Source organism: Dyadobacter beijingensis DSM 21582, from assembly GCF_000382205.1.
In the GTDB taxonomy this organism is placed as follows: domain Bacteria; phylum Bacteroidota; class Bacteroidia; order Cytophagales; family Spirosomataceae; genus Dyadobacter; species Dyadobacter beijingensis.
This window is the reverse complement of sequence record NZ_KB907787.1, coordinates 517,862-575,532: the sequence shown is the minus strand read 5'-3', so window position 1 is coordinate 575,532 and position 57,671 is coordinate 517,862. Positions and strand designations below refer to the sequence as shown.

The 57,671-nt window shown below is 51.1% G+C and carries 45 protein-coding genes (2 of these 45 running past the window's edge); 21 read left to right on the top strand and 24 right to left on the bottom strand.

All coding sequences use genetic code 11. The features are described 5' to 3' along the window. From H144_RS0109660 to H144_RS0109625, 8 genes are all read right to left on the bottom strand, one after another. On the bottom strand, window positions 1–445 hold the 5' end (the start) of the coding sequence (locus tag H144_RS0109660; RefSeq protein ID WP_019941850.1) for a dihydroorotase. 839 nt of this gene lie to the left of the window's left edge; 445 of the gene's 1,284 nt are visible here — the first part of the coding sequence; it begins with the start codon at window positions 443–445; its stop codon lies beyond the left edge, outside the window. A gap of 81 nt (window positions 446–526) precedes the next feature. After that, window positions 527–907 carry a glycine cleavage system protein GcvH gene (gene gcvH, locus H144_RS0109655; protein ID WP_019941849.1) on the bottom strand — a complete coding sequence of 127 codons (381 nt, stop codon included), beginning with the start codon at window positions 905–907 and terminating at the stop codon, window positions 527–529. A 76-nt stretch (window positions 908–983) separates the two neighbouring features. Then, the gene (gene sov, locus H144_RS0109650) at window positions 984–8,153 is read right to left on the bottom strand and encodes a T9SS outer membrane translocon Sov/SprA (protein ID WP_019941848.1); all 7,170 of its coding nucleotides are present in this window, start codon (window positions 8,151–8,153) and stop codon (window positions 984–986) included. A gap of 99 nt (window positions 8,154–8,252) precedes the next feature. Beyond that, complete coding sequence (ruvA, locus tag H144_RS0109645; protein WP_019941847.1) at window positions 8,253–8,843, bottom strand: Holliday junction branch migration protein RuvA; 591 nt, start codon at window positions 8,841–8,843, stop codon at window positions 8,253–8,255. A 33-nt stretch (window positions 8,844–8,876) separates the two neighbouring features. After that, on the bottom strand, window positions 8,877–10,445 hold the full coding sequence (locus H144_RS0109640) for a lytic transglycosylase domain-containing protein (RefSeq protein WP_229207871.1): 1,569 nt from the start codon (window positions 10,443–10,445) through the stop codon (window positions 8,877–8,879). 272 nt (window positions 10,446–10,717) lie between these two features. Beyond that, the gene (gene gatA, locus H144_RS0109635) at window positions 10,718–12,175 is read right to left on the bottom strand and encodes an Asp-tRNA(Asn)/Glu-tRNA(Gln) amidotransferase subunit GatA (RefSeq protein ID WP_019941845.1); all 1,458 of its coding nucleotides are present in this window, start codon (window positions 12,173–12,175) and stop codon (window positions 10,718–10,720) included. A 91-nt stretch (window positions 12,176–12,266) separates the two neighbouring features. Then, on the bottom strand, window positions 12,267–12,467 hold the full coding sequence (locus tag H144_RS0109630) for a Sec-independent protein translocase subunit TatA/TatB (RefSeq protein ID WP_015813903.1): 201 nt from the start codon (window positions 12,465–12,467) through the stop codon (window positions 12,267–12,269). A gap of 70 nt (window positions 12,468–12,537) precedes the next feature. Then, window positions 12,538–12,954 (bottom strand): YkvA family protein, encoded by a 417-nt coding sequence (locus H144_RS0109625; RefSeq protein WP_019941844.1) that lies wholly within the window; start codon window positions 12,952–12,954, stop codon window positions 12,538–12,540. A 232-nt stretch (window positions 12,955–13,186) separates the two neighbouring features. Between H144_RS0109625 and mdh the strand changes: the two genes are divergently transcribed. Next, entirely contained in the window at window positions 13,187–14,113 is a 927-nt protein-coding gene (gene mdh / locus H144_RS0109620; RefSeq protein ID WP_019941843.1) for a malate dehydrogenase, read from the top strand. 173 nt (window positions 14,114–14,286) lie between these two features. Beyond that, window positions 14,287–17,079 (top strand): TonB-dependent receptor, encoded by a 2,793-nt coding sequence (locus H144_RS0109615; RefSeq protein ID WP_026350554.1) that lies wholly within the window; start codon window positions 14,287–14,289, stop codon window positions 17,077–17,079. Window positions 17,080–17,143: 64 nt separating this feature from the next. Here H144_RS0109615 and H144_RS0109610 read toward each other — a convergent pair whose 3' ends face one another. Next, the gene (locus H144_RS0109610; protein WP_019941841.1) at window positions 17,144–18,520 is read right to left on the bottom strand and encodes a hypothetical protein; all 1,377 of its coding nucleotides are present in this window, start codon (window positions 18,518–18,520) and stop codon (window positions 17,144–17,146) included. Between the two features lie 83 nt (window positions 18,521–18,603). On the opposite strand from H144_RS0109610, the gene H144_RS0109605 reads away from it, so the two are divergent. The 8 genes from H144_RS0109605 (at window position 18,604) to H144_RS0109565 (ending at window position 32,947) form a co-directional block, all read left to right on the top strand. After that, on the top strand, window positions 18,604–21,504 hold the full coding sequence (locus H144_RS0109605; RefSeq protein ID WP_019941840.1) for a triple tyrosine motif-containing protein: 2,901 nt from the start codon (window positions 18,604–18,606) through the stop codon (window positions 21,502–21,504). A 167-nt stretch (window positions 21,505–21,671) separates the two neighbouring features. Then, window positions 21,672–24,704 carry a SusC/RagA family TonB-linked outer membrane protein gene (locus H144_RS0109600; RefSeq protein WP_026350553.1) on the top strand — a complete coding sequence of 1,011 codons (3,033 nt, stop codon included), beginning with the start codon at window positions 21,672–21,674 and terminating at the stop codon, window positions 24,702–24,704. Window positions 24,705–24,717: 13 nt separating this feature from the next. Beyond that, complete coding sequence (locus tag H144_RS0109595; protein WP_019941838.1) at window positions 24,718–26,211, top strand: RagB/SusD family nutrient uptake outer membrane protein; 1,494 nt, start codon at window positions 24,718–24,720, stop codon at window positions 26,209–26,211. A 20-nt stretch (window positions 26,212–26,231) separates the two neighbouring features. Beyond that, window positions 26,232–27,074 carry a LamG domain-containing protein gene (locus H144_RS0109590; protein WP_019941837.1) on the top strand — a complete coding sequence of 281 codons (843 nt, stop codon included), beginning with the start codon at window positions 26,232–26,234 and terminating at the stop codon, window positions 27,072–27,074. A gap of 32 nt (window positions 27,075–27,106) precedes the next feature. Then, on the top strand, window positions 27,107–28,744 hold the full coding sequence (locus tag H144_RS0109585; protein WP_019941836.1) for a glucoamylase family protein: 1,638 nt from the start codon (window positions 27,107–27,109) through the stop codon (window positions 28,742–28,744). Window positions 28,745–28,782: 38 nt separating this feature from the next. Further along, complete coding sequence (locus H144_RS0109580) at window positions 28,783–30,162, top strand: glucoamylase family protein (protein ID WP_019941835.1); 1,380 nt, start codon at window positions 28,783–28,785, stop codon at window positions 30,160–30,162. 133 nt (window positions 30,163–30,295) lie between these two features. Further along, window positions 30,296–31,276 carry a Kelch repeat-containing protein gene (locus tag H144_RS0109570; RefSeq protein WP_026350551.1) on the top strand — a complete coding sequence of 327 codons (981 nt, stop codon included), beginning with the start codon at window positions 30,296–30,298 and terminating at the stop codon, window positions 31,274–31,276. A gap of 27 nt (window positions 31,277–31,303) precedes the next feature. Further along, window positions 31,304–32,947: a M1 family metallopeptidase gene (locus H144_RS0109565; RefSeq protein WP_019941832.1), complete on the top strand. Its 1,644-nt coding sequence runs from the start codon at window positions 31,304–31,306 to the stop codon at window positions 32,945–32,947. Here the strand turns inward: H144_RS0109565 and H144_RS0109560 are convergent. The 4 genes from H144_RS0109560 to H144_RS0109545 all read right to left on the bottom strand — a co-directional run bounded on the left by H144_RS0109560 (window position 32,942) and on the right by H144_RS0109545 (window position 35,441). Beyond that, a complete protein-coding gene (locus H144_RS0109560; protein WP_026350550.1) occupies window positions 32,942–33,607 on the bottom strand; it encodes a thiamine diphosphokinase in 666 nt (221 codons plus the stop codon). The two genes, H144_RS0109565 and H144_RS0109560, sit on opposite strands and share 6 nt — an antisense overlap. A 3-nt stretch (window positions 33,608–33,610) precedes the next feature. Next, window positions 33,611–33,994, bottom strand: a complete 384-nt coding sequence (locus H144_RS31650) for a hypothetical protein (RefSeq protein WP_019941830.1) — start codon at window positions 33,992–33,994, stop codon at window positions 33,611–33,613. Between the two features lie 106 nt (window positions 33,995–34,100). Continuing rightward, entirely contained in the window at window positions 34,101–34,934 is an 834-nt protein-coding gene (gene mazG / locus H144_RS0109550) for a nucleoside triphosphate pyrophosphohydrolase (protein ID WP_019941829.1), read from the bottom strand. Between the two features lie 24 nt (window positions 34,935–34,958). Further along, window positions 34,959–35,441: a PaaI family thioesterase gene (locus H144_RS0109545; RefSeq protein WP_019941828.1), complete on the bottom strand. Its 483-nt coding sequence runs from the start codon at window positions 35,439–35,441 to the stop codon at window positions 34,959–34,961. Between the two features lie 167 nt (window positions 35,442–35,608). On the opposite strand from H144_RS0109545, the gene H144_RS0109540 reads away from it, so the two are divergent. Together H144_RS0109540 and H144_RS0109535 are read left to right on the top strand one after the other, a co-directional pair. Beyond that, window positions 35,609–36,403, top strand: coding sequence for a phosphosulfolactate synthase (locus H144_RS0109540; protein ID WP_019941827.1), 795 nt, complete (start codon window positions 35,609–35,611; stop codon window positions 36,401–36,403). Between the two features lie 41 nt (window positions 36,404–36,444). Continuing rightward, window positions 36,445–37,101, top strand: coding sequence for a DedA family protein (locus H144_RS0109535; RefSeq protein ID WP_019941826.1), 657 nt, complete (start codon window positions 36,445–36,447; stop codon window positions 37,099–37,101). Window positions 37,102–37,267: 166 nt separating this feature from the next. Here H144_RS0109535 and guaB read toward each other — a convergent pair whose 3' ends face one another. The 6 genes from guaB to mutY all read right to left on the bottom strand — a co-directional run bounded on the left by guaB (window position 37,268) and on the right by mutY (window position 44,390). Then, window positions 37,268–38,740, bottom strand: a complete 1,473-nt coding sequence (gene guaB, locus H144_RS0109530; RefSeq protein ID WP_026350549.1) for an IMP dehydrogenase — start codon at window positions 38,738–38,740, stop codon at window positions 37,268–37,270. A gap of 75 nt (window positions 38,741–38,815) precedes the next feature. Then, window positions 38,816–40,147, bottom strand: a complete 1,332-nt coding sequence (locus H144_RS0109525) for a transporter associated domain-containing protein (protein WP_019941824.1) — start codon at window positions 40,145–40,147, stop codon at window positions 38,816–38,818. A 127-nt stretch (window positions 40,148–40,274) separates the two neighbouring features. Beyond that, on the bottom strand, window positions 40,275–40,766 hold the full coding sequence (locus H144_RS0109520) for a single-stranded DNA-binding protein (RefSeq protein WP_019941823.1): 492 nt from the start codon (window positions 40,764–40,766) through the stop codon (window positions 40,275–40,277). A gap of 66 nt (window positions 40,767–40,832) precedes the next feature. Beyond that, window positions 40,833–42,038: a Gfo/Idh/MocA family protein gene (locus H144_RS0109515; protein ID WP_019941822.1), complete on the bottom strand. Its 1,206-nt coding sequence runs from the start codon at window positions 42,036–42,038 to the stop codon at window positions 40,833–40,835. Window positions 42,039–42,329: 291 nt separating this feature from the next. After that, entirely contained in the window at window positions 42,330–43,187 is an 858-nt protein-coding gene (locus H144_RS0109510; RefSeq protein WP_019941821.1) for a phytanoyl-CoA dioxygenase family protein, read from the bottom strand. A gap of 99 nt (window positions 43,188–43,286) precedes the next feature. Further along, window positions 43,287–44,390 (bottom strand): A/G-specific adenine glycosylase, encoded by a 1,104-nt coding sequence (mutY, locus tag H144_RS0109505; RefSeq protein WP_019941820.1) that lies wholly within the window; start codon window positions 44,388–44,390, stop codon window positions 43,287–43,289. A 138-nt stretch (window positions 44,391–44,528) separates the two neighbouring features. On the opposite strand from mutY, the gene H144_RS0109500 reads away from it, so the two are divergent. From H144_RS0109500 to H144_RS0109490, 3 genes are all read left to right on the top strand, one after another. Next, a complete protein-coding gene (locus H144_RS0109500) occupies window positions 44,529–44,834 on the top strand; it encodes an HU family DNA-binding protein (protein ID WP_015813879.1) in 306 nt (101 codons plus the stop codon). 30 nt (window positions 44,835–44,864) lie between these two features. Beyond that, window positions 44,865–45,719: a tetratricopeptide repeat protein gene (locus tag H144_RS0109495; protein WP_019941819.1), complete on the top strand. Its 855-nt coding sequence runs from the start codon at window positions 44,865–44,867 to the stop codon at window positions 45,717–45,719. 267 nt (window positions 45,720–45,986) lie between these two features. After that, window positions 45,987–47,549, top strand: coding sequence for an Rne/Rng family ribonuclease (locus tag H144_RS0109490; protein WP_026350548.1), 1,563 nt, complete (start codon window positions 45,987–45,989; stop codon window positions 47,547–47,549). 44 nt (window positions 47,550–47,593) lie between these two features. On the opposite strand, the gene H144_RS0109485 is transcribed toward H144_RS0109490, so the two are convergent. The 5 genes from H144_RS0109485 to aat all read right to left on the bottom strand — a co-directional run bounded on the left by H144_RS0109485 (window position 47,594) and on the right by aat (window position 52,553). Beyond that, the gene (locus tag H144_RS0109485) at window positions 47,594–48,421 is read right to left on the bottom strand and encodes an enoyl-CoA hydratase/isomerase family protein (RefSeq protein ID WP_019941817.1); all 828 of its coding nucleotides are present in this window, start codon (window positions 48,419–48,421) and stop codon (window positions 47,594–47,596) included. A 39-nt stretch (window positions 48,422–48,460) separates the two neighbouring features. Then, complete coding sequence (locus tag H144_RS0109480) at window positions 48,461–49,543, bottom strand: M20 family metallo-hydrolase (RefSeq protein WP_019941816.1); 1,083 nt, start codon at window positions 49,541–49,543, stop codon at window positions 48,461–48,463. After that, window positions 49,537–50,787, bottom strand: a complete 1,251-nt coding sequence (locus tag H144_RS0109475) for a glutamate-5-semialdehyde dehydrogenase (RefSeq protein ID WP_019941815.1) — start codon at window positions 50,785–50,787, stop codon at window positions 49,537–49,539. Before H144_RS0109475 ends, H144_RS0109480 begins: the two co-directional genes overlap by 7 nt. Continuing rightward, window positions 50,787–51,818: a glutamate 5-kinase gene (gene proB / locus H144_RS0109470; RefSeq protein WP_026350547.1), complete on the bottom strand. Its 1,032-nt coding sequence runs from the start codon at window positions 51,816–51,818 to the stop codon at window positions 50,787–50,789. The genes H144_RS0109475 and proB overlap by 1 nt, the downstream gene beginning before the upstream one ends. 126 nt (window positions 51,819–51,944) lie before the next feature. After that, complete coding sequence (gene aat, locus H144_RS0109465) at window positions 51,945–52,553, bottom strand: leucyl/phenylalanyl-tRNA--protein transferase (RefSeq protein ID WP_019941813.1); 609 nt, start codon at window positions 52,551–52,553, stop codon at window positions 51,945–51,947. A 351-nt stretch (window positions 52,554–52,904) separates the two neighbouring features. Here aat and H144_RS0109460 point away from each other — a divergent pair, with 351 nt between their 5' ends. From H144_RS0109460 to H144_RS0109435, 6 genes are all read left to right on the top strand, one after another. Next, window positions 52,905–53,636: a GNAT family N-acetyltransferase gene (locus tag H144_RS0109460; protein ID WP_019941812.1), complete on the top strand. Its 732-nt coding sequence runs from the start codon at window positions 52,905–52,907 to the stop codon at window positions 53,634–53,636. Between the two features lie 139 nt (window positions 53,637–53,775). Then, entirely contained in the window at window positions 53,776–54,978 is a 1,203-nt protein-coding gene (locus tag H144_RS0109455) for an argininosuccinate synthase (protein WP_019941811.1), read from the top strand. Between the two features lie 5 nt (window positions 54,979–54,983). Beyond that, window positions 54,984–55,976: an N-acetyl-gamma-glutamyl-phosphate reductase gene (gene argC / locus H144_RS0109450; protein ID WP_019941810.1), complete on the top strand. Its 993-nt coding sequence runs from the start codon at window positions 54,984–54,986 to the stop codon at window positions 55,974–55,976. A gap of 47 nt (window positions 55,977–56,023) precedes the next feature. Next, window positions 56,024–56,251 carry a hypothetical protein gene (locus tag H144_RS0109445; protein WP_019941809.1) on the top strand — a complete coding sequence of 76 codons (228 nt, stop codon included), beginning with the start codon at window positions 56,024–56,026 and terminating at the stop codon, window positions 56,249–56,251. Next, on the top strand, window positions 56,230–56,616 hold the full coding sequence (locus H144_RS0109440) for a type II toxin-antitoxin system VapC family toxin (RefSeq protein WP_019941808.1): 387 nt from the start codon (window positions 56,230–56,232) through the stop codon (window positions 56,614–56,616). Before H144_RS0109445 ends, H144_RS0109440 begins: the two co-directional genes overlap by 22 nt. Window positions 56,617–56,630: 14 nt before the next feature. Continuing rightward, a protein-coding gene (locus tag H144_RS0109435) for an aspartate aminotransferase family protein (RefSeq protein WP_019941807.1) crosses the window boundary here: on the top strand, window positions 56,631–57,671 show its 5' portion. The gene runs 96 nt beyond the window's last position; the window shows 1,041 of its 1,137 coding nt (coding positions 1–1,041); its start codon is at window positions 56,631–56,633; the stop codon falls past the right edge of the window.

Below are 57,671 nucleotides of genomic sequence, written 5' to 3'. Positions count from 1 at the left end.
ATGCAATGGCGCCAGCCTGGTGCAGGTCCATCATTTCCGTGAAATCCACACCATCGGCCTTTTTGGTCAAAGCCGCCGCAGGATGCAGGGTTACCAGTCCGCCGAAACTGCTGTGGCGGATGTAGTTCAGCGTATCTTTCGTGTCCACCACCGGCTGCGTGTTCGGCAGCAGCACGATTTCCGTGAACCCGCCATGCGCAGCCGTCTCGCGCACGGAATGCAGGTCTTCCTTATGCTCGAAACCGGGATCGCGGCCCTGCACGCGCATGTCCACCCATCCGGCCGATACGCACTGGCCGCTACCGTCGATCACCTGCGCATCGCCGGCATCGAGGCTGTCTCCAATTTTTCTAATCTTCCCGTCTTCGATCAGGATATCTTTCACCTGACCATTGAAAGGGGACTTTTTATCAATTACCCGAACCGAGCGAACTAACAATTTCATATTTATTTCAAACTAAACACCGGAAATGCTGCATTAAACCGGTTTCAAAAAAAAAGCTCCGGATGGAGCTTCAACCTAATATCAGGCACCTATAAAATTCTGGTACTCTTCCGCCGACAGCAGACCGTCTTCATCGCCGGGGTTAGCCAGACTGACCTTGACCATCCATCCGCGGCCATAAGGATCGGTATTCACGAGTTCGGGTTCGCCATCGAGTTCAGGGTTAACTTCGAGTACGGTTCCTGCTACGGGGATGAACAGGTCTGAAACCGTTTTCACCGCTTCTACCGAACCGAAAACATCGCCTTTGCCGAGTGCTTCGCCTACCGTGTTAATGTCCACATACACAATGTCACCTAATTCGTTCTGGGCATGGTCGGTGATGCCGATAAATGCTGTATCTCCTTCAATACGAATCCATTCGTGATCTTCTGTGTATTTGAGTTCTGATGGAAAATTCATGATAAAATCAGGTAAGTTGTGAACATCTTTGGAGCGCAAATTACACGATGTGCGACGTATTTTCCAAATCAAAATGTTATTCAGCCAAATTGAACTTCAGCTGTACGCCACCGGCCGTGCTGGCGCGGTAGAATGAGTTGGAAACGAGCGGGTCGTTGAACGTGCGGTCGAAATAAAATTGGACGCTCAAACGGTTGTTGACCATGTAATTCACCGTCGGACGCAGCTGGAAGTTGATATTTCCGGCGATAGGGATATTCTCGCCGTCGAACTTCCGCTGAATCGAGCGGGTATCGCGGAAAGTCATCGCGAGCTGCATCGTCATATCGTTTTTCAGCTTCTTCTTCACGCCATTGATCTTGAACGGCAAGGCCACATTGTTTTTTGTAAAGCCAATGTTGACCGTAATGTCCTGGTTAAACAGCTCGGCCACCTGGGAGTTCGAAAGGTTCAATGCGATGGTCCGGTCGCGGTTATATTCCAGGCGGGCGGTTATCCGGCTTTGCGTGCGCATCTCCACACCCACGAGCGGCTGGAACTTCTCCGAAAGTGTGATCGTGCTCATGGCAAATACCGGAATGTACTGACCAAGATCGTTCAGCCTCGACGACAGCGGATATCCCATTACCGCCAGGTTTACATACAATGCCTCATAGTCGAGCGACGATGTGAAGTTACCAACACTATAATTGGACATATACTTATGCCGCAATGTGAACGAGCTGAAAAAGCGCTTGAATGCCGGCAGTTGCGAAAGGCCCGAATAGCTCAGGTCCCAGTTCGGCATCGGGAATTTCAGGAACGGATTGGTGCGTACCGTGTTCGGGTCCTTACCGGTATAAGCCGCGAAGAACGACGATATCAGCACGTCCTGCGACGTTTCGTTGTACTCTCCGCCGCTGTTATTCTCCGCGTTCAGGCGGTCGCGCAGGATGGCGCGGTAAGCGCGGAATTTATCGAACACCGGTGAAGAATTGTCTCTCCGCATCTTCGCAAATGCCGTCCGGAACGACATGAACGACATACTGAACTGCCCGTTCCGCAGCGGGCTTTGAGATGCAAAATTTCCCGTCGAATCGGGTCGGTAAAATTCCTGGTAAGCATCCTGCCGCGTGAGCCGCGCCTCGATGATCAGCCTGAAATCCTTGAATGGTTCCAATGTGGTATTGGCCGAGAAATTCTTGGCGATGGTTTGCTGGAAAGGCATATTCTGCTGCTGGCTCCGGGTAACCCAACCCTTTTCTGCCGCCTTCCGCTGGAAGTTCCGATCCTGCTGACCGAGCACAAAGCCCAGTCCCGGGGCATTGGCATTGTCCAGACCAAAGTACTTCGGCGCTCTCAGGTAGCCGGGCAATGCAGTCGTTTCCAAAACCGAATAGCTGAAATTGATACCGCGCACGGTCATCAATGCCCTGGTAAGCGCTTTCACCACATCCGTCGTGCGCATATCGATGTCCTCGATATCGCCCGGGCTGCGCGCGAAGTTCTTGCGGGCTACCGATGGCGTGTTGGCAAATTTCAGGTAGCGCAGCTTGTTATATAGCAATACAAAATCCACCTTTCCGGTAACACCCCGCTCGCGGCTGTTGCGGATAATGTCCCCGAACGGCAGGCCCGTCGTGTCTTTCAAGCCCAATGCATTGGCCTGGTACTGGTAAGCCACCGAATGCTTGTAATCGGCGGACATCCAGTCGAGCAGCGGGATTTTGTCCAACGGCAGGCGATAGGTCAGGTCAATCTTCTGGTCAAAATTCTTGATACGCCCCAGCTTCTTGAAATTACTCCAGAGTGAATCCTTTTTCACACCGGTATTAATGTCCCCTTCCGGTTCATCGACGATCGAGTTGGCGGATGCGGCATAGGTCAAAGTCATATTCCGCGTCAGGTTCCAGCCGAAGTCGTAATAGCGGTTAAACCAGAAATACTTTTCGTACAATGGCTGCATGCCGTCGGTTGTGAGATCGGCATTACGCAGCTGTGTTTTCAGGAACCGGCGGTCCACATCGGTTCGCAGCGATACCATGTTCGGCAGCAGCGTCACGTTGAATTCCTTGATAAATTCTGCCCAACGGCCCGTCGCCTGCCACTTTTTAAATGGCTCGATAGCCTTCGGCTGACTCGCATACATGTAGGCGATACCGGCCTTGTACATCCGCTGGTTGTATTCCTGCGTCAGGATATTCCGCCGCTTGTCGTCGCTGAATGCGTAGGTAAACGAGAAGTTTTCGAAATCGTAGAAGTGGTTTCTCGCTCCCGGCTTCGTCTTGACCTTTCGGACGTTCGAGAAGTTAAACCCTCGCTTCACCGCATTTTCCTCGACCATGCGCCTGTAACCGTCCCGTTCTTCGTCCGTTTGCAGGTTCCCGAGCGAGGTATTCAATGGCGTATCGGGGTCTAGCGGGTCGAAATGCGGCTTCACATTCCGCCTGTCGTAGCTCACAAACAGCGGGATCTGGAAGCCCCAGCTAGCGGGAAGCAGTTTATCCAAAGAAATGTTGGAAGAAAAGCCATACTCAGCCGTGAAATTACGAGAGCGCTCGCCGATGCGCTGCTGCACCGAGCCGAACCCGAACGTTTCGATACGGCCGGAAGCCGTCAACGTCGCGAAGTCGGCCAGCTTGGCATTCAGCTGGGCAATGGCCGCAATACCTCCCGTGTCGTCGAAGCCTTCAACGTGCATTTCATCCACCCATATACAGAACGTTTTGGCGCGTTCATCCACCGATTTCGGGTTACGCACACCAATCATCATCACCTTCACTGCGCTCAAATCGGGGTTACCAACCACCGTGAGCTTGTACCGGCCGTCGGAAGTGGTAATGGTGTAAGGCACCGTCAGGTTTTTGTCGAGCTGCCGGTTCCGCTGTGCCTTCGCTTCGATGAGGTCTGCCAGGGCAATGTTGATTTCGTTGCCTTCCGGCCAGATTTCTTCCCTCGCGCTTTGATTCGGGCGCGTGGCTTTCAAAGCCGACAGGTCGATCTCGTAGTAGTTCTGGGTAAGGTCGGTACCGATACGCATGAACGTACCTACCGTATTATCCTCGCTCTGCTCGTTCTGCATGTGCACGTACATACGCAGGCGCTTGCGGAACAACAAGTCGAGGTTTACATTTTTAAATACCGCTCTGGAATCTCCGTCGCGAAGGTCGGTTACGCACAGGCTCATCGACTGTTCGTTCAGCAACAACGGAGGTCGCTGGGTGTTGTCCTGGTCGCGAATCCAGCCCGGAGGAATGTCGTATACATATTTGTTGGCGCTGTTATTGGCCTGACTGTTTTCCTCGATACTCACCGTTCCGACGGTAAATTTCGCGTCATAAGGCTCTGGCACTTCCTGCAAGCCCGGCGAATCCAGGTTGTAAGTATATTTCCGGTATTGCTGGCCAACCATTTGCAGCTGCGCAAAACGCAACACCACCGGCTGCTGAAAATCCGTCAGGTACATCCGCATGAAACGGATCGATTTGAAGCCGTTCATATTGCCGACCATACCCGAAAACTCCTTGATAGGCACGCGGAAAAGGTACCAGCTCTGGCCATCCGCCGTGTTTACGGTTTTATCTACAATATAACCATTACCTACCGCCAGCTGGCCCGGTTTCAGGTCGATCTCGTATTCGTAGTAAGATTCGTTGTCATTGATCGTGTTATCGACGTTCATATCCTCGCCGTCAGGAATGTTGGTCGAAGCCGGCGTTACGTCCACGGACCGGCCCTGGCTTTCGGGCGAGTTATTCTCCATGCCGACGTAGTTTTTGTAACGTTCGAGAACTTTCAGGTTCGCGCTGTCGAGCTCGGCACCGAGGAAAAATTTAAAATCGTCACCGGAAGGGTCGGCCAGGATTTTGGCACGGGCCTCAGGCGTGAGGTTGGCAGGCAGGCGGTCGATGAAGTTTTTAAAAAACGCGCGTTCCTCCTCATTCGACAAACCGTCCAGACCGACATCCTGCTTCTGACGTGCGCCGTTCTCATTGCTGAATGCATTGATCAGGTACTGCGATTTGGTCGCGTATCCCCAGGCCGTCGAATCGACATTCACACCTACTTGCTTGGGGACGAGCGGCAAACCGTTCTCGAAGTTGTAGCGCTCGTCGGGGATTACATCTTCCGAGATATCGCCGAGGTTGAATACCAGCTTGCCGCCGGTTGTGTTCGATTTGTACGGCTGATCATATCCGTCCCGGATTACGCCGTTTGGATCATTAATAAACGGATCGAGCATCCAGAACTCGATGCTCTCGATGTTGGCATTATCAAAGTCGTTATCCGAGGTAATGGCCCGGCTCAGTGCACCGAAGTTGTTCCGGGGCGTCTTCATCCGGCCATCCGGGTTGAGATCGGTGTTATAGTTATACATTCCCCGCTCGCTCGGATAATACGCAATGTCCAGCACTTGCTGCGGATAGGTTACCAAACCGGCAATGGCGCGTTTCGGGAATATTTCGTTGGGCAGGTACAGGCGCTCGTAATAGTTCTTGCGGTCGGCATCGTCGAAGTTGGCCGGTGGCTGGTAACCGCCGCCTAAACCCTGTGCTCCGCCAAAGATGTTATCGACTGTATAAGCCGAAATCTTGGCGCGTTTGTAGGCGTAGTTCAGGTTTTTACCATCAAAACCATCCCGGAATTTCGATGGCACTGCCGCGAGCCGCCATTTTTGCGGCTGGCGCGCGAGGTCGTAAACGGTCCGCGCCGCTTCGAAATCATCTACCAGCGAGCGGTTGTTCACGTCTTTGGAAACGCCCGGAAAAAGTTTGGCAAATTCCCCTTTGAACTGGATCGTCGACATTTCCTTCGTTTGCAGCAATGGCAATGCGTCCAGCCATTTGGTCAGGAATGGCGCATCCTTACGGAAATTCACATCGAAACCGAGCATGGTATTGTTCACCGGCTCATTCCCGATCGATACCCTCGACAGGAAACCTGCGGTACGCTCCTTGTATTTAATAGCCGTCAAACCGACGCTCAGGTTACGGTTCGCCACGTAGTCGAGGCGGGTCCCTACCAATGTCCGGATCTGGTTCTGGAACATATCCGGGCGCTCATATTCGATCACGATCTCACGACCGGAGTTGAGCACGCTGGTATTCAAAATCCGCACGCGACCGATCTGCGCTTCCACGAGATAGTCAGAACCCGGCGAAAGCGGCACGCCGCCCGAAGTAACCGTTACCGAAGTTTCCAGCACGCCAAATGGCAGCTGCACCTCTGCCCCGCCACTCGATTGGTACGCACCTTTGATGAAGAACTTATTCCGCTCCGAAACCTGCTGCGCATCGATCATCGTCGTACGATACAGTTCGCTGAACACGTACTTGTTGCGGTAAGCGTCTTCCCCCGGCCCGAATTTACGGGAAAGGTTGATACCGAATGGTTCCAGCACGGGGAATATGATGCGGCCTGTCTTACTATCAACAGTAATGCCTTCCACGAAGTCGAAGTTACCGTCGGGTTGCAGGTCGTTGACGGGATTCAGGCGGTCGAGGCCGGAGAGGCGGATCAGCGGAATGTTGGCAATGCTGCTTTCCTGCAAGTTCGGGTTATCAATACCCGTCTGGTCGTCCTTGTAAATGACGCGTAGCTGAAATCCTTGCTTGTCGATCTGGCTGGTACCGAGGGAATAGATGTTTTTCATCATCAAATCCCACATCGGCAGCTTGGTATTGTTGCGGATCGTCGACGATTTAAGGAGTTTCAACGCGATCACCTCATTGTCTTTTCTCGCCTGATAATCCTCCGTAAGCTCCCCTACTTTGTAAGCCCGGCCATTCAATGTATACTCATAGGAAACGGCCAACACTTCGTCGTTGCGGAGTGCGTTTGTGAGCGAGATATAGCCGAGCTGCGGGTGGAAGGTATAGTCACGGTCTACGATGAGACGTTTCGCGCCACGGAGCAATTCATAGTCGATCGTTTTTTCCAGCCCCAGCCCGGTGATGGCCGTGTTGGTGTTATCCACTTGCCGGAATGCGGTATTGCTCGACAGCGTTTTGTAAAGCCCGTTCGTTTCGTTGCCGGCCGGCGAGGTGGAGCGTACCGGCTGCACATTAGGATTGCCCGCACGGTAAGGCGCCGGTTCACCCAAATCGGCAAAACCGACCACGTTCCGAAGCGATTCCGTCGTAGTGGTCCGGTTTGTCACATACACTTCGATCCGCGTTACCGTTACCCCCGATGTAATGGTAGGCGTATTTTGCAGCGAACTTTCGTAAATGTTACGGAAGTATTGGGATAGGAAAAAGTTACGGTTCTCGTCGTAAGTATCGGCCCGCAACTCGAAATCACGGCTTTGTGCGCCGCCGCGGAGGGTAATGCGTTCCTTGCTCGATTTCTGTTGCGAGGCCACGAATGTGGCGCTCAATCGGCCGAACTGGAAGTCGGTTTTCAGACCGAAGAGGTTTTGCACGCCCGGAATGAGCTGACTGTTGATGGCCCAGTTGATATTTCCCGCTTCGATTTTACGGATAAAACTTTCCTCCGGGTTCTTGTAATTGAGCTTGATCGCATTCTCGAAGTTGAAGTTCGCCTTCGTATCGAAGTTTGTCTGGAAACCCAGCTGGTCGCCGAGCTTCGCGTCGAAGTTAATATTGATCTGCTCGTTGAAAATAAACTGGGTATTGCGGCGCTGACGGATCGGAATGGATGGGTTATCGAGGAACTGGTGCATGAGCCCCAGGTCCAGCGACACAAATCCGGTCGGTTTGAAATTGACGAAATCATCCCCGAGCAGCTTCGTCAGCCCCGGCGGCAGATCGAGCTTTGGCAGCAGCCCGCGCGATCCCATGGCGCTGTTGCCATCCTGCCTGCCCGCATATTCGCGCAGGAGGCTTTTAAATGCCCGGTCTTCCTGGATTTTGTCGTACGTTTCCAAATCCATTCGCTCGGGGGCGCGGTAATTCAATGTCCCGCCGGGCGTCTGAATTTTCTCCGTCACTGCAACTTTCCCTGCACTGTCGAGCGTAATGTTGGTAGAGATATTGTTCGGTTCGCGGAGGTAAAGCGGCGAACGCGGCCTGGGTTCCGAAATGCGGTTGGAATAGTAATCCTTCCAGCGCATAATGAGCTGCGAACCCGAACGGTCGATGTTTTTCTTGGTAGAATCCTCTCTGAGCGTATCGGCAAGCATGGCCCATTCTTCAGCCTGTTCGGCATACGGCTCGCCCTTGCCGCCAGGAACGTTCACCAGGAATACCGCTCCGGCCGAAATGCTTAGTACCTTAAAAAGATAAGAGTAAATCGTTGATGACAAGGTAATATACTTATTTAGAGAAGGTTGTATTTACAAACAAATCCGTCAAAACGATCTTACCATTGTAAAATTTTTCACCAAATATCATTGCGGTTCCGGTTATCGTAACGCCAGTTTGATCAGATTTTCTACGCTAATAGATTGCCCCTCACGCTTGATGATGGCATCCAGACTTTTCTCCGCCGTAGCTTTGGGAATCCCCAAAGTAACGAGCGCAGCCAACGCTTCACTCCGAAGAGTGTTCGACGATGTTTCGACAGACTTGGGACCTGTTGAAATCAGTTCTTCCTTTCGAATTTTGTCTCTTAGTTCGAGGATTACGCGTTGAGCGGTCTTGGAACCTATGCCTTTGATCGACTGGATCAGGCGCAGGTCTTCATCAATGATCCCTTGCCGTATTTCGGAGGATGACAGGGAGGAAAGCATCACCAGCGCCGTCGATGGCCCGATTCCTGAAATGCTTGTCAGGTCCAGGAATAGCTTTTTCTCATCATTCCCCCAAAAACCGTAAAGGATGTGGGCATCTTCCCGTATATTGAGAAACGTTACCAGCTTACATCGGGCACCGATATCAGGGAGCGACGTGTAGGTTTGTAACGATATACGTACTTCATAACCTACTCCGTTCACATCGATAATAGCGTACGCTGGGTCTTTATAGGTTACAATCCCGTTAACGTAGGCAATCATAAAAATAGTATGTGTATGTTGAAGCGTTAATTTCTAGGTCGAAATGATCAATTTCTGGCCCGGTTTGATCGAATTGCCTCTGATCTTGTTCCGTTTTTTCAGCTGCCCGATTTCCAGACCGTAGCGCTGCGAAATAATCCATAATGTATCTCCTTTTTGTACGGTATGATATCGTTTGCGGGTATGACGCTGCTGCTTGGCCATTTGCTCCTCATCCACCTGCGGCCGGGGCTTGGCGGCAATGCGGGTCGCGGGCAGAGTTTCCTTCACCTCTTTGTAAATCACCAGGCGCTGGCCCCTGCGGATGTTGTTGCGGCGGATGTGGTTCCATTTGCGGAGAGAAACCACCGATACACCATATTTTCGGGCAATTCCAGCCAGTACATCCCCTCTGCGCACGGTATACGAAACTCTCTTGGTTCGGCTTCTCTGGATGGTTTCCTCCTCGCCGTCTTCCTCGTAATCCTCGTCGCCCGACGCATTCTGCACGTTCGATGCGAGCACGTAAGGGAACGAGCCGTTGTTGCCCAGGGAATCTGTTTTCGTGCTGTCGGCTTTGGCTACCATTACACCGGAGGCCAGGTACCTTCTCGTGCATGAGTCCATGATCGACGAGCGGTTGCTCACCAGGTAGGTGAACTGCACGCTCGGTACTTTTAATACAAAGTCACGCGTCTGGTCCGGGAGGATCGTTTTGGTAATCTGCGGGTTCAGCTTTTTGAGGATTTCGAAATCGATGCTCGCATTATTACAGAACGTCGCAAGATCAATATACCCGTTGATATGAATTGTATCGTTCGGGATCTGGAACTCGGCGCTTTCCGGGAAAATTCCGTGGTCGTACCCGTAGTTCATCATGTAGTTCATGGCGACATATTGCGGTACGTATGAGCGCGTTTCGCGGGGAAGGACATTGTAGATCGTCCAGAACGTAGTCCCGCGCGAGCGGCGCATGGCGCGTTTCACATTGCCCGGGCCGGTATTATACGATGCGAGCGCGAGCTCCCAGTCGCCAAAGATATTGTAAAGCTGTTTGAGATAAAGACAAGCCGCCTCGGTAGCCTTCGCCGGTTCGAAACGTTCGTCGATGTATTTGTCCTGGTAAAGACCGAATTCCCGTCCGGTAGCGGGCATAAATTGCCACAATCCGCCGGCACGTGCGTGAGAAATTACCGTCGGGTTCAGTCCCGACTCGATCATGGAAAGGTATTTCAGTTCGGTAGGAAGCCCATGTTTCGCCAGTGCTTTTTCGAAAAGCGGGAAGTAGAGCGGCATGCGCTCCATCATCGTCTGGGTGAACTTGGCTTTTTTGTAGATAAAGTACTCTACGAATTCATGAGAAGACTTGTGGTAAGTCAGCGGAATCGATTTTTCCAGCTTTGCAAAGCGCTCTTTCAGCAACTTCTCCGGCACAGCCGGATTCGGCCCGATTTCCTCCACTTCCGGAAGCGACGGCATCAAATCATCTTCTTCCTGAGCAATACTCTCAACCGTATCCTGCCCGGATGTCAAACTCTCCTGTGGAACCATCGCCACAACGGGCGCAGTCCATAACCCAGCACACATGGCTCCGAGCCACAATACTCTTTTCGAAATCCTCATTAATAAATGTTTTTTGAAGGTTAATCAATTCACGGTTTTCAATGGCTTATACCTGTTGATGATTTGACTGACAGATAAAAAGGTCCTTTTGGCCTGATGAATCAGAATAATCTCTAATACATTCTCAAATTCACACAAAATCCTCATTCAGAATAACGTAACCGATTCGCCTGTTATTCTGGCATGATAATTTTCTTTATAACGCAGGGTTGAAATACAGCCTCGGCTTCCTGTAAAGGTCAGAGAAAAAGGGAAAATTTCCCTCTCCTGCCTTAGTGGCTCTGGTTGTATGCTATGGCTCCCTCCCTGTTCAGTTCCGTCAGATAATGGGCAAATGCCAGCATCTTTTCCTCACCGAAATAAGGCGCCATGATCTGAATCCCGATAGGCATTCCCTGGTCGTCCAATCCATTCGGGATCGAAACCGCTGGGTTACCCACGACATTCGCTTGTACAGTGAAAATATCCGCAAGATACATTTGCAAAGGATCTTCCGTTTTTTCACCGAGCGTAAAAGCTGTGGTAGGTGTTACCGGGGAAATCAGGAAATCGAATTGTTCGAAAAAACGGCTCGTTTCCTCCCGCACCAATCTTCTAACGCGTTGCGCCTTGGTATAGTATGCGTCGTAATAATTTGCACTTAATACGAAAGTACCCAATAGTATTCTTCTCCTTACCTCATCCCCAAAACCTTCTGTGCGTGTTTTTTTGTACATGCTTTCAAGGTCGGTAGCCTCCGGGCTGCGGTAACCGTAGCGCACACCGTCGAAGCGCGACAGGTTGGAGCTCGCTTCCGCAGTAGTGAGTATATAATAAGTTGGTAAAAGCGAATCCAGCAGCGGCATATCAATGCCCACCACTTCGTGCCCTTCCGCGCGCAGGCGGTTGAGCAGATCGGAAGTCTGTCGGCGGATTTCAGGCGCGATCGCCTCGTTTTCCACCGCGTCGCGGACATAGCCGATTTTGGCTTTTCCTTTCCATTCCAGGTTTTGCGTGTAAGCCGGCACCGGGCGTTCCGAAACCGTGCTATCGAAGTCGTCTGCTCCCGACATTACTTCGAGGATCAATGCGGCATCGGCAACGCTTTTGGTAATAGGACCAATGCAGTCGAATGACGAGGCATAGGCGATCAGTCCGTACCGCGAGACGCGGCCATAGGATGGTTTCACCCCAATCACCCCGCAGAATGCGGCCGGTTGGCGCACCGACCCGCCCGTATCGCTTCCCAACGAAGCATGGCAAAGCCCGGCCTGAACGGCTACCGCCGATCCGCCCGACGAGCCGCCCGGTACTTTGGAATTGTTGATAGCGTTCAGCACTGGCCCGAACGACGAGTTTTCGTTCGACGAGCCCATCGCGAACTCGTCGCAGTTTTGCCGGCCGATCACGATCGCGTCCTCGTCGAGCAGCCTTTGAACGGCCGTTCCGGTGTATGGTGCGGTGTAATTTTGAAGAATCTGGCTTCCGGCCTGCAAGCCGTGACCGGTAAGTGAAAGCACATCTTTCAGGCCGACCACGAGCCCCGCCAGTTTTCCGGCAGTACCATTGGCGATCTTTGCATCCACGGCCAGAGCGGCCTTTTTCGCTTCCTCGGTGTAAACTTCTACAAAAGCGTTCAGATGCTTGTTGGCCTCTATCCGTTCCAGATAATGGTCAACCAACTTGACGCACGTCAAACCTTCTTCGCGTAGATCTCTCTGAATTTCGGCCAGCGTCAGATACTCTTTCAAGGCAATTTCTTTGTGGGGTTGTAAATAAAGAATCAGAGCCGTTAAGTGCTACTTAATGGCTCTGGATCAAACCTTCGATAAGATGGAAGCGTTATTTGGGGTCTTCCATGCTTTTTTCAATATTTTCCTTAACGTCTTTAGTAGCGTTCTTGAACTCATTGATACCTTGCCCCAAACCGCGCATAAGTTCTGGGATTTTCTTTGCTCCGAAGAAAAGCAACACGAACAGAGCAACCAGGAAGATCTCCTGACCACCCAACCCCATAATTCCTAAAACGGTTATTGATTCCATATCTGTTTCTTTAATTAATGTTTACAAAAATAACTATTCTTTTTTATAACAACCAGCCCAAAGGCCACTTTTATCCGATATTAATTGTCTTGGTTGCCTTCTCCCAATCGGCAAACTTCCGGATATCGTCACCGAGCGTCTTGACCAGCCATACCACCAGCGCCACGTCGTCGGAGATGCCGATAACCGGCAGGAAGTCAGGAATAAGGTCAATAGGAGATACGAAATAAATGAGCACAGCGACGATCGACACCAAACTTTTCCAGGGAAGCTGCTTATATTCGCCGGAAGCGTAGGCTTTCACCATGCGTATGAGAATTAGGACGCTCGTTTGGAATTCGGAGAGGTTTTCCCTGACGCCGACCGTCTGCAACTTGCCGATCACCTCTTTAAGAAGTTCGAACAGGCGGGTGGAATTTCTGGCGTATCGACCTGCTTTACCCTTGGCATTTTTGAAAAAAATCGAATGTAAAATCCGCGAAATCATTGACTCGTCATTCATGGTACAAAGCAGGAAAAAGTGGTTGATAAAGCCATTATAACTATCAATTTACGGAAAAAATTGCGTTCCGGATCGCGACCGTGCTTCCAGGCGGGCTTCCAGCCGGGGCGGTTGCGGCAAAAAATCAGATTCCGCTTGGTTTAAACAAATTATGTATCATACTTTTAGGAAAAAATATAAAAAGCATCAATTTCTATACAATTAACCATATTTCCCTATGAAGATTACTGTTGTAGGTGCGGGTGCGGTCGGCGCAACCACTGCCGATAATATCATTCGTCGTGAGCTGGCAGAAGAAGTGGTGTTGCTGGATATCAAAGAAGGTGTCAGCGAAGGCAAGTCCCTGGATATGTACCAGACTGCCGCCTTGCTGGGTTTCAACACCAGGCCCATCGGCTCGACCAATGACTACGAAAAAACCAAAGGCTCAGACGTGGTAGTGATCACTTCGGGACTGCCTCGCAAGCCGGGTATGACCCGCGAGGAGCTGATCGGTATCAATGCAGGAATCGTAAAGGTAGTGACTGAAAACCTTTTGAAATATTCGCCGAAAGCCATCGTGATCGTGGTTTCAAACCCGATGGATACGATGACTTACCTGGCGCTTAAAGAATCGGGTATTCCTAAAAAACGCCTCATCGGTATGGGCGGCGCATTGGATAGCGCACGCTTCAAAACCTATCTCGCCCTGGCCATGGACGTTTCCCCGCTCGACATACACGGGATGGTGATCGGCGGCCACGGTGACACGACGATGATCCCATTGACCCGACTGGCGACTTACAACGGTATCCCGGTCAGCCGCTTCCTGTCCGCCGACCAGCTCGAAAAAGTGGCTGCCGACACGATGGTAGGCGGCGCCACACTTACCAAACTGATCGGTACCTCGGCATGGTATGCACCGGGAGCAGCTACGATGATGCTGGTGGAAAGCATCGTCCGCAACCAGAAGCGCGTAGTGCCTTGCAGCGTGTACCTGAACGGCGAGTATGGTCAGAAAGACATTTGTATGGGCGTGCCGGTAGTTCTGGGCCGCGGCGGCTGGGAAAAGATCATCAACCTGCGCCTGAGCGATGCAGAGAAAGCTGCCTTTGAAAAGTCGGCAGAGGCCGTTAGATCAATGAATGCCGCCTTGAACTTGTAAGCGGAACTTAATTCACTAAAATACAGGCCGGTCCGGATTTCCGGGCCGGCTTTTTCTTTATCTACACATTTGGTTTTGATGACAGGTTAAGGTAATTTAAGATTAAATAGTATAATAAAAAGTTAATATACTACCATTTTTCAACAAACATTCATCATTAAAAGCACACTGCGATGAGAAGAACATTATTACTGCTATGCCTTGTTTTGAGCTCGATTACCGTCTTTTCGCAATCGCTCAAAGGAAAGATCACTGATGAAAAGAATGGGGCCGCGCTCCCCGGCGTCTCCATTCTGGTACAAGGGACAAACACCGGAACCGTCACCGACCCGGACGGCAATTTCGCGTTGAGCCTCGCCGACGGCACTTACAACATCGTCATTTCGTTCATCGGGTACACGCCGAAAATCGTTCCGGCGACCGTCAGCGGCGGGCAGGCTCCGCTACTGACGGTCGCGATGGCCGAATCTTCGGAAGTATTAGGAGAAATCGTGGTGACGGGCTCCCGCAGCGGCGGCCGCTCACGCATCGATTCGCCCGTGCCGGTCGACATTATCCCGGTATCGCAGATCACCAACAGCGTCGGGCAGGTGGACATCAACCAGATACTTACCTACGTAGCGCCTTCCTTCCAATCTTCCCGGCAAACAATCTCCGACGGCTCCGACCACATCGACCCCGCCCAGCTGCGCGGCCTCGGGCCCGACCAGGTACTTGTACTCGTGAACGGCAAGAGACGGCACCAGTCGTCGCTCGTGAATGTCAACGGAACAGTCAACCGGGGAACGGTAGGTACCGACCTGAACGCGATCCCCGCCACCGCCGTGGAGAAAATCGAGATCCTGCGCGATGGCGCCGCGGCGCAATACGGCTCCGATGCGATTGCGGGTGTGATCAATATCATTCTCAAATCACGGACGGGCCTGAGCGGCAATGTTTCTTATGGACAGAATGTGACGAGTTATGACAAAAATTACATTATCAATGCCAACAAAGATGCTTCCGTAAACATTTCGGATGGCGGCACGGCGCAGGTCGGGCTGAACTATGGATTGAAAATCGGGCAGAAAGGCTTTGTGAATATCACCGGGGAATACGTCCACCGGGACGCGACCAACCGGACAGGCACCTACACCGGCCAGATTTTTCCGGCCGTAAACGGCACGGTCGTGGACGATGAGTTATTGAAACAAAAGAACCTCACGCGTAACGACTTCGACATGCGCATCGGGAACTCCGAAGTCAAAGGCGGCGGCGTGATGGTCAATGCGGGTATTCCCGTTTCCGAGCAGGTGGAAGTATACGCATTCGGCCAGTACAATAACAAGAAAGGCAATGCGGCAGGCTTCTACCGTTACCCGAATGGTGTTCCGGCAGCAGTGCGTACAAATGTGTTTGCGGTGTATCCCAATGGCTTTTTGCCGGAAATTAACAGCGACGTCACCGATATTTCGGCTGCTGCGGGCATTCGCGGCAAGCTGGGTGAATGGCGGTACGACCTCAGCAACACGTTTGGCAAAAACGACTTCGACTACCGCATTACAAATTCCGTGAACTACACCCAGGCCATTTCCAACGCCAATTTTCAACGAGAGTTCAATGCGGGAGGCAATGCATTTCTTCAAAATACGATCAACCTCGATCTCGGCAGGAAATTCGACGTCCTGCACGGGCTGAACGTAGCACTCGGCGGCGAGCAGCGTACCGACAAGTACACAATCACGGCGGGCGAAGAGGCCTCCTACAAGAATTACGATATTGCAGCAGGCGTCGCGGCGGGCGCGCAGGTCTTTTCAGGGTTCTTTCCGCAGAATGCCGGTTCACATTCGCGCCACAGCGTGGCCGGGTATCTGGACCTCGAACAGGACATTACCCGGGCGTGGGTGCTGAGCGCCGCGCTGCGTTTCGAGAACTATTCCGATTTCGGGAATACATTAAACTACAAAGTATCGACCCGCTACAAACTGACCGACGGTATTGCATTGCGCGCCTCTGCCAGCAGCGGCTTCCGCGCGCCTTCTTTGCAGCAGCGGTACTATGCCAAAACGAACACGCTGTTTGTTACCCAAAACGGCCAGCAGGTCGCGCAGGAGAGCGGTACTTTCACCAATGACAGCAAGCCCGCCGAAATCCTGGGCATCCCGAAACTCAAACAGGAAACTTCGCAGAGCTTCACCGTGGGGGCTACCGTACAGGTCAGCAATGCATTTGAACTGACCGTGGATGCCTACCAGATCGATATCGACGACCGCATCGTGCTGACGAACAACTTCAACGACGGCGGCAATGCGAACCTGAAAGCGCAGCTTGCCGCAGCCAATGCGACCACCGCTAATTTCTTCTCCAATGCTGTCGATACGCGTTCGAGGGGAATAGAAGGGGTTTTGTCCTACAATACCAAATTCGGCAAAAACCAGTCGCTACGAGCGGTTCTCGCAGGTACATTTATCCAAAACCGGGTTAAAAAAGGTGCGGATGGCAAACCGATCATCCACGCATCCGACATTCTGATCCAGACCAACCAGGTCAACACCTATTTCAACCGCGAGGACATGAGCCGGTTCGAAATCGCGAGCCCGCGTAACAAACAAAGTCTGACCATTAATTACAAAGCAGGAAAATTCGGCGCTATGGTGCGGGCCGTGCGATTCGGAGAAGTGACTTACTGGGACCCGACGATCGACCCGACCAAGCCCGATTCGTGGCCGGTAAACACATTGACAGGCCAAAAAGAGACGCTAGATCAAACCTTTGGTGCCAAAGTGGTGACCGACTTGGCATTAAGTTACGATGTGGTCAAAGGCATCGGACTGACGATCGGTGCCAACAATGTGCTCGATGTGTATCAGGACAAGCATCTCCATTCGGGCAATGTAAGCCTGGGGCGGTTTGTTTACTCGCGGCGCGTTCAGCAGATGGGTTTCAACGGGCGCTATCTGTTTGCGAGGGTTAATTTCAATTTTTAATAAATAGAAACCGTGGCTATTTACGGCGATCACCGTCCGAAATAGCCACGGTTTGACAAACGGTTTAAATCGAAATCTGGTACTGTAACGTCCAGCTGCCTTTCCGGCCGTCTTTGGCCAGCTCATTGACGGGCGCACTGTTTTTGTAGACCGGCCGGCTTTCATAATTCAGCGATAGCTTGCCGTTATGGCCCTTTATGAGCCAGTTGACACCCGCATTATAAATGTCCGCAGCGTCCTGCAAACGGTCATAGTCTCCGCGCTGCAGGGAAGCATACGGCATTAATGTACCCTGGCTGCCCAGCAGGCCATCTTTGAACTTATAACCTGCCTGTGCGTAGATCACATTACCCGTCCCGAACATCGGGTAGGCGTTCCCATGCGTGCCCCCGACACCCGCGATGGGCTGCGTAGTGCCGGTTGCAGGGTTCATAATGCCGTTGTAACGGAGATAACCCTTGCCATAATCCGTACCGAAATAGCCCGCATAGGCCGACAATGCCGTCCCTTTCTCTGCATTTAAAGGGATATCCAGGTAAGCCGCCACCGACCAGAGCGTCATGCTGCTGTACAATGTATCCACAGCGTCCTTACGCCAGGTCGCATTTTTTTGCGAGGTAATGCCAGCTTCGAGGTTGAGTATCTTGCGTTTACCGAGGTAGGTTCCCGTCATATAGCCGGGTGTGGTGTTGTCTTCGGTGTCGAAAATGTTGTAAATCAACAGACCCTGAAACTGCTTGCTGTTTTTGCGCTGCGCGAAAACGGAGTTCTGGTTCAGCGCCGCCGGTACCGAGCCGCTTGTTTCGACGGGGAATGGATCGGCTATGGCGAGGCGATAGTTCAGCTTACCGATTTGCCCGCGGCTGTAAACGGTGAGCTTGCGGGAAAACTGGTCGGTCTGGTCCACGGTGGCCTGCGCGAAAACCGGCACGTCCATCGTCATAATGGTGCCGATGCTGGGTTGCGAAAAACGCGAGAAACCGCTGACAATAGTCAACCCACCCCCGAAACGGATAAAATTGTTGCCTTTGCGCTGCACCTCATATTCGCCCACGGCGTCGTGGAAGAACGCAGCAATCTTGCGCTGGCTTGGGGTACCGGCCGTATTATAGGCCGGGAAAGCGCTGACCTTGTTAAAATTATTCATCCCGAACTGCGTGTAGAAAAAGATGCGGTCGGTGAGCTGGCCAAACAGCTGCATACGCGTGCGACGGAGGCCGATGTCAAAAGTGCTGGTTTTCGGGTCGCTCAAAACGGTCGTACCGGGATTGTTATCGTTCAGCCGCAGCCATACCTGATTCGTGAACGTGAATTTCACATAATGTGAGCCGGATTCGTTAAGATTGTAACGGATATCGTTCCGCTTGTTATCGTCCGGGGACTTCACCTGCGCCACCGCCACGGTAGTCCCGAGCATGATAAGGGAAAAGATCTTTTTCATTGAGAAAACTATTGAGTTACACGCATTAATACCGACCTGAGCCCTTCTGAACGAGCTAAAAACGACATTAAAGTTATTTGAAAATGATATTGAACACGGCAGAAAAACGACCTGCAAAGCGTCATTTCCCAAGCCGGGCCTTCAAATATAAGGCGGGTTGCTATACCGCCATACTCTTTTGGGTTACAATCTTCCTCCCCGCGCTGGCGCAGGAAACTCCTCCGCTGATCAACTATCCGGCGACGCTCTACAAGGCCCATAATCAGAACTGGGACATCTGCCAAAGCGCCGACGACATCATTTATTCTGCCAATTCCGACGGCCTGCTGGAACATGATGGCGCCGCGTGGAAGCTCTATCCCCTTCCCGACGGCCAGATCGTCCGCACGGTACTTTACGACGAACAACCCGCGCAGCCTGCCGGTGGAAAAGTCCTCAACCGGCCTTCGCCCAGCGAAAAGCGCATTTACGTGGGCGGCTTTTCGGAATTCGGATACTGGAAAAAAGAAGCCGACGGCCAGCTGAAATATTATTCGCTCAGCAAGAAAGCCAATTTTCCCAGCCTTAAAACGGAGGAAATATGGCATATCCTGAAAACGCCGCGATACATTTATTTCCAGTCCTTTTCTTTCATTTACCGCTACGACGGCAAAAATCTCGTCGAAATCAAAGGGCCGGGCAACTTCATGTTCATGCGCTACGTACACAACCGCGTGCTCGTGCAGCTGATCGGGCGCGGGCTTTACGAGCTGAAAGGCGAGCGGTTCGAACCACTGCCAGGCACCGAAAGTCTCTCACCGGCCATCGTTTCCTCCATTCTGCCCTATTCCGGGCACAGGCTGCTCATTACCACTACCAAGCACGGCGTTTTCCTTTTGCAAAACAGCACGCTTTCGCCCTGGGACATTGCCATTGCGCCCGTATTAAAACGAAATATCATCAACCGCGCGCTCATCATGAGCCGGGATAGCAGCATTGTATTCGGTACGATCCAGAATGGTGTGTATGTCGTGTCGAAAAACGGCTCGCTGCGCTACCAGTTCAACAAAGAGACAGGTCTGCAGAACAACACCGTGCTGGCGCTGGAAGAAGACGCACAGCAGCAGCTCTGGATCGGGCTCGACCAGGGCATTGATATGGTCAAAATGTCGTCGCCGATCATCGCTTACCAGACGAGCGACAACCCGCTCGGCTCTACGTACGCGGCGGCGATCTGGCATGGCAACCTCTATGTCGGTTCGAACAAAGGCGTATTTGTCAAAAAATGGCTGTCGCCGAAGCCATTCCGTCCGGTATGGGGGCTGGAAGGCCAGACATGGGCACTGAAAGTGATCGACGACCAGCTCCTGTGCGGCCACAACGACGCGACTTATCGCATTGACGAAACCGGCGTGACCAAAATTTCGAATATCAATGGCGGCTGGGTGTTCCTGCCCGTGCGGAACGGGAACGACACGCTGCTGCTGCAAGGCGCATACGTGGGCCTCCACGTGTATAAGCGGGATGCGAAGGGCATTTGGACATACTCCAATGCCGTGAAAGGCTCGGTGCCCATTCCCGTGAAGCAGATCGTCCGCGACAATGCGGGTACCTACTGGCTGGGCCACGCTTACAAAGGCCTTTTCCAGGCCCGACTCACGCCCACGCTCGATTCGGCATTGCTATGGAAGGAATTTAAAGCGCCCCAGACTATTCCCAGCGAGTTTTCGGTAGAAGTGGTGCAATGGCTCAATGGCCAGGTGCGAGTACGGTCGGGAAACCGGTTCTTCCAGCCCGACGCATCGGGCAAGCTCGTTTCCAGCGGCGATTTTTCCAAAGAAGACGAAGATTACAAAGTCAGGACAGGCCTGCATGGCGACTGGTTCAAGGTGTTCATGAACCGGATCGCATTTTACCAGCCCGGCAAGGAAACGCGCAACCTCCCGCTCTCGCTCGTGCGCAACAGCGAAACCATCGTGCCGCTTTCCGAGGAATATTACTTCTTCTGCCTCGACAATGGCTATGCATTGTACAATCGTAAATCGCCCGACGACAACCATGAAGCAGCCGGCCCGCCGGTGATCCGGAAAGTGGCCAACCTGCGCAATCTCAATGAAACATTCGCTATTTCGGGTGGTCCGTCGCTACCGGCGGAAGTACGCTCGCTGCGTATCGCATATGCATTGCCGGTTTACGGGCAGAATATCCAGTACAAATACCGGCTGCGCGGATTGAACGATCAGTGGTCGGAATGGTCGGACCAGAGCTTTGTGGAATTTACCAACCTGGAATCCAAGGATTACATTTTCGAGATCCGAAGCAGTCTGAACGACACCATTTCCGCCTATCATTTCAGCGTACGGCCTTTGTGGCACGAGACGGTTTTTGCCAAAATCATATTCGCGGTGCTGGTGGCATTGGCGCTGGCCGCGTTGCTGCTATACCAGGAAAAACGCCTAGCGCGCCACCGCAGGAAGCTGATCGAGGAGCAGGAAGAAAAGCTGCGCCAACAGCGCCTTTCCAGCGAGCGGCAGATCATGCAGATCCAGAACGAAAAACTGCAAACGGAAATCCAGAGCAAGAGCCAGCAGCTGAGCAATGTCGCCATTAACGTGGTGCGGAAAAACGAAATCCTGGAAGAGATCCGCGACGAGCTGAAACAGGTCAAAGCGGAAATGGGCCAGCAGCTCCCAAACATTCATTACCAGAAATTGCTGCACAGTATCGAACGCAACGTGGCCGGCAAGGACGACTGGGTTCTGTTCGAACAAAATTTCGACGAAGTACACGAGCAGTTCTTCAAACGCCTCCGGCAAATTTATCCTACCATTTCTCCCTCCGAACTGCGCCTTGCCGCCTGTCTTCGCATGAATCTTTCCACGAAAGAGATGGCCCCGGTACTGGGGATTTCTGTCCGCGGTGTGGAAATCAAGCGCTACCGCCTGCGTAAGAAGCTCGGATTAGATATGGACGCCAACCTGGCACAATTTATGATGGACATTTGATGCAATTGCACTAATCCGTTATCACACCCCTTTTTATTCAACCAAACCTTGCATTATTCTCATTGATGTAGTGGTGATGTAGTGCTTTTCTTGATTCCTCTCCGCCTTCGCACTTAATTTTGAAGTCAATAAATTCTTATAATAATTCAATCACCAATTTGAAACTGATGAAAACTATTGTACGATTACTGTACATGCTCGTTTTCCTGACCGTGGGAAGTTTCGCCTACGCACAGGAAATAAATGTGACCGGCAGAGTCACTTCGAGTGCCGACAATTCGGCGCTTCCGGGCGCCAGCGTGCTCATCAAAGGCACCACCACCGGTGTCCCTACCGACGCAGATGGTAACTATGCTATAAAGGTCCCGTCACCTCAATCCGTTCTCGTATTCTCGATGATCGGGATGACCACCCAGGAAATTACCGTAGGCAACCAGGCTACATTGAATGTGGCCATGGCGGAAGACGCGAAAGCGCTCACCGAAGTGCTGGTGGTAGGTTACGGCTCACAGAAAAAACTCGACGTGACGGGTGCCATTACGCAGATTAAGGGTGCCGAAATTGCCAAGCAACCCTCTATGAACGCCGTGAGCGGCTTGCAGGGTAAGGTGGCCGGGGTGCAGATCAACAACTCCGGTAAACCCGGCGAGGCGCCCCAAATCCGTATCCGGGGTGTCGGAACGGCCTACGGCAGCGCTAACCCGCTGTACGTGGTGGACGGTGTGTGGTTTGACGACATCAGCTTCCTCAACTCCGGCGATATCGAGAGCATGAACATTCTCAAAGATGCTTCGAGCCAGTCCATATACGGGGTACGCGCCGCGAATGGCGTCGTCTTGATTACTACCAAAAAAGGGAAGTCAGGACAGGCGGTCATCGACTACAATGGCTTTGTGGGTTACCAGAAAGTGACCAATCAGATCAAAATGGCGAATGCGAACGAGTACGCCACGATGGTTAACGAGCTGAGCAATATTAACGGCAAAGGCAATATCCTCGACCCGGCGCAATTCGGCGAAGGAACCGACTGGTACCATCAGATCCTCCGCAATGCATTCGTGACCAACCACCAGATTTCGATCAGCGGCGGCGGCGAAAAATCGACCTACAACTTCTCATTGGGTTACCTGAATCAGGACGGTATCGTTGAAAAGAACAATTTCAAACGCTACACCGCCCGCTTGCAGAACGATTTCCAGATCCTGAAAAACCTGAAAGTAGGCTACTCGGCGACAGGCTCATTCAGCAAGTCGAGAGACGAAGCAGGCGGTATTTTCCGCCAGTTATACGCAGCAGGCCCGGTAGTGCCGGTATACTATGCCGACGGCACGTACGGCGACCCGACCGATTACAACCTCGGCGATGGCAACAACTTCAATCCGCAGGCAACGATCGATTTCTACAATCAGAATACCAAAAAGACTTTGCTCACTGGTAATGCCTACGCGGAACTGCAAATTTTGAAAGGATTGACATTCAAAACCAGCCTCGGCGGCCGCTACGGACAGGACGAAACACGCTCCTACGTGCCACAGTATGTTGCGACATTCAAACAACGCAACACGACGAGCTTCCTGGAATTCGTACGTCCGCAGACCCGCTACTGGATTTTTGAAAATACCCTTACCTATTCCAAGGATTTTGGCAATCACAGTTTTACCGCATTGCTGGGCCAGTCGGCACAGCGCGACCAGTCGTACAAGCTCACCGCCAATGCCTTGAATGTTCCTTACACGAGCGAAGGTGATTTGTACCTCGCGCTGGGAAGTGCAGACGGCCGCAATGTAAAGGATGAAGGCGATTTGGGAACTTATGCTTCCTATTTCGGTCGGGTGAACTACTCTTTCGGCGAACGTTACCTGTTGAATGCGTCCCTTCGTGCGGATGGTTCTTCGAAGTTCTACCAGGGCGGCAATGCGTGGGGTTATTTCCCGTCGGTAGGTGCGGGCTGGGTGATCAGCAATGAAGGTTTTATGAAAGACCAGACCATTTTCGATAATTTGAAACTCCGCGGTAGCTGGGGTAAAATCGGGAACGCGTCGGTCCCTTCCAACCTCTCGACATTGACGGTAGCAACCGGCGGCGGCCTTGCGGCGATCTTCGGCGGCCAGCTGAATACTGGGGCGAGCATTAACACCATTATTCCTCCTACTACTTACTGGGAGCGTGGCGTAGGTACCGATGCGGGTATCGAGGCATCGTTCCTGAAATCGCGCCTGAGCGTTGAATTGGATTATTACATCAAGAAAACGGAACGCGCGATCTTCGACATTCCCGTATTGACATCCGTGGGAACCGAATCGGGCCGTATCGTAGGTAACCAGGCGGATTTCCAGAACAAAGGCTTTGAATTTGCATTGAACTGGCGCGACGAGATCGGTAAAGACCTCTCTTACAGCATTGGGTTCAACGGCGCGGTGAATAATAACAAAGTACTTTCGGTATCATCCGGCGCGAACCCGATTTACGACGGCGGCGTGGGCCTTACCAGCGGCGCGCTCGCCACACGCACCCGTGTAGGCGACCCGATTGGCTCATTCTATGGCTACATTGTGGATGGTATTTTCCAGAATCAGGATGAAATCTCCAAATCCGCGCAGCCAACCGCCAAGCCGGGCGACTTCAGATACCGCGATATCAGCGGTACCAATGGCGTTCCGGACGGGACCATTTCCGGCCTCGACCGCCAGGTAATCGGTAACCCGAACCCGAAATTCACTTACGGTATCAACACAAGCTGGAACTACCGCAACATCGACCTCATGCTCGACTTCCAGGGCGTGGCGAAAGTGGATATTTACAATGCCAACCTCGGCTGGCGCTACGGTAACGAAAACTTCACCAAGGACTTCTACGATAACAGATGGCACGGCGAAGGCACTTCGAACACCTACCCGTCGGCCAATATCGGTGGCGGCCAGAACTACCTTCCTAATACCTTCTTCGTACAAAGCGGCAGCTATTTCCGGGTAAGAAATGCGCAAATCGGCTACACATTCCCGCAGGCATTCAATGAAAGGCTTAAAATCCGCAAGCTCCGCCTGTATGCGAACGCACAGAACCCTTTGAACTTCTTCAAATACAAAGGACTGTCGCCCGAGGTAAGGGCCAATGAGAACAAGCCGACACAGGCCGGTATCGACGCCAACGTGTACCCGCTTTCAGCGACTTACAACTTTGGTATTAACGTCACTTTCTAAGATTACAACCGATATGAAAAATATAGATTTAAAAAACAACTTGAAGCAGAAAGGGCTGTACCTGGGACTGGCAGCGCTCCTGATCCTCCCTTCATCCTGCAGCGACAGCTTCCTCGATGTGGACCCACAGGGAAAACAGGCAGGGACGGTATTCTGGGTAAACGAAGCCGACGCGACCAAGGCGGTGAATGCCATGTACGCGAACCTGCGCAGCTGGAACAATACGGCATTCGCACCGATCGCGATCGAAAGCATCGGTTCCGACGACGCGGAAAAAGGCAGCACGGCTTCCGATGCGACGTTCTTCAACCAATACGATACATTCACCGTAGGTTCGACGGAAGGCCAATTGGGCGGATTTTGGCAGGGACAATACCAGAATATCAACTATGCCAACCAGGTGCTGGATAATATTCCGGCCATCAGCATGGACGAAAACCTGAAAGCGAGATACCTGGCCGAAGCAAAATTCGTACGTGCCTATTCGTATTTCAGGCTGGTGCGCGCGTTCGGCGATGTGCCGTTACGCCTTGCGGTCCCGAAAGACGCTACCGAATACAACATTCCGCGCACGCCAAAAGCGGATGTGTATGCAGCCATCGAAAAAGACCTGACCGAAGCAGCGGCCGCGTTGCCGCAAAACTACGGCGCAGCAGACGTGGGCCGTGTGACGAAGGGTGCCGCACAGTCGCTGCACGCCAAGGTTTCGATGTACCAGGCGAAATGGCAGCAGGTATTCGACCTCACCACGCAGGTGATCAACTCCGGCCAGTATGCATTGTTTGCAGATTACGAGGCGCTATTCCGCGTAGCCAACGAAAATTCGAGGGAATCGATTTTCGAGATACAGAACGAGCTCATTCCTTCCAACAAGGACGCTTCGAACTCGCAGTACTCGCAGGTGCAGGGCGTTCGGGGTGTAGTAGGCGGTGGCTGGGGCTTCAATGTGCCTACCGAAGAGCTGTCGAAGTCGTTTGAAACAGGTGACCCGCGCCGGGATGCTACCATTATCTTCCGTGGCGAAACCACTCCTTCCGGCGACGCGATCCCGGCCGTTGGCGACAACCCGATGTACAACCAGAAATCATACGTACCGTTCAAGCTTTACGTAACAGGCTTTAATGAAGGCTCGCAGCAGAATGTACGTGTGATCCGTTATGCGGACGTGCTCTTGATGAATGCGGAAGCAGCGAACGAAATCGGCAATTCGACCCAGGCATTGGCCTCGCTCGAACTGGTGCGTGCCCGTGCGAGAGGCGCCAGCAAAACGATCCTGCCGAAAGTGACGACGACCGATAAGGCCGCATTGCGTACGGCGATCTGGAACGAGCGCCATGCGGAACTGGCCATGGAATTCGACCGCTATTTCGATGTGATCCGCCAGGGACGCGGTACGGCGGTGTTCGGACCGAAAGGATGGAAAGCCAACAAAAACGAAGTATGGCCGGTACCACAGACCGAGATCGACCTCAGCGCAGGCGTGCTGACCCAAAACCCAGGTTATTAATCCAAAACCACGATCTATCGATGAAAACTTTTAAGAATAAACTGACCGTGGCATTGTGCGCATTGACGGTCGTTGGGGTCACATCCTGCTACGAAAAGTTCGATCCCGAAAGTTACGCACCAAGCGTGACGATCGGGGGATTTACGAGCTCGGATGAAATCGCGAAAACTAACCTGGTGGCCCATTTTCCGTTCGATGGCAACTACAACGACGTTATTTCCAATACCGCGGGCACCAATACCGGTACGACTTTCGCGAATGGGCTGAAAGGCCAGGCGATGAAGGGCGCGAAGGAAGGGTATGTCCTTTTTAACCCTACGACGGCCATTCTCGGCTTGAAGAGCTTTACGCTGACCTACTGGGTCAACAGCGCTTCCACAAAATCGGCCGGCGGCATTATCGGGCTGGTGGGACTTTCCCAAACCGATGGTTTCTGGGGCAATATCGAGACGTTCTTCGAAAATGGCGGTACCGACACCGACGGGATTTTCAAAGCGCATATCCAAAACGATAAAAAGGACGCCTGGGTGACCAAAGAAGGTATCGTGAACCTCTATAACTCGTGGACGCACATCGCATTGGCATACGATGCCACTTCATCAACTTTCTCCGTTTATGTCAATGGTTCCAAAACAGCTACCACCACGGTGGCCAGTTTTGGCGAGTTGAAATGGCAGAAGCCGGGCAAAATGGTGTTCGGTACCGTCCAGTTCCAGACCAAACCGAGCCTGACCTCGGGCGCTTCGGCGCAAGACTGGGCCACTTACCTCACCGGCCTGCTCGACGAGGTACGGATTTACAATGTGGCATTGAAGGACGCGGAAGTGGATGCATTGGTTAAACTGGAATCAAGAGGAAAATAATGCCGTTCAAACGCTTTCTTTTTCTTTGTTCAATGATCTGGCTCGGGGTTTCCTGCAAATCGGAAAAGGACGACCCCGGGCCATCTATCCCCGGCGTACCGTCCTCATTCGGGTTTAACAGCCTGAAAGTAAATGACGCCTATTCCGGATTCAAATACATGGATGTAAACCTGAAACCTAAAATCAGGTTTACATTTTCCGCCCCGCTCAACAATGCTTCCGTCGCGAGTGGCCTAACTTTCCAAACAGCGGCCGGCGAAAACATCGCATTCGCCTCGACACTCGAAAACGGCGATAGCTCGGTGGTCATTACGCCTTCCGCCAACCTCGCATACCTCGCCAAATACGCGGTAACAGCTACGAAAGCATTGAAATCCAAAGCCGGCGGAATGTTGCTGAACGAAGTAAAGGTAGAACTGACGACCGCGCTGGATTCTACCGATAAATTTCCCGCGATCACCGACGAGGCGCTTTTGACATTGGTGCAGCAGCAAACCTTCAAATATTTCTGGGACTTCGCGCATCCTGCAAGCGGGCTCGCGCGTGAGCGGAACACCTCGGGCGATGTGGTCACCTCAGGCGGCAGCGGCTTCGGCATTATGACGATCCCGATCGCCGTCGAACGAAAGTTTATCACCAGGGCGCAGGGATTGGAAAGGATGCAGAAGGTGGTCGGTTTTTTGCAAAAAGCGCAGACTTTTCACGGCGCATTCCCCCATTGGCTCAATGGCGCTACCGGCGTGGCGGTACCGTTCAGTGAGAAGGACAATGGCGCCGATTTGGTCGAAACGTCGTTTCTCGTGCAGGGATTGCTAATGGCACGGCAGTATTTCAATCAGAACAGTGCCGCAGAAACCGCCTTGCGGGCGGACATCAGCAAGATCTGGGAAGCCGTAGAATGGGACTGGTTCAGGAAAAACAATGAGAACGTGCTTTACTGGCATTGGAGCCCCAACTTTGGCTGGGATATGAACCACCAGATCCGCGGCTGGAATGAATGCCTGATCACCTATGTGCTGGCCGCCGCCTCTCCCACCCACGGCATTGACAAAACCGTGTATGACAATGGCTGGGCCGGTAACAATACTTTCACTAACGGGAAAGAATTTTACGGCATCGCATTGCCGCTCGGCGAAGCACTCGGAGGACCGCTGTTCTTCTCGCATTATTCGTTTCTAGGCTTAAACCCGACGGGACTTACCGACCGTTTTGCCAATTATTTTACCCAAAACAAAGCCCACACCCTCATTAACTATAACTATTGCAAAGCCAATCCGCAGCAATTCTTCGGATATAGCGACCAATGCTGGGGATTGACCGCAAGCGATATTCCGGGTGGCTACAATGCCAATTCCCCCTCCAACGACCGGGGCGTGATTACGCCCACAGCGGCATTATCCGCATTCCCGTATACACCCGCGGAGTCGATGAAGGCGTTGAAATTCTTTTATTACAAACTCGGCGACAAGATCTGGGGAGAATACGGTTTCCGCGATGCATTCTCGCTGGATCAGCTCTGGTATGCCGACTCTTACCTCGCCATCGATCAGGGGCCTGTTGTGGTCATGATCGAAAATCACCGCACTGCATTACCCTGGAAGCTGTTTATGAGCAATCCGGAAGTCAAAACCGGCCTCAAAAAGCTCGGTTTCAGTAGTCCGGGAATCTGAACAAACTTATCCCGCCAATCAAATACTATCTCCGAAACATGAAACTATACTTTCAACTATTACTATGTTTTGCGCTGCTGACCGGCATACAGGCGAACAGCCTGGCGCAAAAGAAAAAAACCGCTGCGGCAAAGCCCGCGGCATTCAATTCTGCCAACCGGCCTAAAAACCTTTCAGATACGGCATTGCTCGAACTGGTCCAGAAACAGACCTTCCGGTACTTCTGGGAATTCGGCCATCCTGTGAGCGGCCTTGCCCGCGAACGGAGCAATATCGCGTTCGACTATGGCGATGAAGTTTGCACCATCGGCGGTACCGGTTTTGGCGTCATGGCAATGGTGGTTGCAGCCGAGCGGCAATGGCAGCCCCGCGATTCCGTAGCGGCGAGGCTATTGAAAATGGTTAAATTCCTCTCCAAAGCCGACCATTACCACGGCATTTTCCCACACTGGCTCAATGGCGCTACCGGAAAAATCATTCCATTTGGCCGGAAGGACGATGGCGGCGACCTGGTGGAATCGTCTTTCCTCTTCCAGGGCCTGCTCGCCGCGAGGCAGTACTTCGACCGCAATACCGAACTGGAACGCGAGCTCCGCAATCGCATTACATGGATCTGGGACGAAGCGGAATGGGACTGGTATACCCGCGGCAATCCGAACCAGCTCTATTGGCATTGGAGCCCGAATAACGGCTGGGCCATGAACTTTGAACTTCGCGGCTATAATGAAACGCTGATCACCTACATCATGGGCGCTTCCGCTCCACGGTACCCGGTTACACGCCAGGTGTACGACAAATGCTGGGCGCAAAGCGACCATTTCAAGAACGGCAAGGAATACTACGGCGTCAAACTACCGCTGGGCTTCGAATATGGCGGACCGCTGTTTTTTACACATTATTCCTTCCTCGGCCTCGACCCGCGCAACCTGAAAGATCAATATGCCGATTACTGGGAGCAGAATGTGAACCATTCGCTGATCAACTACAAGCATTGCGTCGCTAATCCGGGCAAGTTTAAAGGTTATGGGGAAAACAGCTGGGGGCTGACCGCTAGCGACACTTACAATGGCTATAATGCGCATTCGCCGACGAACGATTTTGGGACGATCACGCCGACAGCCGCATTGTCTTCTTTCCCCTACACGCCGGAGCAGTCGATGAAGGCATTGCGCCACTTTTATGATGATATGGGTGATAGAATCTGGTCGGAATATGGGTTTACAGACGCATTCAACGAAACGCAGAATTGGTACGCTACCTCCCATCTGGCGATCGACCAGGGGCCGATTATCGTGATGATCGAAAACTACCGTACGGGGCTGTTATGGAAGCTGTTCATGAAAGATCCCGACGTGCAGAAAGGTTTGAAAAAGCTGGGTTTCGAAAGCCCTTCCTTGGGCATATCCAGCAGAAATTAACCGCTTTTTAGCTAAAATTCGCAGAAAGGCCGGCCGCAAGCCGGTCTTTCTCTTTTATAGAATATAATTGTACCTTGATACCGTTTTTGGCAAAATAATCATGCATATCCCGCCATTCAAAAACGTAATCGACATGAAACCACTCTACCAAAAAGCTGTTGGACTGCTCGCATTGGTCGCGCTGGCATTACCGGCGTCGGCGCAGATATGGACGGTATCCGAACCCGAGAACCTTCCTGAGAAAAGGCATGAAAATGCGATGGCTACCGCGAACGGAAAACTGTATTTGCTGGGCGGAAGGGGTATCAAGCCGGTGGATGAATATGACTTCAAAAAGGATTCCTGGAAAAACCTGGCACCTTCTCCCCTCGAAATGAGCCATTTCCAGGCCGTGAGTTATAAGAATGAGATTTATGTGTTGGGCGCGTTCACGGGCGGTTATCCGCACGAGGTACCCATCCCGGACATTTACATTTTCAATCCCCTCAAAAACGAGTGGCGCAAAGGCGCCGCTATCCCCGAAAACCGCCGGCGCGGTGCGGCAGGCGCTTTTACATTGAATGATAAGATTTACCTCGTGTGCGGCATTCAGGATGGTCACTGGGACGGGCAGGTGACCTGGTTCGACGAGTTCGACCCGGCTACCGGTACCTGGAAAACCCTGACCGACGCTCCTCGCCCCCGCGATCACGTGCAGGTAGCCGTGCTGGGCAATAAATTGTACGTCGCAGGCGGCCGGTTATCCACGGCTCGCATTAACCAGGTTTTGAACACGGTGATCAGGGAAGTGGATGTTTATGATTTCAAAACCGGCAAATGGAGCACATTGGATGCATCCAACAACCTTCCAACCCTGCGTGCCGGCAATACGGCCGTGGCATACAACAATAAAATCCTCATCATCGGCGGCGAAAGCGACGCGCACGTGGAGGCACACAACGAGGTAGAGGCATTCAACCCGGCGACGCAGAAATGGGAGCGGCTGCCTTCGCTGCACCAGGGACGGCACGGAACGCAGGCGGTTATGCTCAACAAAAAGATATACATCGCAGCCGGCTCGGCCAACCGCGGAGGCGGCCCCGAGCTGAACGATATGGAAATACTCGATAAATAGGACACTTCATTGCTAATTAAAATTCAAATGCTCAAAAAAGTAGCTGTCATCTGTCTCCTTTTCGCCTCTTCTGGCGCTTTTGCACAAAAAAAGGAATTCACCCACGCCGACACCCTGCGCGGCGCGATCACGCCGGAGCGCGCGTGGTGGGACCTCAGTTATTACCATCTGAACGTAAGGCCCAACGAAAAAGACAGCACGCTGACCGGCAGCACGGTTATTCAATACAAAGTCCTGAAACCCTCCCACACGATGCAGGTGGATTTGCAAGAGCCTTTGCAGATTACAAAAGTTATCCAGGATGGCGAATCGCTTACCTACCGGCGGGATGGCAATGCGTTTTTTATCACATTAAAGAAAACCCAGGAAACGGGCAAAACGGAATCAATTGAGGTATTCTACACGGGAAAACCGCGCCTGGCGAAACGTCCGCCGTGGGACGGAGGCGTGCAATGGGTCCCGGATGGAAAAGGCAATACCATAATTTCCACCTCCTGCCAGGGGTTGGGATCAAGCGTATGGTGGCCGTGCAAGGACCATATGTACGACGAACCGGACAGCATGCTCATCAGCATTACCGTCCCGAAAAATATGATGGATGTTTCAAACGGCAATCTCCGATCGGTGGTCGAGAATGGCGATAACTCGCATACTTACAACTGGTTTGTCGCTAACCCGATCAACAACTATGGGGTGAATATGAACGTCGCGAATTATGTGAGCTGGAAAGAAACATTCAAAGGCGAAAAGGGCGATTTGCAGCTCAGCTATTATGTATTGCCCCAAAACCTGGAAAAAGCAAAGCAGCAATTCACGCAGGCACCGAAGATGCTGAAAGCATTCGAACATTGGTTTGGGCCGTATCCTTTCTATGAAGATGGCTACAAGCTCGTGGAAGTGCCATATCTGGGTATGGAGCACCAAAGCTCGGTAACCTATGGCAACGACTACAAAATGGGTTACCGCGGCAAAGACCTTTCCAATACTGGCTGGGGCCTCAAATGGGATTTTATCATTATCCATGAGAGCGGGCATGAGTGGTTTGCGAATAACATTACCTACAAGGATGTGGCCGATATGTGGGTACACGAGAGCTTTACCAATTATTCTGAAAACCTTTATACCGAGTATTATTTCGGTAAAAAGGCCGGTGAAGACTACGTGATAGGTACCCGCGAGCTCATTGCGAACGACATTCCTATTGTCGGGGTTTACGGGGTAAACCAGGAAGGGTCGAAGGATATGTACTACAAAGGCGGCAATATGCTGCATACCATCCGGCAGGTGGTGAACGACGATGAAAAATGGCGCCAGATCCTGCGCGGATTGAACAAAACATTCTACCACCAGACGGTAGACGGTTCACAAATCGAAAATTACGTCAGCGAGCATGCGGGAAGAAACCTCTCGAAAGTTTTTGATCAATACCTGCGCGACGTCCGCATTCCGGTGCTGGAATATGCATTCGGCAGCAAAGGCTTGCAATATCGCTGGATCAATGTGGTGGAAGGCTTTGATATGCCCGTAAAGGTGAAGCTGGCTGGCGGAAAAGAAGAATTCCTGTACCCCACCAGTGAATGGAAGACCTTGAAAGTGAAAGGGGATAAGTCGCTGACAGTCGACCGGAACTTCTACGTCGAAGCGAAGGAGAGCAAGCAAGCGGCCTTATAAGTCCCAGCATTCCATGATCAGCAGGTCGCCCTGCTGCGCGGAAACCCTGACCATGCCATCAACTTCGGTAACATTACTACTGCCGGTCCTGTAACCCATCGTCAGGGTTTCGTGATGTAAGTTGTATTTCAAACCGCTGGTTTCGATCCCGTCCACCGTCCCGACCGGGATCAGCGAAATGGGTGTCCCGGCGGCGTACCATTTTTCGAATGTGCCTGTCAGCGGGAAAATCTTCGAATAATCGTCCAGCAGCACGAGTTTGATCTGATTCTTATATCGGACGAGGTCGGTAATATTGGTAATGGCGTGATCGGCCCGGCGGCCGGTCGCCCAAACGATATTGGCAGCCGGGAAGCCTCTTTCGATGAGAAATTCGATGGCTTTGTTCAAATCCGTCTTCGCCTGATCGGGCGTGTTCACAATTTCAAGCGGGTGCTGCCGCTCGCGGATCGCTTCAAAATCGTGCGCCAAGTCAAAATCTCCCAGCCAGGCATCCACCTTAATTCCCAAATCCAGCACCCGGTAAATGGCGTGATCCAGCACAACGATGAAAGGGCTCCATTCGAGCAACTGGCCTAATAATTCAGGAGAGCAGGCTTCCCCATTAGCAATAATCAAAGCAGGTTCCTGCTTCTCCCGAACGATATGATGCGATGACATTTACTATAATTTATTCTTTACCAGGGTAACAAGCTCGGTCAAGACGCCATGGATTTGGACAACCTGTACTTCAAGCCGGTCGAGACGTAGTTCGATCCGATCGAAGCGGGCGTCATGCTCAGCCAGTTTTGCTTCGATGCGATCGAATCGTATATCGTGTTCATCCAATCTTGCTTCGATGCGATCAGCGCGTGCTTCCAGGCGGTCAAACCGTGCGTCATGCTCATCAAATCTCTCATCTATCCGCGAGAATCGCATGCGCATTTCCTCAAATCCATTGTTGACTGTGGTTGTCAACGTAGCTAATCCTGCTGCTATCATGTCAATTTGCTTTCCGTGTTCAACAGTTACACTTTCAAGTTGCTCGACGCGTTGTTCCAGGTACATGTTTCAATGTGTTTATAGTGCATAAATAGCTTTCAGTTCGGCACACAGCCCGACCCTATTTATACGCTACATTCAGCATTTAGTAACATCTTTAGGAACAAACTTTTTAAACCCCGAGCGCCTTCGCCCGGTTCCAGTAGATATCCATTTCTTCCAGCGTCATATCGCCCAGGGATTTGCCGTCGGCTTTGGATGCTTCTTCAAGATACTGAAAGCGGCTGATAAATTTTTTGTTGGTCCGCTCCAATGCCGTTTCGGGGTTGATATCGACGAATCTGGAATAGTTTACCAGTGAAAACAACAGGTCGCCGAACTCCCCTTCCGCCTCCTTCTGATCGATCACATCGGCTGTTTCGATATTGAAATTTTGCTTGAACTCGTGCAGCTCCTCCTCTACTTTGGCCCATACCTGCTGCTTTTCGTCCCAGTCGAAACCAACACCTCTTGCCTTTTCCTGAATACGCATGGCTTTCACCAATGCTGGCAGCGAACCGGGGACGCCCGACAGCACCGACTTGTTCCCTTCTTTCAGTTTCAGCTTCTCCCAATTCTGCTTCACCGCCTCTTCCGAATCGGCCACGAAGTCGCCGTAAATGTGCGGATGACGGGCTACCAGCTTATCGGAAATGCTGTGGAGCACGTCCTTTATGTCAAAATTGTAGGACTTGCCCTCCGCCTTTTCCGAACCTATTTTGGCATAAAAAACAATGTGCAGCAACACGTCGCCGAGTTCTTTCTGGATTTCCGGCAAATCGTTTTCCAGAATGGCGTCGGAAAGTTCGTAGGTTTCTTCGATGGTCAGGTGGCGCAGGCTCTCCATGGTCTGCTTCCGGTCCCACGGGCATTGCTCGCGGAGCTCGTCCATAATCGTCAACAGGCGGTCAAAGGCCATGAGCTGCTGCTGGCGGCTTTCCGGCAGGTCACTGAATTGTTTTTCCATGCCGCAAAGATACGCCGAAACCCGTTACTGCCCCGGCACCGGCGGTAATTTAAAGGCCGTCTGAATGAGGTTACTCGTGCATTTGGCCACAATACGACCATCCGCATGATGCAGGCGGCCTTCTACGTGCACGATGTTCCTGCCCGCCCTTATCACGGCGGACCGCGCCACCAGCACGTCGCCTACCACAGCAGGGTTCAGGAAGTCGCAATTGAGGTTCACGGAAGTAAACCCGAACTCGCGCCCCATAGCGTACACCATCGTTCCGACAATATCGTCGAGGATCGTGGCTGCAATGCCGCCGTGGAGCGTGCCCATGGGGTTGCACATATCTTCCCGCACGACGTATTCAACCTCCATCTGCCCGTCGCCGATCGCAATGAGTTTGCCGTTCAGCCATTTGGCAACCGGCGAGAAATGCCGGTCCATCGGCTTGCCGATGAATTCCCGGAGAAATGAAAGCCGCTTGTTTTCCGTAAGCGGATCAGGAATCGAGTGTGTGTTCATGGATTTGACAATGATTGGTTTGCAGTGAATTCGATTTTCTTAAAAATAGTAATTATCATAGAAAAATTGATGGCTGGAAGTCAATGCTATGGATTTTATTGTTACGTATCGAAGGTTATTACTACCTTTGCCGGAGTTTTTTGCCAGAGATAAATGCTTACTCATATATGAATTTTACGTTATCGCAGGTTCCCGAGCGTTCCCAGAAACCCAGAACAAAAGGACTTACCATGGTGATGGACAAAGGACTGAGTGTCAGGGAGACAGAAGATATGCTATCTACCGCATCGCCTTATATTGATATCGTAAAACTGGGTTGGGCCACTTCTTTCGTGAGCCCTAATTTGAACGAGAAACTCGCGGTTTATAAAAATGCGAATATTCCGGTGTACTTCGGCGGCACGCTGTTCGAAGCGTTTGTTGTGCGTAACCAGTTCGAAGACTACCGTAAGTTGCTCGATAAGTACCAGTTAACCCATGCGGAGGTTTCCGACGGCTCCATTGAAATGCCGCAGGATGTGAAATGCGAATACATCAGCAAACTTGCGCAGCAGGTTACCGTCCTCTCCGAAGTAGGTTCCAAAGACGAAAATAAAATCATCCCGCCCTACAAATGGATCCAGCTGATCAAATCCGAGTTACAGGCGGGTGCCTGGAAGGTAATCGGCGAGGCGCGCGAATCGGGTAATGTAGGTTTGTTCCGCGCCAGCGGCGAAGTGCGTCAGGGATTGGTCGAAGAGATTCTGACCGAAATTGCATTTGAAGACATGATCTGGGAAGCGCCCCAGAAATCGCAGCAGGTGTGGTTTGTGAAGCTGCTCGGCGCAAATGTCAACCTTGGCAACATTGCCCCCAGCGAACTGATCCCGCTCGAAACGATCCGCCTCGGCCTTCGCGGCGACACATTCAACCACTTCCTGAATGCCAAAACCAAGCAGAAGTGGAAAATCGATTCCAAATAAGAGCAGGCCAATAAAACAGATTGTCAACTTAACGAATAGCTATGGAATTTCTCACCCAGTTCATTGATTTCTTCCTCCATCTGGACAAGCATTTGTTCAACATTGTGGAAGAATACGGTACACTCACTTATGTCATTCTGTTTTTAATTGTCTTCACCGAAACCGGCCTGGTTATCATGCCGCTGCTTCCGGGTGACTCGCTCCTTTTTGCCGCCGGTGCCATTGCCGCCAACGAAACTACCGGCCTCAACGTGTGGCTCATCATCATTATCCTCATTATCGCCGCATTGATGGGAGACAACGTCAACTATTTTATCGGAAAAACCTTCGGCGGCCAGATCAAGAAACGGGAAAAGATTCTGTTCCTGAAAAGAGAATACCTCGAAAAGACAGAAGCATTCTATGAAAAACACGGCGGCAGCACAGTAATTATGGCCCGCTTCATCCCGATCGTACGCACGGTGGCGCCTTTCGTAGCGGGTGCGGGAAGCATGAATTATTCGAAATACATTGTTTTCTGTATCGTCGGCGCATTGCTATGGGTGCCTACACTCACATTGCTCGGCTATTTCTTCGGGAATATGGAGATTGTGAAAAAGAATTTTGAACTCGTGATCTTCGGCATCATCGGGATTTCTATCCTTCCAATGATTTTTTCTTACCTGAAAAGCCGGTTTGCAAAGCCCAGCGCGGCGTAGATGTTTGTGACGGCTGACCGCCGAATAATGTTATTGAGTTATAATACATTTAATACCCAACAAAAAAGCTTCGCAGGACATCCTGCGAAGCTTTTTTGCTATAACAGTACCGCGCATCGGCGGTCAATGGTCGGCGGTCATAGCGACTACCGACCACCAAACCAAACTACGATCTCGAATAATTCGGTGCTTCTTTCTGAATCATAATATCGTGCGGGTGGCTTTCCTTCACACCTGCCGAAGTGATTTTCACGAACTGCGCATTCTGCAACGATTCGATGTCACCGGCTCCGCAATAGCCCATTCCCGCTTTCAGACCTCCTACCATTTGGTAAATGATCTCGGAAACCTTGCCTTTGAACGGTACGCGGCCTACGATGCCTTCCGGAACGAGTTTCTTCACGTCGTCTTCGGCGTCCTGGAAGTAGCGGTCTTTCGAACCATCTTCCATTGCTTCCACCGAGCCCATTCCGCGGTAAGCCTTGAATTTACGTCCTTCGTAAATCACTACTTCTCCCGGCGCTTCGTCGCTACCGGCAAGCATCGAACCGATCATGATAGTGCTGGCACCGCCGGCTAATGCCTTGGTCATATCACCCGAGAAACGGATACCGCCGTCGGCGATGACCGGAACACCGGTGCCTTTCAGGCCTTCCGCCGCCCACATTACTGCCGTAAGCTGCGGAACACCGATACCGGCGATGATACGTGTGGTACAAATGCTACCGGGACCTACGCCCACTTTTACCGCATCGGCACCGGCCTCGGCCAATGCTTTGGCTGCTTCGCCCGTCGCCACGTTACCAGCGATGACGTCCAGTTTCGGGAATGCGGCTTTAATGGATTTCAACGCGTCGATCACACCTCTGGAATGGCCATGCGCTGTGTCAAGGCTTACAACGTCTACACCGGCTTTCACCAATGCTTCCACACGTTTCAGCACGTCGGGCGTTACGCCGATGGCTGCACCTACACGCAGGCGGCCGTATTCGTCCTTGCATGCGTTCGGGTGCGACTTGCGTTTCAGAATGTCTTTGTAAGTAATCAGGCCCGTCAGGCGGTAGTTTGCATCGACGATCGGCAGCTTCTCGATTTTGTATTCTTGCAGGATTTTCTCCGCATCGTCGAGCGAGAGTCCTTCCGAAGCCGTTACGAGATTGTCTTTCGTCATGATCTCGGTTACCGGCTTGTTCATTTCGCGTTCGAAACGAAGGTCGCGGTTGGTGAGGATGCCGACGAGTTTGTGGTCTTTATCGATTACGGGAATACCTCCGATCTTGAACTCGCGCATGATTTGATGCGCGTCGCCGAGGGTCGAAGTATCAAGCAGTGTGATCGGATCGAGGATCATACCGCTTTCAGAACGTTTTACCTTTCTCACCTGCTCAGCTTGCGCTTCCAGGGACATATTTTTATGGATTATTCCAATACCACCTTCCTGAGCCATCGCGATAGCCAGCTCAAATTCCGTCACCGTGTCCATAGCAGCTGAAACAATGGGAATGTTCAACTCGATGTTGCGGGTAAGCTTGGTTTTTGTTGTTGTGTTACGAGGCAGGACTTCTGAATAACCTGGGATTAACAGAACGTCGTCGTAGGTGAGTGCCTCGAAGAGGACTTTGGATGGGTCTGTGTTCATAGCAAATAAACTATTGTTATTTGCCGGGCAAAATTAAGAATAAGATCTGAATAAATAAAATCGAATTGTATTTTTTTATGATACCAGCACCCGCACTTTTTTTATGCGCTTCTTGTCGGCCGACTGTACTTTGAACGTCACTTCACGATGCATCGCGATTTCTCCCGTCCGCGGAAGCCTCGAAAACAGTTCGAGCAAGAGCCCCGCCAGCGATTCGCTATTGCCTCTCACTTCGTCGAAATAATCGGTTTCGAGGTTGAGAATGCGACACAGATCGTTGATCAGCACCTTACCCTCGAAGACATACGTATGCTCGTCGACCTGAGTATAATTCACCTCCTCATCTTCGTCGTATTCATCATTAATATCTCCGAAAATTTCTTCAATAATGTCTTCGAGCGTGATCAGCCCGCTCGTCCCACCGTACTCGTCCACGACGATCGCCATGTGCACGCGCCGGTTTTGAAAATCCTTCATCAGGTCGTCGAGACGCTTGCTTTCGGGGATGAAGTACACCGGGCGCAGCAGTTTCTGCCAGTTGAAATGCTCGTCCAAATGAATGTGCGGCAGCAGGTCCTTCACATTCAGAATACCTTCCACGTGATCGAGGTCATCGCGGTACACCGGCACCCGGGAGTAGCCCGACTTGTTGATCCGGTCCATCAGTTCGTGAAAATCCAGCTCGATATCGAATGCCGTAATCTGCACCCTTGCCTGCATGGCTTTACGTGCATTGGTTTGCCGAAAATTGGCCAGCCCGCGCAGCAGGTCGCTTTCCTCTTCGCTCTCGGCTTTCGCTTCCAGCATTTCGGTCGTGATTTCGGCACCTTCCGGCGTAAGCACGCCGAACGAGTAGCCGAGTTTCATGACGGGCTGCGTCAGCGGTTTGCATATTTTAATGAGAAACTGCGTCAGGCCGCTGATTTTCGGGATGAGCTCCTGTGCCTTGCGGGCGCTGTTGTAGCGCACCATCGCATCGGACCAGATCCATAACACCAGGAACACCAGCACCGACCAACGCACAAGTTCGATATTTCCTGCCTGCATATGCAGCCACGCGAGGCGCGCCGCGAGCAGTAATGCAAACAGCGTGATCCCCCGCTGCACTAGCGAAAGAGCCAGCTGCTGAATGCGGGAAGGCAAATTACTTTCACCTTCTGCCTTGCGTTCCCAAGGGTTTTCCATGGCGCCGGAAGCCGCATAAGCCGCCCGGATACCCGACAGGGAAAGGGAAATTAGGAGCAGAAATACAACGAGGATAAAATCGTAGGGAGCTAGGAAATCGACGGGTAGAATTAGCCCGGGTAGGATTACCCCTGCCAGAATGGGGTGCGTACTTTTCTGGGGAAAACGGATCCCCGTACGCGTTCGGGCAAGCGGGTCGTCACTGTCTTCTGTTTCTTTCACGAAATGTCAGAGAATGTTCAAAATCGGTATTCAGTTAGATAAATGTAGCGAATCCCGCTTAATAACCGTATTAATTTTGGAATAAATACATTTACCAGCGGGATTCGTCATTATCTGTTTGAATGCATCAGAACGGCAGATCGTCGTCATCGTCGTTGCCGGCCGCCATCGACGGTGGTATCGGATCGGACGGCCTTGGCGCATTGTTTCCACGCGGCGCATTACCGGGTTGCTGGTAACCGCCCTGGCTACCTCCCTGATTGTAATCGCCTCCCGAATTGGAGCTCGGGCCGCCGAGCAGGGTCATGCTGTTCGCACGAATGGTGACGCCCGTCCGCTGCTGGCCTTCCTTGTCCGTCCAGGTATCGGTGCGGATACGGCCTTCGATGTACACCTGATTACCTTTTTTCAGGTACTTTTCCGCCACCTTGGCCAGTCCTTCCCACAACTCTATGCGGTGCCATTCGGTATTGTCTACGCGCTCGCCGTTTTTGTTGGTATAGCTTTCGGTAGTAGCGATATTGAACTTCGCCACGGCCGATCCGCTTTCGAGGTAACGAACCTCGGGATCGCTGCCGAGATTACCGATCAATATCACTTTGTTAACGCTTCCTGCCATGATTTTTTAACGTGGTTAATGTTTGTTGCAACTTTAAATATAGGCAAAATTCGTGAAAAATGCCGCTTAAATGTCCTGTTCGGTGATCTTGCCGGTTGCCTTGTCTTTCAGGATGAGCTTGTTCCGGCCGTCATGCGTGACCTCCTGTTTGATCAGGTAATGCGTTTCATTGTACGAAACATAGTTGGAAGGTTTTTCCACGCCCTCGCGCCCCCGCCATACAGGCAGTTCGACTTTCTCCCAAAGCTTCGTCTTCGCCGATTTATAGGCTGCATCGATTACTGCATTCACAACATATCCGTCGTAAAAACTCTCAGCTGGCGCACTACCCTTTTCAGCAGAATTGAACATATCCGTGAACATGTGGTTATAGCCCAGATCATTCACTTCGTCGCCCACGGGAAATAACCAGCCGGTATTGCTCTCCGCCTTTTCGGCCACATAATCCTCGCCGGCACTGTCCGGATTTTGGCCGGTCGTGAACATTTCAAAACCGGTCCGTAAAAAGTTGTTGATCCAGATCGTGCCTTCGGTACCCATTACCTCGTCGCGCAGGTCCATCCCGCCCCGGAAAGTCCAGCTCACCTCGAACTGCCCGATAGCGCCATTTTCATACTTGACCAATGCAATGGCGTGATCCTCGGCATCGATCGGCTTTACCTGCGTGTCGGCCCAGCACATTACCTCGACCGGCTTGATGTCCTTGCCAATAAAATTCCGTGATATTTCAATGCAATGGCATCCCAGATCGAGAATGCAGCCGCCGCCGGCCTGCTCGATGTCCCAGAACCATTCGCTATGCGGTCCCGGATGTGCCTCGCGTGATTTGGCCCAGATGATGCGGCCCAGCGAACCGTTTTTTACGCTTTCCAGCGATTTCAAAAACTTCGGCGTGTAGCACAAATCTTCCAGGTAACCTGCAAAAATCCCTGCTTCCTCTACCGCTTTCAGCATTCTCAATGCCTCTGCCCCATTACGTCCAAGGGGCTTGGTCGATACAACAGCCTTTTTATGTTTGGCGCAAAGCATTACCGCCTCTTCATGCACATTGTTGGGCAATGCAATGCAAACCATATTTACGTCGGGATGAGCGATCACCTCCTCCATATCCGATGACCAGAAGTCGCATCCGTAGTCGTCGGCAAACTTTTTGGCACTCTCTTCCCGCCGCGCGTAAATGGCCGTCACGCGGTCGCGCCCCCGCTGCCCGTGGATGGATTCCGCATAAAAACGGCCTATAAAGCCGGAGCCCAGCATTGCAATTTTCTGCATATCAACAATCGATTTAACGTTTTGGAAACAACTTGGGGATAGTCAGGTAGTGTCAGGTGTGGTCAAGTGTTGTCACGAGTAGTGAGGTGTGGTCAAGTGTTGTCACGAGTAGTCACGAGTAGTCAGGTGTGGTCAAGTATTGTCAAGAGTAGTCATGTTTTGTTAGGTGTGGTCACGTATTTTTAAGGATAGTCAGGTAGAGTCATTGGTAGGCAGGAATTGTTTTTCAACAAACGACTTCACCTGACAACTCTTGACCACACCTGACAATTCCTGACTACAAATTGAAGATCAAGATGTTTTTACTTCATTCTCCCAACCAGTCGATTTCAGCGCCGGATCATCCTCCTTTTTGAGAAAATCCGCGTTCTCAAATGACTCGGCATTCCATTCCAGCAGCGCATTGTCGGGCACCGTCGCCACGGGCACGCGCCACGAGTTCGAAGTTTCGGCATAGGCAATGTTGGACTGCGAATTATAGCAGGAAATCAGCGACCAGCGCGGATGATCCGACAGGTTCGCTTCGGAGCGGTGCATGAGGTTGCTGTGGAAAAACAATGCATCGCCCGGCTCTAATTCACTGTAAACCAAGTCCATCGTTTTCAATGCATGGTTGACCATTTCCATGTCCGCGCCCACCTGCTCACCGGCGAAGCCGTGGTTGACCCGGCCCATCTTGTGCGATCCCCTAATCACCTGCAAGCAGCCGTTTTCTTTATTAGCGGGTGTCAATGCAATCATCACGCTCATGAGCTGGTCCGGGAAAATGAATTGATTTTTATACCAATACCCATAGTCCTGGTGCCATTCCCACGCCCCGCCTACCTTCGGCTCCTTCTGCATAAGTTTGGTATGAAAATGGCAAACCTGGCTGTCATGCTGCAAGAGCTGCCATACCGAATTGACCATCCGCTCACTGCGGATCAGGTAGCCGAACACATCGTCGCCCGGCGTAAACCATAGCGACAGCTTCGTTTTCTTTCCCGACTGGTCATTCAGATCCATCGCATTCTTCTGCATGATCGAATTTTCCAGTGCGGTATGATATAGCTTTTCCACTTCCTCCGCAGAAAACAGGGCCTTTACCACCAGATAGCCGTCGCGGTTGTAATCCGCAACCTGGCTCGCATTCAAACTGAAACTTCCCATAGCGCTAAGTGTTTTGTACAAAAATATATGAGTTAAAACACAATCGAATCCGAAACACCACACCGATGATCCTGGGGAGTTATCAGAATGATCCAGCGGTTACAGGTAGCCCTCTTCGCGCAGGATCGTGTCGATCAGGATCGGTTTCGGGAGCACTTCGACTTCCTCATGACTGTAAAAAGCCATTCCCGGGGGCAAATCTATCCTTTCGGTTTCCGGAATTTCGAGCCACCAGAAACGCACTTGCAGCCGTTGGTGCGTGAGAATATGGGAATACAGCTTAAGGACTTCGGTGAGACGGCTTTTTGCGAGCAGATTTTGAAAAACAGGGTCGGTGATGGCGAGGTCGTCAGGTGCTGAGGCGGGAGCGTTGGACTCTATTAAAAAGAAGTCGTAAAGGCCCGTCCAGATATCACGTCCGCGGCGTTCGTGCATAGCGAGCTTATCGTCTTGTTTGATGATAAAGTAGTTCAAAAACCGCTGTTTCACGGTCAGTTTCTTGATTTTTACCGGCAACTGACCCTGCATTTGGTGCGCATTGGCATAGCATTCATCGCCGAAAATGCACACCGTACAATTCGGCGAGGCCGGCACGCACTGCAGCGCCCCGAACTCGATCATGGCCTGATTATAAGTAGCAGGATCTTCCTTCGACACCAACTGCCTCGCCAATGCCGCGAACTCCTTTTTCCCCTCATTGCTCAGCATATCGGATTGAATGCCGAAAATCCGTGACATCACACGGTACACATTCCCGTCGATCGCCGGCACCGCCTCGTCGAACGCGAATGCAGCAATGGCCGCCGCGGTATACTGGCCAAGGCCTTTCAGTTTCAAAAGCTTTTCCGCGCTTTGGGGGAAATTCCCTTTGTATTCGTCAACCACCTGCCTTGCCGTGAAATGCATGTTGCGGGCCCGGGAATAATACCCCAACCCCTGCCATAGCCGCAGCACGTCGCGCTCGTCGGCCGCAGCCAGGTCGAACACCGTCGGATATTGTTCGGTAAATCGCTCGTAATAAGGTAACCCCTGGGCTACACGCGTCTGCTGGAGAATCACCTCCGACAACCAAATTTTATACGGATCTTTGGTTTCGCGCCAGGGTAAAGGGCGGTGGTTTTCGAGATACCACGATTTGAGTCTTCTGTTAAAATCAATCACCTCAAAATCGTCCGGTATGAGATTATTTTCACTTATATGCACTGTTTTTTAGTGAATTATATAAAAAAGGAAGTGATCATCCTTTTAAGTTTTATTAAAATTACCGTACCTTTGTGTTCCCAAAATTTACAGGAGTAAGTAAATTAATGAAATAATATCCACTTAAAGTAAACAATCAAAGTGACTAAGGCAGACGTAATCGCACAGATTTCTGAGAAAACAGGCGTAGACAAGGGCGACGTTCAGCAAACGCTAGAATCGTTTTTTACCGTGGTAAAGGACTCACTTTCTGATGGTGAGAACCTTTATGTTAGAGGTTTCGGTAGTTTCATCAACAAAAAACGTGCACGCAAGGTTGCCCGCAATATTTCAAAGGGAACTTCCATGATTATTGACGAGCACTTTGTACCAAGCTTCAAGCCTGCAAAAGTTTTTGTTGAGCAGGTAAAGGAAAGTGACAAACTGAAAGCAGTCGCTGAAAAGTAATTTACCTGAACAAGGTTAGGTTATAAGAGTATGAAAAAGTCCATTCTCCTTTCTTGTGTGCTTGCTGTGGCACTTGTGGGAACGTTGTTCAGCCTTCCCAAGGTAGTTGTCAACAACAAGGGCAAGGATGTGGACAAGGAGAGGAGCCAGTCGGCAGCTGCGGCAAACGCAACGGCACCAGCCGATGCAGCTGAATCCTCTTCCAAATCGCATGATGGAGCCGCTTTGTCCCCGGATCAACAGAAAATTGTGGATCAGCTGAGAAGCGGCTTCAATCAGGCGGGTGATAAGGACAAGGCAGTGGCGGGCGTTAAGCTGTCGGACGAGTTTGCAAAGCTTCAGAAGTTTGACAGCGCTGCATTCTACGCCGAAAAAGTAGCCCTGCTCAACCCGGCCGTAGAAAACCTGATGAGAGCGGGCGACCGTTACTATGAGGCTTACGGTTTCGCGGTGGATGAGCAAAAAGCCAAAAACCTCGGGTCCAAAACCCGCGAATATTACCAAAAAGCAATTGACCAGAATCCTGGACTGTTGACTGCCAAAGCCAACATGGCGATGACTTACGTAAACACGGAAAACCCGATGCAGGGAATTCTGATGCTGCGAGAGGTGATCGACGCGGACCCTACCAACGAATTGGCGTTGTTCAATCTGGGTATCCTGTCCATGAGATCTAACCAATATTCGAAAGCTGCTGACAGGTTCAGACAGATTTTAACCAACAATCCTGCAAATACGAAAGCTAAGTTCTATCTTGGCCTTTCGCTGGTGGAATTGGGTGACAAGGAACAAGCAAGCAAAGTTCTGTCGGAGGTTAAAAAAGAGGAGAAAGACCCGGTGATCCAGCAAGCCATTGGCGAATTGGAAGGCCGTCTGAAAAACTGATCATCAGATCGTGAAGGAAATACATTACTTATTTTATAAAACGACATAATCATGCCTTGCGGAAAAAAGAGAAAAAGACATAAGATCTCCACTCACAAGAGAAAGAAAAGACTCAGAAAAAACAGACATAAGAAGAAATAATTGGCTATGACCGGGTTTTAACATTAAGATCCGGTCATCGTTATTCCCCACGTTTGTATCCCGCTAACAGTCTGATATGCGGGGAGTTAAGTATCAACATTATCGAGCCATTCAGTTGGTTGAACATTGAGTAACGAATTACTAATCAATTCTACTCAAAAGGGAGAGCGTATAGCCCTTTTGCAGGATAAACGTCTTTTAGAATATCACGTAGAAACACCGGACCAGAGCTTTACCGTAGGCGATATATACCTCGGTACAGTGCGGAAGCTGGTGGCAGGGCTCAATGCTGCCTTTGTAGACGTTGGTTTTGAAAAAGATGCATTCCTGCATTACCTCGATCTGGGGCCCAATATCAACTCGCTGAACAAGCTCACCAAGGACGTCATCGCCAAGCGCGCGCATTCCGGCAACTTGAAAAACTTCAAGATGGAGCCGGAAATCGAAAAGCTTGGTAAAATCGATAAGGTCCTTTCCAAAAATCAGCCGATCCTCGTTCAGATTGTCAAGGAGCCTATTTCTACAAAAGGCCCGCGACTATCCTGCGATATCTCAATCGCCGGCCGGTACATTGTATTAGTACCATTCTCCAATTCGGTTAACCTTTCCAAAAAAATCACCGACAAGCAGGAGCGCAACCGCTTGCAGCGCCTGATGTCTTCCATTAAACCTCAGAACTTCGGGGTGATCATCCGTACCGTGGCAATGGGCAAGGATGTGGAAGAGCTCAACAAGGATTTGCAGGATTGCCTCGACAAATGGGAGAACGGTATCAAGGCATTGAAAGACGCCAAGCCCCGTGACCGCGTTATCGGTGAAATGAACCGAGCATCTTCCATTATCCGCGACATGTTGAACGAGTCGTTCGACAGCATTACCGTGGATTCGAAGGAGGTTTATGACGATATCAAGGCTTATATTCACAACATTGCGCCGGAAAAAGAGAACATTCTCCGCCTGCACAATGGCAAAAACAAGCTGTTCGAGCAATTCGGTCTGGAAAAACAAATCAAGTCGCTATTCGGCCGCTCGGTAAGTTTGCCTAATGGCGGCTACCTGATCATCGAACATACGGAAGCGTTGCACGTGATCGACGTCAACAGCGGTAACAAATCCAATTCGGAAGAGGACCAGGAAGCTACTGCATTGAGCGTCAACCTCGAAGCGGCAAAAGAAATTGCCCGCCAGCTGCGGCTGCGCGATATGGGCGGTATCATCGTCGTAGATTTTATCGACATGAAAAAGGCAGAGAACAAGCGCACGCTGTTCGACGTCATGCGCGATGAAATGAAGGGCGACCGTTCGAAATACACCGTATTGCCACTATCCAAATTCGGTCTGCTGCAAATCACACGTCAGCGCGTAAGGCCGGAAATGAATATCGTCACCCGCGAAACCTGCCCTACCTGCGGCGGTACCGGCACAATCCAGGCGAGTATCCTCGTATCCGATGTGATCGCCAACAACCTCGATTACATTCTCACCAAGCAGAACGAGCGCGGCATTACGATTTCGCTCCACCCGTTCCTGCATTCTTATTTCACGAAAGGGTTGATTTCCGAGCAGGTGAAATGGTTCTTCCATTACAAAACCTGGGTGAAACTGATCAAAGATTCATCGTTAGGCGTAGTGGATTTCAAGTTCCATAACCGGTATGGGGAGGAAATTGAGATTGTGCCGACGAATTAGGGCCTGACGGCCCCGACCGCCGACGGCTGATCGCCGATTATTAGCTACTTTCCTTTCCAGACTGCTTCCCGCTTTTCTTTGAAGGCCAATGCTCCTTCTTTGGCATCTGCTGTTTGCAGAAGTTTATCAAGCTCGCTTTTCAGGAAGGTATGTTGCTCATTTTGAGGGATATGCTTCAATTCCTGCAAACTTCGCATTCCCGATTGGATAGCTAACGGAGCACTGTTGCAAATTAGTGAGGCCAATGCATTAACCTGCACCTCAATCACTTCCTTGTCTGCCAAATGCGTTACCAGCCCCATCTCCACCGCTTCCGTAGCTGAATAAGGCTTGCCGGTGATCGACATTTCAAGAATCTTCCGTTGAGGTACAATCCGCGCCAGCGATGCCATTACCTGCATCGGCCAGATTCCTCGTTTAACCTCCGGCAAACTGAAAGTGGCCTCTGGAACACTGAACACAAATGTGCAACCACATATCATCAGAAATCCTCCGGCAAGTACCGGCCCTTCCACCTGGGCAATGCAGGGTTTGAGTAATTCAATAAACGCATCCCCCATTCGTGCCTCTTCGTGTATTCGTGGCAATAACTCATTCACAGTATTCGCAGAAGGATCATGAAATGCATTCAAATCCGCCCCGGCACAAAACACCGGTCCTTCGGCCTTCAAAATCACGCAACGAATATCCGTTTGATAATGTGCATAGGCCAATGCATAAGTGATTTCCTCCGCCATTGTCGGCGTGAATGCATTCCTCTTCTCCGGCCGCGCCAGTGTGATGGTAAAAAGATGTCCGGCCTTTGCAGTTTTAATATGCAAAAACCGGACAGTGTCGAAAGCCTGGATATCTTCTTCGGTGTAGAATCGCATGCCAAAACACGGTTAGTTCGCTTTGGCAAGTATAGCAAATTATCGGGTCACCACGCCCTCTACCATCTTAATATACTGGGCAATGCCCTCTTCGATTTCGTGCAGGTAAATGAATTCATCGGCACTATGCGAGCGTGCGGAATGGCCCGGGCCCATTTTCAAAGACGGACAATCCAGCAATGCCTGGTCCGAGGTAGTCGGTGAACCATATGCATTCCGCCCCAATTTCAAGCCTTCCACGACGATCGGATGATCCATCGGAATGCTCGATGGCCGCAGGCGGATCGAACGCGGCGTTACTTCGGATTGAATATTCGCTTTGATTTCCGCGATTACTTCTTCCAAAGTGTATTGTTCTGTCACCCGCACGTCGATCGTGAAAGTACACACATCTGGTACCACATTATGCTGGGTGCCGGCATTGATGATCGTCACCGACATTTTGATCGGGCCGAGCGTCGGGGATACTTTGGGAAACTTATATTCGGTGATCCACTGAATGTCTTTCAATGCTTTGTAAATCGCATTGTCGCCTTCCTCGCGCGCTGCGTGGCCGGAAATGCCTTTCGCCGTGCAATCCAGCACCAGCAGTCCTTTTTCGGCTACCGCCAAATGCATTTCGGTAGGCTCGCCAACAATGGCAAATGCAATTTCCGGAAGCTCAGGCGCGACGATTTCCAAACCTTCTTTACCGGAAATTTCTTCCTCGGCCGTCGTAGCGATGGCAACATTATAGGTCAAATCCTCTCTTTCGTAGAAATGGCAGAATGTGGCAATCAGCGACACCAGGCATCCGCCGGCATCATTACTGCCCAGGCCGTACAGCTTCCCATCCTGCTCGATGGCTTTGAAGGGATCGAGCGTCCAGGATTTGTTCGGCTTCACCGTGTCATGATGCGAATTGAGCAGCATGGTAGGCTTACTCGCGTCGAAATGCTTGTTGTAAGCCCAGAGATTGTTCTTTTTAGTATGAAAAGGAATGTTCTTTCCCGTGAAAAAGTCAGCGATCAGCCTGGCTGTATTTTCCTCTTCCTTGCTGAATGAAGGCGTTTCAATCAGGTTTTTGAGCAATGCGATGGCCTCGGCGGACAGCGTCTGTATGTTTTCCAAAGTATTTACCATCTTACCTGTCCGTCTCCTTTAACAATCCATTTCTCGGTTACCAGTTTCTCCAATGCAAATGGCCCCCGGGCGTGCAGCTTCTGGGTCGAGATACCGATTTCCGCGCCTAATGCGAACACGCCGCCGTCCGTAAAACGGGTCGAAGCATTGGCATATACCGAAGCTGCATCCACCTCTTTCAGAAACGTCTCGATCGCTTCTTCGTTGGTAGAGACAATGGCTTCCGAGTGCCGCGACGAATAGTGTTCAATCTGTTTCAAAGCATCGCTCAAACCGTCTACCACCTTCACAGAGCATTTGAAATCCAGGAATTCCTTGCCGAAATCGTCTTCGCTGGCTTTTTGGAGATATGGATATTCAGCATTTGCAAGAATCTCATAGGATTCCTCATCCGCGAACACTTCCACATTCCACTTAATAAAATCTTCTTTCAATTTTGGCAGAAATTCAGCTGCTACTACCCTGTCTACCAGCACAGTATCGAGCGCATTACAGGCGGAAGGCTTCGAAACCTTCGCATTCACCACAATCTGGGCACCTTTATCGAGATCACCCGTCTTTTCAATATAAGTATGACAGACACCCGCCCCGGTTTCAATGGTGGGTACCAATGAGTTCTGGCGTACGAATTTGATTAACCCCTCGGAACCGCGCGGGATGATAATGTCCACATATTGAATGGCAGTAAGCAGCTCGCCTACAAACTCCCGGCCGGTCGGCAGCAAAGTCACAGCCGCCGCAGGCACACCAAAATCCGCCAGTGATTCATGTATAAGGCTTACCAGGTAATTATTGGAATGCTGCGCTTCCTTACCGCCTTTGAGCACGCACGCATTTGCAGAGCGCAGGCATAATGACGCCACATCGATAGTCACATTTGGACGCGATTCATAAATCACGCCTACCACACCCAGCGGCACGGCGATTTTTTTGAGGGAAAGTCCCTGCTGAATGGTTTTCTCGACAAATACCTCGCCCGTCGGGTCCGGAAGCTCGGCTACCTCAACCAGGCTTTGCGCCAGTTCATTGATCCGCTTCTGGTTCAGGAGCAACCGGTCCTTTTTCGGGTCGGCATCATCCATCAAATCCAGATCCTTCCGGTTTTCGGCGATGATGTTTTCGGCATTGGCCAACACTCTGGCCGAAAGGTTGATCAGCAGATCAGCCCTTTGCCTGTCTGTCAGCCGGCGAACGGCAACTGATGCCTCCCGCGCTTCCTTTAATTGAGGTACTATCGATTCCATTATAACAAAACTATATCATTGGCATGCGCCACTTCAAAATTCACTGTTTTCAGATTGGTGCGGATCGCCGAGGACGTCACACGCGCACGTGCGACGGCGATCATTTCGTCTTCCGACGAATATATTTCAATGATTTCGCCCGCTTCAAAATCGCCCGTTACTTCGGTGACACCTACCGCTAGCAAACTCTTACGTTTCAGTAACGCTTTCGACGCGCCTTCGTCGACACGCAATGTACCGGATACCAGCCCGCCGCTTCCCAGCCAGCGGTTACGTGCCGATAATGTGCTCTTTCCGGGCGTTATCAATGTCCCTGCTTCGCCTTTCAATGCATTCAGCAGTTCGTCCGGCTGGTTCATTCCAAAGATCACCACCCGGATCGCCATCCTGGATGCCAGTTTGGCGAAGGTCAGCTTGGAAGCCATCCCGCCGAGGCCGAGGAAAGATTTATCCGTTCTGACAAACTTAAAAACCTCGTTCACATTGGATACGTTCCGCAGGATTTTGCCTTCCTCGTCCAGCAAGCCGCCTACCGAGGTGCAGAACATCAGCGATTCGGCCCCGAAACCCACGGCCAGCAAGGTAGCCAGCTCGTCGTTATCCGAAAATTTCAGCTCGCGGTCGCTCACCACGTCGTTTTCGTTCACGATCGGGATAATGCCGTTCGACCAGAGTTCCTCGAACGTCTCTTTAAGTTGGAGGAATTTGTTGCGGTTGGCAAAATGCTGCCGCTCGCAAAGACTTTGAGCAATATAAATCTGATTCGGGGCAAAATAAGAAGCATAGAGGCCCACCAGCAGCGGGTTACCGACGGATGCGGCTGCCTTTCGCTGGGTCATTGTACCCTTATAATCATTGATATAGGCCTTACCAGCACCCACCGCACCCGATGAAACGATGATAATGCGGTATTGGGAATGGATTTCCGAAACCTGCCGGGCTATTTCCGAAATGATCCTGACATCAGGTTCACCCGAAGGAAGCGTGATAGAGGCCGTCCCGAACTTTATGACGAGAATAGGTTTTGACACTTTGGTATTCAAATAAGCGGTGCCATCGCTGATACTGCCGGCACCCGGTAATCGATCTGACGCCAAAAATACTTCTTTTCAGACGAAAACGGATGCGTTACCCTTGCACACCGCGCTTTTGGCACATTATAATTCCCTTAAAACCGCGCCGTCAAATGTCCTTCTGAGCTTCAATCCCTTCTGCAACTGGTCCAGGTACTGGTCGCGCGGGATCTCGATCGCGCCGTAACGAAGCACATTGTCGTTAATAAATTGCGTGTCGAGCAATGCAAAACGGTTCAATTTCAGGATCTGGATCAGGTAGTGGAATGCGACTTTCGATGCATTGCTCTCGATCGTAAACATCGATTCACCAAAAAACACCCCGTTTATAGAAACCCCGTACAACCCTCCTACCAGCCTCCCCTCGCGCCACGCCTCCACGCTATGCGCGTACCCGATCTCGTGCAATGCCGTGTAGGAAGCGATGATTTCCTCCGAAATCCAGGTCCCGGGCTCGCTCGCACGAGGGAGCGAGCAGCCCCGCATGACGCCTTCAAAATCGGTGTTAATGCGGATATCGAAATGCTTTTTGTTCAAAACGGGCCGAAGCGATTTCGACGGTTTGTAAGTATCGATCGGGATGACCGCCCGCGGGTTGGGCGAATACCAGTAAATCGTACCGTCCGCCTCGGCCATCGGGAATATGCCGTTGATATAGCCATTGAGCAAATCGTCGGTACTGATTGTAGTCATGAAAGCCACTGAATTGGGGAAAAAATATTGTTGATCGAAGTGGGAATAGTACAAAGTTTACCGTTCAAAACGAACCATAAAAATATATCTTCTGTTTCTTTGCTGTAAGATTTTTTTTTTGAAAATTTGCAGCCTCTTAGACGCACAAGCAAGTCAATGAATCACAACGGCATACATACTGTTCTGCATACTACGCCTTTCCGATTCAGGTCCCCACGGACCGCATAATCTCCTTTTACCTACGTGGTAAATATCTAATACCCGCAACTTTCTTACAATTTCTAGACGTCCCATCGTTTTCCTCTGGGTAGTTAATTTATTGTCTTGAACATTTTGTCAGCATAGTCATCAATGAAAAATACCGAAGTAGTGGGCAGTAAGTTTATCGTACAGACTGCCAATGAAAATCATCTCCATTACGCCGAACAAATCTGCGCGGAAATGGAGGAGAGCGCCAAAAAGCGTGGTACCGGTATAGCCAAACGTTCCCCAGTGTACATTATGGAGAAAATGGTGGAAGGAAAAGCCATCATTGCCACCACTGAGACGGGCGAATGGGTAGGGTTTTGTTACATCGAAACCTGGGAGCATGGAAAATTCGTGGCGAATTCAGGGCTGATCGTACATCCTGATTTCCGCAACAGCGGCATGGCGAAAGCTATTAAAATGAAAGCATTCGAACTGTCGCGTCATAAATATCCTGATGCCAAAATTATCGGTATCACTACGAGCCTTCCGGTGATGAAAATCAACTCGGACCTGGGCTACGAGCCAGTGACGTTCAGTGAATTGCCTGCGGACGACGCATTCTGGAAAGGCTGCGCGAGCTGTGTGAATTACGACGTACTCACCCGGACGGGCAGAAAGCATTGTCTTTGCACGGGTATGATGTATGATCCGGAAGATAAGAAACCTGCCGCGAAGCCTACCAACGGGAGCGAACCGGTAACCGAAAGCCATACCTGGGATTTCTTGAAGGAATCGAGCCTTTACGAGCGCTGGATGCGCATTAAGCAACGCATTTTGCTACGAAGGGAAGAACGCGCCAAAAAGAAAAACGCCGGGGCCGTGCTGGTACATTAATGTGCCGCACACTTGATAGATTTTAGTATCTCATTTTTAATACCCCGCCCGGCATCCGAAAAGGTCCGAAGCGGGGTATTTTTTGTTACTTTTGCACCGCAAATCAAGCATTTAGTCAGAATCAATATATAATTACATAATGTCACAGCCCAAAGTAGTATTAGCGTTTTCGGGAGGACTTGATACCTCCTTTTGTGTAAAATATTTAGCCGAAGACAGAGGTTACGAAGTGTACTCCGTTTTGGTTGACACCGGTGGTTTTTCGGACGAAGAGCTGAAAACGATCGAAGCGAATGCCTATGCTTTGGGCGTGAAGCAACATGCCACGATTTCCAAAACCAAAGAATATTACAACGATTGTATCAAATACCTGATCTTCGGTAACATTCTCAAAAACAATACTTACCCGCTTTCCGTAAGCGCAGAGCGCATTTTCCAGGCCGTTGCGGTGGCTGAATATGCCAAAGAAATCGGTGCCAGCGCGATCGCGCACGGTAGCACAGGGGCCGGTAACGACCAGGTTCGTTTCGATATGGCGTTCCGTATCATCGTACCGGAAGCCGAGATCATCACCCCGATCCGCGACCTGAAACTTTCCCGCGAAGCGGAAATCGAGTACCTGACGGCTAAAGGCGTTTCCCGCGACTGGACCAAAGCTGCATACAGCATTAACAAAGGCCTTTGGGGAACATCCGTGGGCGGCAAGGAAACATTGACTTCCGACCAATACCTGCCCGAATCGGCATGGCCTACGCAGATCACCAAAACAGAGCCGGAGCGCATTACTTTGGAATTTGTGAATGGTGAATTGAAAGGCGTTGCCGGTGAAACTTTTGAAAACTCGGTAACGGCTATTCAAAAGCTGGCCGAAATCGCGCAGCCATTCGGCATCGGCCGGGATATCCATGTGGGCGACACCATTATCGGTATCAAAGGCCGCGTAGGTTTTGAAGCAGCTGCCCCGCTGATCATCATCAAAGCGCACCATACGCTTGAAAAACATGTTTTGACAGAACAACAATTGTACTGGAAAGAACAGCTTTCGAACTGGTACGGCAGCTTGCTGCACAAAGGGCAGTTTGTAGAGCCGGTCATGCGTAATATCGAAACATTCCTCGCAGATACGCAGTCGCACGTGACGGGTAAAGCTCATGTGTACCTCGCACCGCACCGCTTCCATGTGGAGGGTATTGAGTCACCATTTGATTTGATGTCGTCGAAATTCGGCAGCTACGGTGAAATGAACAATGCCTGGACCGGCGACGACGTAAGAGGCTTCTCGAAAGTGGCTTCGAACCAGGTGATGATTTATGGAAAAGTAAGTGACTCGGTGAATCAGTAATTAAAATGAGTTTATCGACGAACATAAATATTGGCATCATAGGCGCAGCCGGCTATACCGGCGGTGAGCTGATCAGAATACTGGTAAACCACCCAAACGTCAACATCGCATTCGCGCATAGCAAAAGCCAGGCGGGCAAGCCGGTTTATGCGACGCACACAGATTTGCTAGGGGATACAGAACTGGTATTTTCGGGAGACGACATTCAGCCCCTGTTGGATCAGGCAGGTTTGAATGCGATTTTCCTTTGCTCCGGCCATGGCGAATCGAAGAAGTTTCTGGATGAATACCAATTACCGGCGACGGTGAAAGTAATCGACCTCAGCACGGATTTTCGGGATGAGTCGAATGGTTTTGTATACGGCTTGCCTGAGTTGCAACGCGAGCAGATTAAAGGCGCGACTAAAATCGCTAACCCAGGCTGCTTCGCGACGAGCATTGAATTGGCGGTATTGCCGCTCGCCAAGGCAGGTTTGATCCAGGACGACGTTCACGTGAGCGCCGTTACGGGCAGCACGGGCGCGGGGCAGGCGCTGAGCGCGACGACGCATTTCACCTGGCGGAACAACAACATGTCGATCTATAAGGCTTTCTCGCACCAGCATTTGACGGAGATCAAAATGACTTTCGGGAAGTTGCAGGGCGGTTTCGATAAAGCTGTGAATTTCGTGCCTTACCGCGGCGACTACACGCGAGGCATTATCGCCAATGTGTATACCCGCTTTGCCGGAACGTTGGATGAAGCAAAAGCCATTTACAAAGACTTTTACGCCTCCCATCCGTTCACGCACGTAAGCGACACGCCGATCGATTTGAAGCAGATTGTGAATACCAATAAATGCTTCGTGCATTTGGAAGTACATGACGGCCAGCTGCTGATCACGAGCATTATCGATAACCTGACCAAAGGCGCGTCGGGACAAGCGGTACAGAATATGAACCTGCTGTTCGGCCTGCCGGAAGATGCAGGGCTGCGGTTGAAGGCGCCGGCGTTTTAATTAGTGCCGCACCTTGTTTGAGTTTTGCATGTAAAGAGACCATCGCTATGAATGATTTGATTCAAACATATAATCAGTTGAGCGAAACACAACAAAGGCAACTAGTTGCTTTTGCTAATTTGCTCCTGCTCAAACAGAAGGCTAAGCAGCCAACCGGAAATCTCACTGAGTGGAAAGACAAGATAGCCAAGGTTTCCACTTGGAGTGAAGAAGACATTAAAACGCTCGAAGAGAACGCAAAACATATAAGTAAGTGGAAAGCACAGGATTGGTAATCGACACCGGGATTTTCATTGAATATCTCCGGAAAACTGAAAAATCGAAAACTATCCTGGCGTCATTACCCAATGATTCCTCGCTGTTTGTTTCTGCTGTAACCGTATATGAATTGATGATGGGAGCAACTAACGATCAGAAGAAAAAAGACGTGGAAATACTTCTTGAAGGAGTTTCCGTCCTGCCTTTTGATGAAGAGGTTTCTATGAAGGCTGCTGAAATATATCACAATCTGCGAAGGCGGAACCTGATGATTGAATTTCGCGACATATTCATCGCTGCCACAGCACTCGTTTTTCAATTACCGATCAAAACATTAAACAAGGATCATTTTCAAAGAATTGAAACTTTGGATTTAGCCTGATAAACCACAAAAAAATGTCACACCTTTTTGACGTCTACCCCATTTACGATATAGAACCCGTAAAAGCCGAGGGCAGCTACCTCTGGGACCAGCATGGCACCAAATACCTCGACCTCTACGGCGGCCATGCGGTGATTTCCGTCGGCCATTGCCATCCCTATTATGTGGATAAGCTGACGAAGCAGCTGAATGCGATCAGCTTTTATTCCAATTCCGTCAAAATTTCCATTCAGGAAGAGCTGGCAGAGAAACTGGGCGAGCTTTCGGGCTATCCCGATTACAAATTGTTCCTGTGCAACTCCGGCGCGGAAGCGAATGAGAATGCCTTGAAACTCGCTTCTTTTCATAATGGAAGAACGAAGGTGATTTCTTTCACGAAATCGTTCCACGGCCGGACGGCAGGCGCGGTGGCTGCTACTGATAATCCATCGATCGTTGCACCGGTAAATTACAAGGAACACGTTACTTTCCTGCCATTCAACGATGTTGAAGCAGCTGCGGAAGGCATTACCGACGAGGTTTGTGCAGTGATTGTGGAAGGCATTCAGGGCGTAGGAGGTATCAATGTGTGTACCGACGAATTTTTGCAGACGCTGAGACGCAAATGCGACGAAACCGGCGCGATCCTGATCCTCGACAGCGTACAATGCGGCTACGGACGGACGGGCAAATTCTTCTCGCACCAGTTCAGCGGCGTCGAGCCGGACATTATGTCGATGGCCAAAGGCATGGGCAACGGCTTCCCGATCGGCGGGATATTGATCTCTCCGAAATTCAAAGCGAGCTATGGCTTGCTGGGAACGACATTCGGCGGTAACCACCTGGCTTGCGCGGCCGGCGTGGCGGTGCTCGACATTATGAAGGAAGAAAACCTGATCGCGAATGCGGCGGAGATCGGCGACTATCTGTTCGAAGGCATTAAGGCGATTGGCGGGTATAAGGAATTGAGAGGCCGCGGGCTGATGATCGGGATCGAATATGATTTCCCGGTGAAAGACCTGCGTAACAAGCTTTTGTTTGAGCACAAAATGTTCACAGGCGTGGCGGGCGCGAAC

Excerpts from the sequence above, each read along its gene's own strand:
- H144_RS0109475 (WP_019941815.1), bottom strand. The coding sequence starts at position 50,787 with ATGGAATCGATAGTACCTCAATTAAAGGAAGCGCGGGAGGCATCAGTT.
- H144_RS0109630 (WP_015813903.1), bottom strand. The coding sequence starts at position 12,467 with ATGGAATCAATAACCGTTTTAGGAATTATGGGGTTGGGTGGTCAGGAG.
- H144_RS0109640 (WP_229207871.1), bottom strand. The coding sequence starts at position 10,445 with ATGAGGATTTCGAAAAGAGTATTGTGGCTCGGAGCCATGTGTGCTGGG.
- H144_RS0109585 (WP_019941836.1), top strand. The coding sequence starts at position 27,107 with ATGATCTGGCTCGGGGTTTCCTGCAAATCGGAAAAGGACGACCCCGGG.
- H144_RS0109460 (WP_019941812.1), top strand. The coding sequence starts at position 52,905 with ATGAAAAATACCGAAGTAGTGGGCAGTAAGTTTATCGTACAGACTGCC.
- H144_RS0109565 (WP_019941832.1), top strand. The coding sequence starts at position 31,304 with ATGCTCAAAAAAGTAGCTGTCATCTGTCTCCTTTTCGCCTCTTCTGGC.
- H144_RS0109480 (WP_019941816.1), bottom strand. The coding sequence starts at position 49,543 with ATGGTAAATACTTTGGAAAACATACAGACGCTGTCCGCCGAGGCCATC.
- H144_RS0109535 (WP_019941826.1), top strand. The coding sequence starts at position 36,445 with ATGGAATTTCTCACCCAGTTCATTGATTTCTTCCTCCATCTGGACAAG.
- mazG (WP_019941829.1), bottom strand. The coding sequence starts at position 34,934 with ATGGAAAAACAATTCAGTGACCTGCCGGAAAGCCGCCAGCAGCAGCTC.
- H144_RS0109615 (WP_026350554.1), top strand. The coding sequence starts at position 14,287 with ATGAGAAGAACATTATTACTGCTATGCCTTGTTTTGAGCTCGATTACC.
- mdh (WP_019941843.1), top strand. The coding sequence starts at position 13,187 with ATGAAGATTACTGTTGTAGGTGCGGGTGCGGTCGGCGCAACCACTGCC.
- H144_RS31650 (WP_019941830.1), bottom strand. The coding sequence starts at position 33,994 with ATGTACCTGGAACAACGCGTCGAGCAACTTGAAAGTGTAACTGTTGAA.
- H144_RS0109455 (WP_019941811.1), top strand. The coding sequence starts at position 53,776 with ATGTCACAGCCCAAAGTAGTATTAGCGTTTTCGGGAGGACTTGATACC.
- H144_RS0109625 (WP_019941844.1), bottom strand. The coding sequence starts at position 12,954 with ATGATTTCGCGGATTTTACATTCGATTTTTTTCAAAAATGCCAAGGGT.
- H144_RS0109560 (WP_026350550.1), bottom strand. The coding sequence starts at position 33,607 with ATGTCATCGCATCATATCGTTCGGGAGAAGCAGGAACCTGCTTTGATT.
- H144_RS0109485 (WP_019941817.1), bottom strand. The coding sequence starts at position 48,421 with ATGCGATTCTACACCGAAGAAGATATCCAGGCTTTCGACACTGTCCGG.
- H144_RS0109540 (WP_019941827.1), top strand. The coding sequence starts at position 35,609 with ATGAATTTTACGTTATCGCAGGTTCCCGAGCGTTCCCAGAAACCCAGA.
- aat (WP_019941813.1), bottom strand. The coding sequence starts at position 52,553 with ATGACTACAATCAGTACCGACGATTTGCTCAATGGCTATATCAACGGC.
- H144_RS0109590 (WP_019941837.1), top strand. The coding sequence starts at position 26,232 with ATGAAAACTTTTAAGAATAAACTGACCGTGGCATTGTGCGCATTGACG.
- H144_RS0109445 (WP_019941809.1), top strand. The coding sequence starts at position 56,024 with ATGAATGATTTGATTCAAACATATAATCAGTTGAGCGAAACACAACAA.
- H144_RS0109510 (WP_019941821.1), bottom strand. The coding sequence starts at position 43,187 with ATGGGAAGTTTCAGTTTGAATGCGAGCCAGGTTGCGGATTACAACCGC.
- H144_RS0109610 (WP_019941841.1), bottom strand. The coding sequence starts at position 18,520 with ATGAAAAAGATCTTTTCCCTTATCATGCTCGGGACTACCGTGGCGGTG.
- H144_RS0109605 (WP_019941840.1), top strand. The coding sequence starts at position 18,604 with ATGATATTGAACACGGCAGAAAAACGACCTGCAAAGCGTCATTTCCCA.
- H144_RS0109520 (WP_019941823.1), bottom strand. The coding sequence starts at position 40,766 with ATGGCAGGAAGCGTTAACAAAGTGATATTGATCGGTAATCTCGGCAGC.
- guaB (WP_026350549.1), bottom strand. The coding sequence starts at position 38,740 with ATGAACACAGACCCATCCAAAGTCCTCTTCGAGGCACTCACCTACGAC.
- H144_RS0109595 (WP_019941838.1), top strand. The coding sequence starts at position 24,718 with ATGAAAAATATAGATTTAAAAAACAACTTGAAGCAGAAAGGGCTGTAC.
- ruvA (WP_019941847.1), bottom strand. The coding sequence starts at position 8,843 with ATGATTGCCTACGTTAACGGGATTGTAACCTATAAAGACCCAGCGTAC.
- H144_RS0109580 (WP_019941835.1), top strand. The coding sequence starts at position 28,783 with ATGAAACTATACTTTCAACTATTACTATGTTTTGCGCTGCTGACCGGC.
- H144_RS0109545 (WP_019941828.1), bottom strand. The coding sequence starts at position 35,441 with ATGAACACACACTCGATTCCTGATCCGCTTACGGAAAACAAGCGGCTT.
- H144_RS0109495 (WP_019941819.1), top strand. The coding sequence starts at position 44,865 with ATGAAAAAGTCCATTCTCCTTTCTTGTGTGCTTGCTGTGGCACTTGTG.
- H144_RS0109570 (WP_026350551.1), top strand. The coding sequence starts at position 30,296 with ATGAAACCACTCTACCAAAAAGCTGTTGGACTGCTCGCATTGGTCGCG.
- H144_RS0109600 (WP_026350553.1), top strand. The coding sequence starts at position 21,672 with ATGAAAACTATTGTACGATTACTGTACATGCTCGTTTTCCTGACCGTG.
- argC (WP_019941810.1), top strand. The coding sequence starts at position 54,984 with ATGAGTTTATCGACGAACATAAATATTGGCATCATAGGCGCAGCCGGC.
- H144_RS0109515 (WP_019941822.1), bottom strand. The coding sequence starts at position 42,038 with ATGCAGAAAATTGCAATGCTGGGCTCCGGCTTTATAGGCCGTTTTTAT.
- gcvH (WP_019941849.1), bottom strand. The coding sequence starts at position 907 with ATGAATTTTCCATCAGAACTCAAATACACAGAAGATCACGAATGGATT.